This is a genomic window from Saccharothrix longispora, assembly GCF_030852425.1.
Classification (GTDB): Bacteria; Actinomycetota; Actinomycetes; order Mycobacteriales; family Pseudonocardiaceae; genus Actinosynnema; species Actinosynnema longispora.
Genome location: NZ_NSDM01000009.1, coordinates 1 through 57671, shown reverse-complemented (window position 1 = coordinate 57671; position 57671 = coordinate 1). Strand labels below are relative to the sequence as shown.

Annotated in this window: 2 protein-coding genes and 3 pseudogenes (1 of these 5 running past the window's edge); 1 reads left to right on the top strand and 4 read right to left on the bottom strand. The window is 77.8% G+C overall.

From position 1 onward, the window contains the following. Positions 1-326, top strand: partial view of a DeoR/GlpR family DNA-binding transcription regulator gene (locus CKY47_RS21125; RefSeq protein WP_306747651.1) — the final stretch only. Its footprint begins 436 nt before the window's first position; 326 of the gene's 762 nt are visible here — the last part of the coding sequence; its start codon lies beyond the left edge, outside the window; it ends in the stop codon at positions 324-326. 66 nt (positions 327-392) lie between these two features. Here CKY47_RS21125 and CKY47_RS21120 read toward each other — a convergent pair. The 4 genes and pseudogenes from CKY47_RS21120 to CKY47_RS21105 all read right to left on the bottom strand — a co-directional run. Beyond that, positions 393-6491: pseudogene (locus CKY47_RS21120) on the bottom strand (SDR family NAD(P)-dependent oxidoreductase); the annotation flags it as partial. 18 nt (positions 6492-6509) lie between these two features. After that, positions 6510-26408 (bottom strand): annotated as a pseudogene (locus CKY47_RS21115) (type I polyketide synthase); the annotation flags it as partial. A gap of 23 nt (positions 26409-26431) precedes the next feature. Continuing rightward, positions 26432-50593, bottom strand: a complete 24162-nt coding sequence (locus CKY47_RS21110) for a type I polyketide synthase (RefSeq protein ID WP_306747647.1) — start codon at positions 50591-50593, stop codon at positions 26432-26434. Between the two features lie 55 nt (positions 50594-50648). Beyond that, a pseudogene (locus CKY47_RS21105) lies at positions 50649-57662 on the bottom strand (type I polyketide synthase); the annotation flags it as partial. Positions 57663-57671: the final 9 nt, after the last annotated feature.

Genomic DNA, 57671 nt, shown 5'->3' with positions numbered 1-57671 from the left:
GCAGCCGCACCCTGGCCACCGTCGACGCCTGGGCGTTGCAGGCGCTCAAGGACAGCTTCGTCGAAGTCGCCTTCATCGCGACCAACGGCCTGTCCTCCGAACGCGGCCTCACCACCCCCGACCCCGCCGAGGCCATGGTCAAGCGCGCCGCCATCGGCGCCGCGCGGCGATGCGTCCTGCTCGCGGACCACACCAAGATCGGCAACGACCACTTCGCGCGGTTCGCCGACCTCGGCGACATCGAAACGCTCATCACCGACTCCGGCACCGACTCCGCCGTCGCCGAGGAGCTCCGGGCGGCCGGCCCGCGCGTGGTCATCGTCTGACGCGACGTCGTGCGCGGCAGCGGCCGGTCCGCCCGAACGGACCGGCCGCTGCCGCGCACCGCCGGGTCACCGCCCGGCCAACCACCCCAGGACGGTGTCGGCGGTCCCGGCCACCCGGTCCTCCATGATCGTGAAGTGGTTGCCGGTCACGTCGGCGACCGCGTCCGCGGTGTCCCAGCGCGAGCGCCAGTCGGTGCCCTCCTGCTCGGGCGCCAGCGGTTCCGTGGCCCGCAGCAGCAGCGTCGGCACGCCCACGCGCGACGGCCGCCAGTCCCACATCAGGTCGAAGCACCAGGCCATCGCGGACAGCCCCGCGCTGCCGGGCGCGGCGAACCCGCTGTTGCGCTCGGCGAGCCCGCCGAGCAGCCCCGTGCCGGAGGTGCGGACGAAGTCGGCGTCCATCAGGTAGGTGTCGGCGAGCACGACCCCGGCGGGCGGCGTGCCGCGGGCGACCAGCTCCTCCGCCACCGCGTGCGCCAGCAGGCCGCCCGTGGACGAGCCCAGCAGCACGAGCGGGCCGGCACCCCCCACTGCGCCGGGCTCCAGGGCGTCGGGGCCCAGGGCGTCGGCGAGCACGCCCACCAGGGCGTTCCGGTCGGCGGGCAGGGCGTCGCCCTCGGTGAACCCGGGCAGCGGCACGGCGGACACGTCGGCCCGCCCCCGGCAGCGGGCGGCGAACCGCGCGTACTGCTGCACGCCCGCGAGCGCCACCAGGGCGGGGACGCAGACGACGTGCGGCGAGCCCGCCCCTCCCCTGGCCAGCCGCACCGGCCGGACGGGCCGGGTGAGGCCCCGGGCGTCGGCGAACACCGGCCGGAGCCGGGCGACGCTGCGCAGCAGGTCCATCGCGGCGTCGGCGCGGCCCTCGGCCTGGGCGCGGTGGAACAGCGCGGTGACGGTGTCCTCCCCGGTCGGCCGGGTCGTCGCGGTGGGCTCGTCGGGCGCGGTGTCCAGTTCACGGGCCAGGTGACCGGCCAGTCCGACCGGGCTGGGGTGCTCGAACACCAGTCCGGCGGGCAGGGCGAGACCGGTCGCCGCGCGCAGCCGGTTGCGCAGGTCCATCGCGGTGAGCGAGTCGAACCCGAGGTCGGGAAAGCCCCGTTCGGGTGTGACGGCGTCGGTGTCGGGGTGGCCGAGCACGGCGGCGGCCAGGCCGCGCACCAGGTCGGTGAGCCGGGCGAGCCGGGTGGCCCCGTCCAGCTCGGCGAGGTCGCGCCGCAGGTCCCGCCCCCCGGCCGCGCTCGCCGCGGCGGTGCGGCGGGCGGCCGGGACCAGGGCGCGCAGCAACGGCGGCGGCTGCGGCAGCGCCCGCAGGCCGGGCAGGTCGAACCGGACCGGGGCCACCGCCGCGTCGGCGCGGGCGATCGCCGCGTCGAACAGCGCCAGCCCCTCCTGCACGCCCAGCGGCACGACCCCGCCCGCGGCGAGCCGGCGCAGGTCGGTGTCGGTGAGGCGGGCCGACATCGCGCTGTCCCGGCTGCCCGCGGACGCCCACGTGCCCCAGGCGAGGGACGCCGCGGCGAGGCCGTCCGCGCGGCGGCGGGCGGCGAGGGCGTCGAGGAAGGCGTTGGCGGCGGCGTAGTTGGCCTGGCCGGGCGTGCCCGCGAGGCCGGCGAACGAGGAGAACAGCACGAACGCGGACAGCCCTGCCTCGCGGGTCAGCTCGTGCAGGTGCCAGGCGGCGTCCGCCTTGGGGCCGAACACCGCCGACAGCCTCTTGGGGGTCAGCGAGCCCAGCACGCCGTCGTCCAGGACGCCGGCGGTGTGCACGACGGCGGTCACCGGGTGCTCGGCGAGCAGGCCGGTCAGCGCGGCCCGGTCGGCCACGTCGCAGGCCACCACGTCGACGTGCGCGCCGGCGGCCGCGAGGTCGGCGACCAGCGCGTCCGCGCCCTCGGCGGCGGGGCCGCGCCGACCGACCAGCAGCAGCCGCCGCACGCCGTGCGCGGCCACCAGGTGCCGGGCGACGAGCGAGCCGAGCCCGCCGGTGCCACCGGTGACCAGCACCGCCCCCGCACCCCACCGCGGCGCCTCGCCGGGCCCGGGGTCGCAGCGCACGAGCCTGCCGACGAGCGCGACGCCGTCGCGCAGGGCGACCTGGGTCTCCCCCAGGGCCGCCGCACGGGCCGCCGCGGCGCCGAGGGCGGCGAGCGAGGACACCTCGCCGTCGAGGTCCACGAGCAGGAGGCGGCCGGGGTTCTCCGACTGCGCGGACCGGACGAGGCCCGCCACGGCCGCGCCGGCGAGGTCGGGCCGGTCCGCCGTGGCGTTCCGGGTGACGACGACCAGCACGCTGTCCAGCAGCCGGTCATCGGCCAGGAACGCCTGCACCTCGCCCAGCACTCGGGCCAGCGCCTCCTCGGTGGCCGCCGCCTCGTCCGCGAGGGGGTCGGCGGTCACCGGCAGCAGCACGGCCCGCGGCGGTTCGGGCAGCAGACCCGCCGCCGCCGTGTCCGGCACGGTGTCGGTGACGCGGCCCCCGGCGTGCAGGGCGGCGGTCACGTCGAGTTCGTCGGCCCCGGCGACGGCCCACGTGCCGGTCGGCGCGTCGGCCTCGGGCAGCCGGGTGGTCCACTCCACCCGGTACAGCGACCGGGTGCCGCGGTCCGGGGCGCCGGCCACCGGCCGCAGGGCGAGCTCGTCGACGGTGAGCACCAGCCCGCCGTCCGGGTCGACGGCGGTCAGGGCGAACTCCGCGTCGCCGACCGGGGTCAGCCGCACGCGCAGCGCCCGCGCGCCCGAGGCGTGCAGGCGCACGCCGGACCACGAGAACGGCAGGTGCGGGCGGTCCGCGCCGGGGCCGGTGAAGCCGACGGCGTGCAGCGCGGCGTCGAGCAGCGCGGGGTGCAGGCCGTAGTCGCCCGCCTGTCCCCGCACGGGTTCGGGCAGCGCCACGTCGGCGGTCACCTCGCCGTCGTGCCGCCACGCGGCGGTGAGGCCGCGGAACGCGGGCCCGTAGCCGAACCCGGCCGCGCCGAGGCGGTCGTAGTGCCCGTCGAGGTCCACTTCGGACGCGTCGACGGGCAGCGGCTCGACCGCGGTCCCACCGGGTTCGTCGGGGGCCAGGACGCCGACCGCGTGGCGCGTCCACGGCGCGTCGGGGTCGTCGTCGGGACGGGAGTGCACCGCGACCGACCGGCTGCCGCCGTCGTCGGCGCCCACGACGACCCGCAGCTGCACGGGCGCGTCGACGGCCAGCGGGGCGTGCACGGTCAGCTCCCGGACCCGGGCGCAGCCGACCTCGTCGCCCGCGCGCACGGCGAGTTCGAGGAACCCGGTGGCGGGGAACAGCACCGTGCCGCCGAACGCGTGGTCGGCGAGCCAGTCGGGCGTGCCGGCGGCCAGCCGGGCGGCGAACACCGGGCCACCGTCGCCGGGCAGCCGCACGAGCGCGCCCAGCAGCGGGTGGTCGGGTCGGTCCAGCCCGGCCGCCGCCACGTCGCCCGTGCCGAGCAGGGAGCCCTCGGGCCACAGCGTCTGCCGCTGGAAGGCGTAGGTCGGCAGCGGCACGGCCCTCGCGCCGCTGCCCTCGAAGACCCGCGCCCAGTCGACCGGAACGCCGTGCGCGAACGCGGCGCCGATCGAGGCCGCGACCCGGCCCGGTCCGCCGTCGTCCGCGCGGAGGGTGGGCAGCACGACGGCGTCCGCGCCCGCCTCCTCCAGGGTTTCCCGGATGCCCAGGGACAGCACGGGCTGCGGGCCGAGTTCCAGGAACACCCGGTGCCCCGCCGCGGCCAGCGCGCGGACGCCGTCGGCGAAGCGCACCGGTTCGGCCAGGTTGCGGTACCAGTACCCGGCGTCCAGCTCGTCGCCGGGCAGGGCCCGGTCGTCGCACGTCGAGTGGAACGTCACGGAGCAGGCGCGCGGTGTCACGCCGGCGAGGGCGGGCAGCAGGTCGTCGCGCAGCACGGCCACGTGCGGCGAGTGCGCGGCGAAGTCGACGCCCGGCAACGGCCAGCGCATGACCCGCTCGGCGGCGAGGGCGCGTTCGACCAGGGTCATCGCGTCGGGGTCGCCGGAGAGGGTGGTGGTGCGCGGGCCGTTGACGGCGGCCACGGCGACCTGGTCGGGCGCGAGGTCCAACCGGCGCAGCACCGCCGCGAGGTGGTCGGCCGGGGCCATGGCGGTGAGCATCCGGCCGCGACCGGCCATCCGCTCGCCGATCAGCCCGCTGCGCACGGCGACGACCAGCGCGGCGTCGTCGAGGGACAGCGCGCCCGCCACGCAGGCGGCGGCGACCTCGCCCTGGGAGTGGCCGAGCACGGCGGCGGGTTCGACCCCGGCGGCCCGCCAGACGGCGGCCAGGGACACCATCACGGTGAACAGCAGCGGTTGCACGACGTCGACCCGGTCGGCGGGCGGGGTGCCCGGCTCGCCGCGCAGGACGGCGAGCGGCGACCAGTCGAGGTGCGGGGTGAGGGCGCGGTCGCACTCGGCCGCGCGCGCGGCGAACGCGGGGTGGCCGTCGAGGAGTTCGCGGCCCATGCCGGTCCACTGCGCGCCCTGCCCGGGGAACACGAAGACCGGGCGCTCGACGCGCGTGGCCACGCCGGTGGTGGCGGCCGGGTCCCCGGCGGCGACGGCGGCCAGGCCGGTGCGCAGCTCCTCCACGGAGGTCCCGGCGAAGGCCGCCCGGTGCTCGAAGGCGGTCCGGGTGAGCGCCAGCGAGCAGCCCACGTCCAGCGGGTCGGCGTCGGGGGCGAGGCGCTCCAGCAGGCGCGCGGCCTGGGCGCGCAGGGCGGCCGGCGTGCGACCGCTCAGCACCCACGGCACCGCACCGCCGGCCAGGCCGGCCCGGTCGGCGGGCTCCTCGTCCTCCTCGGCCTGCTCCAGCACGACGTGCGCGTTGGTGCCGCTCACCCCGAACGACGACACCGCCGCGCGGCGCGGCCGGTCGACCGACGGCCACGGCTCGGGCTCCAGCGCGAGCGACACCGCGCCCGCCGCCCAGTCGACCCGGCTGGACGGCTCGGTCACGTGCAGGGTGCGCGGCACGACGCCGTGCCGCATCGCCTGCACCACCTTGACGATGCCGGCCACGCCGGCCGCCGCCTGGGTGTGGCCGAGGTTGGACTTGATCGACCCCAGGCGCAGCGGCTCGGCGCGGCCCTGGCCGTAGGTCGCGAGCAGCGCCTGGGCCTCGATCGGGTCGCCCAGCACGGTGCCGGTGCCGTGCGCCTCGACCAGGTCCACGTCGGCCGTGCCGAGGCCCGCGTCGGCGAGCGCCTGCCGGATCACGCGCTGCTGCGACGGGCCGTTGGGTGCGGTGAGGCCGTTGGACGCGCCGTCGGAGTTCACCGCGCTGCCCCGCACCACGGCGAGCACGCGGTGGCCGTTGCGGCGCGCGTCGGACAGCCGCTCCAGCACGAGCGTGCCGACGCCCTCCGACCAGCCGAGACCGTCGGCGGCGTCGGAGAACGCCTTGCAGCGGCCGTCGTGGGCCAGCGCGCCCTGCGCGCCGTACTCGGTGAACGCCGAGGGCAGCACCATCACCGCGACCCCGCCCGCCAGCGCCAGCGAGCACTCCCCCGACCGCAGCGCCCGCACGGCGAGGTGCAGCGTCACCAGGGACGACGAGCACGCCGTGTCGACGGTCAGGGTCGGCCCCTCCAGGCCGAGGGTGTAGGCCACGCGGCCGGACGCGATGCTGCCCGCGCTGCCGTTGCCCTGGTAGCCCTCGTGGTCGCCCTCGGAGGTCTGGAGCAGGATGCCGTAGTCGCCGTACATGACGCCGAGGTACACGCCGGTGCGGGTGCCGCGCAGCGACGCCGGGACGATGCCCGCGTGCTCCACGGCCTCCCACGCCGATTCCAGCAGCAGCCGCTGCTGCGGGTCCATGGCCAGCGCCTCGCGCGGTGAGATGCCGAAGAACGCCGGGTCGAAGTCGGCGGCGTCGTGCAGGAACCCGCCCCGGCCGGGCCCGTTCTCGTTCAGCAGTTCCACGGGCCAGCCCCGGTTGACCGGCAGCGGGCTGATGGCGTCGCCGCCGGAGTCCACCAGTCGCCACAGGGCGTCCGGGTCGTCGACCCCGCCGGGGTAGCGGCAGCTCATGCCCACGATCGCGACGGGCTCCTGCCCGCGCGACTCCGCGTCGGCCAGCCGCTCCCGGGTCTGCGCCAGTTCGGCGGTGACCTTCCGCAGGTAGCCGAGCAGCTTGTCCTCGTTCATCCTCTGCCGTCCCCGCTAGTCGATGCGCAGCTCGTTGTCGATGAAGTCGAAGAGGTCGTCCGCCCCGGCGGTGCTGATCCGGGCGCCGACCGCGCTGGGTTCGGCGGTCGTGCCGCCGGTCCAGCGCAGCAGCAGCGACCTCAACCGGTCGGTGACCTCCTGCCGCGCGTCCGGGTCGCCGTCGTCCACGTCGGCGAGCACCCGGTCGAGCCGCTCCAGCTCGGCGACCGCGGCCCGCGCCCCGTCCGGCTCCGCCGGCGCGAGGCCGTCGAGCAGGAGCCGGGACACGGCGTCGACCGTCGGGTGGTCGAACACCAGCGTCGCGGGCAGCCGCAGCCCGGACACCGCGCCGAGCCGGTTGCGCAGCTCGACCGCGGTGAGCGAGTCGAACCCGAGGTCGGTGAACCCGCGACCGGGGTCGAAGTCGGCGCGCTCGTGCCCGAGCACGGCCGCCACCTGGTCGGCCACCACGGCGTGCACGGCGGCCAGGCGTTCCCCGGCGGGCAGGGCGCGCAGCCGTTCGGCGAGGTCGGCGGGCACGGTCTCGACGGCGCGCCGGGCGACCGGCGGCACCAGGGCCGACAGCAGCGGCGGCACGGCCCCCGCGGCGCGCAGCGCGGCCTTGTCCAGCCGCAGCGCCACCACCACCGGGTCGGGCAGGGCCACGGCCCGGTCGAACCGGTCCAGCCCCTCCGCCGGGGTCAGCGCGGGCGTGCCCATGCGGGCCAGCCTGGCCAGTTCGGCCTCGGACAGCCCGCCGGTCATGCCCGCGTCGGCAGACCAGGCGCCCCACACGAGGGACTGCCCCGGCAGGCCCGAGGCCCGGCGGTGCGCGGCGAGGGCGTCCAGCGCGGCGTTGGCGGCGGCGTAGTTCGCCTGGCCCGCGTTGCCGAACGTGCCCGCGACCGACGAGTACAGCACCAGTGGCGCGTCGGTCAGCTCGTGCAGGTGCCACGCGGCGTCGACCTTGGGCCGGAGGACGGTGTCGAACCGGTCCGGGGTGAGCGCGTCCAGCACGCCGTCGTCGAGCACACCGGCGGTGTGCACCACGGCGGCCAGGTGGCCCGCGGCGTCCAGCAGGGCGGCGACGGCGTCCCGATCGGCCACGTCGCAGGCCGCGACCCGCGCCCGCGCGCCCAGCCCGGCGAGGTCCGCGACCAGCGCGTCCACCCCGTCGGCCGCCGCGCCGCGCCTGCTGACCAGCAGCAGGTCCCGCACGCCGCGCCCGGCCAGGTGGCGGGCCAGCAGCCCGCCGAGGCCGCCCGTGCCGCCGGTGACCAGGACGGTGCCGTCCGGGTCCCAGGCCGGGTGGTCGGGGGCGGTCGTGGCGATCGGCGCGAGGCGGGGCACGAGGACCTCGTCGTCGCGCACGGCGACCTGGTCCTCGCCGCTCGCCAGGGCCGCCGCGAGGGACGGGCCCGGGTCGTCGGCGTCGACGAGCGCGAACCGGCCGGGGTGCTCGGCCTGCGCGCTGCGCACCAGGCCCCACACCGCCGCCGCGGCCACGTCGACGTCGTCCGCCCCGGTGGCGTCCACCCCGCCGCGGGTGCCGAACACCAGCAGCGCGTCGGCGCAGCGCGGGTCGGCGAGCCAGTCGTGCAGCACGCCCAGCGCCCAGCCGGTCGCGACGCGCACCGCCCGGGGCGTCGGCAGGCCCGCCGTGGCCGGCGGTCCGGCCAGCACGACGTCCGGCAGGTCGTCCCGGTCCACCTCGGGCAGCGGCGCCCAGCGGCCCTCGCCCGGGGTCACCCGCACCGGCGACCAGGTGACGCGCAGCAGCGGGTCCGGGGCGGGCGCGGTGGCGCCGAGGACGGCCGGGTCGACCGCGCGCAGCGCCAGCGACCGCACCGACACCACGGGCGCGCCGGCCGGGTCGGTGGCGGTGAGCGCCACCGCGTCGCCGTCGGGCACGAGCCGCACCCGCAGCGCCGTCGCGCCCGAGGCGTGCACGGTCGCGTCACCCCAGTTGAACGGCAGCAGCGGGGTGCCCGCCCCGGTCAGGTCGAGCAGCGCGGACGCCTGGAGCGCCGCGTCGAGCAGGCCGGGGTGCAGCACGAAGCCCGCCGCCTCGGCGGGGTCCGGGAGCGCCAGCTCCGCGAACACCTCGCCGTCGCGCCGCCACGCCGCGCGCAGGCACCGGAACGCCGGGCCGTAGTCGAAGCCGGAGTCGGCGAACCGCTCGTAGACGTCGGACAGGTCCACCGGGTCGGCGCCGGCGGGCGGCCACTCCGGGGGCATCGTCCCGGGGGCGCCCTCCGACGCCCCGAGGACGCCGCTCGCGTTGCGCTGCCACGGCGCGTCGGCCGACGTCCGGGAGTGCACCCGGACCGCCCGCTCGCCGCTCCCGTCCGCGCCGCCCACGGTCACCTGGACCTGCGCGCCCGCCTCGGGCAGCGCCAGCGGCGCCTCCAGGGTCAGCTCGCGGACCGCGCCGCAGCCGATCCGGTCGCCGGCCCACACCGCCAGTTCCAGCATGGCCGTGCCCGGCACCAGGGTGGTGCCGAAGACGACGTGGTCGGCCAGCCACGGGTGGGTGCGGGTGGACAGCCTGCCGGTGCCGAGCAGTCCGTCGGAGTCCGGCAGCTCGACCGCGCCGCCGAGCATCGGGTGCACGGCCGCGCCGAGCCCGATCGACGCCGCGTCCCCGGCCTGGGCCTGCGGCTTCGGCCAGAAGCGGCGGTGCTGGAAGGCGTAGGTGGGCAGGTCGGCCCGGTCCGCGCCGGCGAACAGCGGCGTGAGGTCCACGCCGACACCCGCGGTGTGCAGGCGGGCCAGCGCGGTGACGGCGGAGGTGTGCTCGTCCCGGTCCGCGCGCAGCACGGGCAGCGCGACCGCCGCGCCGTCCAGGGTCTCCTCCGCGAGGGCGGTCAGCGTGCCGTCGGGGCCCAGTTCCAGCAGGACGCCGACGCCGTTGTCCCGGCACCACGCCACGGCGTCGTGGTAGCGGACGGTCGCCCGCACGTGCCGTACCCAGTACTCGGGATCGGTCACGTCGGCGTCGCCGCCGGTCACCGTGGACGTGATCGGCACGCGCGGCTCGGCGAACGACAGCCCGGCGACGACCTCGCGGAACGCGTCGAGCACCGGTTCCACCAGCGGCGAGTGGAAGGCGTGGCTCACCCGCAGGCGGGTGGTCTTGCGGCCGAGCGCGGCGAAGTGCGCGGCCAAGTCCTCCACGGCGGCGGCGTCGCCCGCGACCACGACCGCGTGCGGACCGTTGACGGCGGCGAGGTCGACCCGCTCGTCGAGCAGGGGCCGCACCTCGTCCTCGGACGCCCGGACGGCGACCATCGCCCCGCCCGGGGGCAGCGCGGACATGAGCCGGCCCCGGGCCACGACGAGCTTCGCCGCGTCGGGGCCGGACAGCACCCCGGCGACGCGGGCCGCCGCGATCTCGCCGATCGAGTGCCCGACCAGCACGTCCGGGCGCACGCCGAACGACTCGACGAGCCGGTGCAGCGCGACCTCCAGGCAGTACAGCGCGGGCTGGGCGAACGCGGTGTCGTCCAGCCGGTCGCCGCCGGCCACGACGTCGCGCAGGGAGACGCCCGGCCCCGACGTGCCCGGTCCGGACGTGCGCAGCTCGGCGTCGACCTCGGCGGTGACCTCGTCGAGCGCGGCGGCGAACACCGGGAAGCGGGCGGCGAGCCCGGTTCCCATGCCGACCCGCTGCGCGCCCTGGCCGGCGAACAGCAGCGCCACGCGCGGGGCGTCCCGGACGACCGCCTCGACCAGGCCGGGTGCGGTGCGCCCCTCGGCGAGCGCGGCGAGCCCGGCGTGCAACTCCTCCTCGGTGGTCCCGACGACGGCCGCCCGGTGCTCCAGCGCGGACCGGCCCGAGGCGAGCGTGCGGCCGACGGCGGCCGGGTCCTCCGCCCGGTCCAGCAGGTGGTCGAGCAGGCGGCGGGCCTGTGCCCGCAGCGCGCCGCCGCCGCGGGCGGACAGCACCCACGGCACCGCGCCGGCCTCGCCGCGCGCACCCGTCGGCGCGGCCGGGGGTTGTTCGACGATGACGTGCGCGTTGGTGCCGCTGATGCCGAACGACGACACGCCCGCCCGGCGGGGACGCCCGGTGTCGGGCCAGTCGGTGGTCTCGGTGAGCAGCCGCACGCTGCCCTCGGTCCAGTCGACCTGGCGGGACGGCTCGGTGACGTGCAGGGTGCGCGGCAGGCGGCCGTGGCGCATGGCCAGCACCACCTTGATGATGCCCGCGACGCCTGCCGCGGCCTGGGTGTGGCCGAGGTTGGACTTGATCGAGCCGAGCAGCAGCGGCTCGTCGCGGTCCTGGCCGTAGGTGGCCAGCAGCGCCTGCGCCTCGATCGGGTCGCCGAGCGTGGTGCCGGTGCCGTGCGCCTCGACCACGTCCACGTCGGACGGGCTCAGCCCGCCGCCCGCGAGGGCCTGCCGGATCACGCGCTGCTGGGACGGGCCGTTGGGCGCGGTGAGCCCGTTGGACGCGCCGTCCTGGTTCACCGCGCTGCCCCGGACCACCGCGAGCACGTCGTGGCCGTTGCGGCGGGCGTCGGAGAGCCGTTCGAGCACGAGCACGCCGACGCCCTCGGACCAGCCCACGCCGTCGGCGGTGTCGGAGAACGACTTGCACCGGCCGTCGGACGACAGGCCGCGCTGGGCGATGAACTCGGCGAACGGCGTGGGCGTGGCCATCACCGTGACGCCGCCGGCCAGCGCCAGCGAGCACTCCCCGGAGCGCAGCGACTGCGCGGCCAGGTGCAGGGACACCAGGGACGACGAGCACGCCGTGTCGACCGTGACGGCCGGTCCCTCCAGGCCGAGGGTGTAGGACACCCGGCCGGACGCGACGCTGCCCGCGCTGCCGTTGCCCTGGTAGCCGCCGGTCTCGGAGTCGCCGCGCAGCAGCATCCCGTAGTCGCTGTACATGACGCCGACGAACACGCCGGTGCGGCTGCCTCGCAGGGTGCGCGGCGGGACGCCGGCCCGTTCGCAGGCCTCCCAGGAGGTCTCCAGCAGCAGGCGCTGCTGGGCGTCGGTGGCGACGGCCTCGCGCGGGCTCATGCCGAAGAAGTCGGCGTCGAAGTCGCCCGCGTCGTGCAGGAAGCCGCCTTGCCGCACGTCGCGGGGGACCTCCAGGTCGTCCACGCCGTCCAGGTCCCAGCCGCGGTCGGTCGGGAAACCCGTCACGGCGTCCCCGCCGGCCACCAGGAACCGCCACAGCTCCTCGGGCGTGGTGATGCCACCCGGGTAGCGGCAGGCCATGCCGACGATCACGACGGGGTCGTCGTCGGCGGCGGCGGTCGCGGGGGCCGTGACCGCCCCGACCGGTTCACCGTCCACTTCGGACAGGATGTGCCCGGCGAGCGCCAGCGGCGTCGGGTGGTCGAACACCAGGGTCGCGGGCAGCCGCAGCCCGGTGGCGGCGGTGAGGTTGTTGCGCAGCTCCACGGCGGTCAGCGAGTCGAAGCCGATCTCGCCGAACGCCCGCTCGGGCTCGATGTCGCCGGCCGAGGCGTGCCCGAGGACCTGGGCGACCTGGGCGCGGACCTGGTCGAGCACGAACCGCAGCCGTTCGGCGGGAGACCGGTCGCGCAGGGTGCGGGCCAGCTCGCCCGCGCCGGCCGAGGCCCGGCGCGCGGTCTGCTTGACCAGGGCGCGGAACAGCGGCGGCACCTCGGGCGCGGCGCGCAGGGCGGCCAGGTCCACCCGCACCGGCAGCACGGCCGGGCGGTCGAGGTCGCCGAACGCGGTGGCGTCGAACAGGGCCAGGCCCAGTTCCTCGCTCAGCGGCGGCAGGCCGGACCGGGTCATGCGGGCCACGTCGGCCTCGGCGAGCCCGCCGAGCATGCCCTCCGCCCGCGCCCAGGCGCCCCACGCCAGCGAGCGCACGGGCAGCCCGCGCGCGGCGCGGTGGGCGGCGAGGGCGTCGAGCGCGGCGTTGGCGGCGGCGTAGTTGCCCTGGCCGGCCGCGCCGAGCGCGCCCGCGACGGACGAGAACAGCACCAGCGGCCCGGTGAACAGCTCGTGCAGGTGCCAGGCCGCCTCGACCTTCGGCCGGATCACCCGGTCGAGCCGGGCCTGGTCGAGGGAGTCGAGGACGCCGTCGTCGAGCACGCCCGCCGCGTGCACCACGGCGGACGGCGGGTGCTCGGCGAGCAGCGCGGCCACCTGGTCGCGGTCGGTGGTGTCGCAGCGGACCACGTCGACCCGGGCGCCCAGCCCGGTCAGGTCGGCGGCGAGGTCGGCCGCACCCGGCGCGTCGGGTCCGCGTCGACCGGCCAGCACCAGGTGCCCGACGCCGTGCGCGGTGACGAGGTGGCGGGCGAGCAGCGCGCCCAGCCCGCCCGTGCCGCCGGTGATCAGCACGGTGCCGGTCCACGGCTCGGCGGGGCGCGCGGTGACGCGCACCAGCCGGGCGGCGCGGGCGTTGCCGTCGCGCAGGACCAGTTGGGGCTCGCCGGTGGCGACCGCACCGGGCAGCGCGGCGGCCGAGGCGGGCGTCCCGTCGAGGTCGACGAGCGTGACGCGCCCCGGGTTCTCGGTCTGGGCGGTGCGGGCGAGGCCCCACGCGGCGGCGAGGGCCGGGTCCGGGTCGTCGCCGGTCGCGCCGGACGTGACGAGCACCAGGCGGGTGGCGGCGAGGCGGGGTTCGGCGAACCACCGCCGGAGCAGGTCGAGCGCCGCGCCCGCGGTGGCCCGGACGGACGCGGGGAGGTCGCCTCCGGCCTTCCCGACCGGCACGGCGACCGCGCCGGGCACGTCCTCCGCCGCCACCAGCCCGGCCAGGTCCGCGTACACCGGCAGGTCGAGGCCGGGGACCGGCGCCCCGAGGGCGGCACAGCCCGCCGTGGTCGCCGCGGTGGTCGGCACCGGCACCCAGTCGACGCCGAACAGCGCGTCCCGCGTGGTGGGGCCGGCGACCTGGCCGGCCGCCACCTCGCGCAGCACCAGGCCCTCGACGGTGGCGACCGGGTCGCCCGCGCCGTCCGACACGCGCAGGGACACCTCGTTCCGCCCGGTCGGGGTCACGGTCGCGCGCAACGAGGTGGCGCCGGTGGCGTGCAGGGTCGCGCCGCGCCAGGAGAAGGGCAGTCGACCGCCCTCCAGCCCGGCGAAGCCGACGGCCTGGAGCACCGCGTCGAGCAGCGCCGGGTGCACGCCGAACGCGCCCGCCGCCGCCCGGTGCTCCTCGGGCAGGTCGGTCTCCACGTGCACCGCGCCGCCCGCGCGCCACACCGAGGTCAGGCCCTGGAACACCGGGCCGTAGGCGAAGCCGTCGGCGGCGGCGCGCTCGTAGAACCCGTCGAGGTCGACCGGCTCGGCGTCGGCGGGCGGCCACGCGGCCGGCCCGGCGGCGGGATCACCGGCCGGGGGGTCACCGGCGGCGGGGGTGGCGGTGCCGGTGGCGTGCCGGGTCCACGGGCCGTCGTCGTCCTCCGGTCGCGAGTGGACGGTCAGGGACCGCGCGCCGGTGTCGTCGGCCGCGCCGACGGCCACCTGGACCACGACGGAGCCGCGCTCGGGCAGGACGAGCGGCGCGGCGAGGGTCAGCTCCTCCACCCGACCGCACCCGGCCTCGGTGGCGGCGTGCGCGGCGAGGTCGAGGAACGCGGTGCCGGGCAGGATCGCCGCGCCCAGCACGGCGTGGTCGGCGAGCCACGGGTGCGTGTCGAGGGACAGGCTGCCGGTGAACAGGTGGCCGCCGGTCTCGGTCAGCTCGACGCTCGCGGCGAGCAGCGGGTGGCCGGAGTCGCGCAGGCCGAGGCTGCCCAGGCCGCCGGCCATCAGCCGCAGTCCCTGCGGCCAGTAGTGGCGGTGCTGGAAGGCGTAGGTCGGCAGGTCGGTGCGCCGCGCGCCGGTGCCCGCGAACACCTCCGCCCACGCCACGGGCACGCCCGCCACCGCGAGGCGGCCGAGCGCGGTGGCGGCGGAGACTTCCTCGCCGGTGCCGCGCCGCAGCAGCGGGACGGCCCCGGTGGCGGCGCTGAGCGAGCCGTCCGGCCCGATCTCCAGCAGCACCGCGACCTCCAGGGACGCCACGGCGTCGGCGAAGAGCACGGTCCGCCGAACCTGGTCCACCCAGTAGTCCGGCGAGCAGGCGGTGTCCGCGTCCAGCGGTCGTGCGGTCACCGTGGAGGTGATCGGGACCCGCGGCGGCGCGAACGACAGCCCCTCGACGACGGCCCGGAAGTCGTCCAGGACCGGGTCCATCAGCGGGGAGTGGAAGGCGTGGCTCACGGCGAGCCGGCGCGTGCGGTGACCGGCGTCGGCCAACCGGTCCGCGGCGGCCAGCACGCGGTCCTCCGGGCCGGCGATCACCAGGGCGTCCGGGGCGTTCACGGCGGCGAGCACCACGTCGTCGTCCAGCACGGCCGCGACGTCGTCCACCGAGGCGCGCACCGACACCATCGCCCCGCCGGCCGGCAGCGCGGACATCAACCGGCCGCGCGCGACGACCATGCGGGCCGCGTCGGCCAGGGACAGCACGCCGGCGACGTGCGCGGCGGCGATCTCGCCGACGGAGTGGCCGACCAGCACGTCCGGCCGCACGCCCCACGAGCGCACGAGGCGGAACAGGGCGACCTCGACCGCGAACAGGGCGGGCTGGGTGAACGCCGTGTCGTCCAGCCGCCCGTCACCGGAGGTGACGACCTCGCGCAGCGACAGGCCGAGTTCGGCGTCGAGCGCGGCGTACACCTCGGCGAGGGCGTCCGCGAACACCGGGTGGCGGGCGGCCAGCTCCTCCCCCATGCCGACCCGCTGCGCGCCCTGGCCGGCGAACAGCAGGCCGACGCGGGCCCTGCCGCGCACGGCGGTCGACGTGCCGCCCTCGGCGAACGCGGTCAGCGCCCCGATGGCGTCGGCCTTCGCCACGGCGGTGACGGCGGTCCGGTGCTCGAACCACGAGCGAGTGGTGGCCAGGGAGAACGCGGTGTCGAGCAGGTCGGCGGTCGCCAGGTGCGCCGCCAGCCGGGCGGCCTGGTCGCGCAGCGCCTCGGGCGTCTTGGCGGTCACCACGAGCGGCACGGCGGCCGGCGTGACGACGGCGGCGGGTCGGGTCGGTGCGGCGGGCCACTGCTCGATGACGGTGTGCGCGTTGGTGCCGCTGATGCCGAACGACGACACGCCCGCGCGGCGCACCCGGCCGGTCTCCGGCCACGGCACCGGCTCGGGCAACAGGTCCACGTCGCCCGCGTCCCAGTCCACGTGGGACGATGGGGTGCCGAGGTGCAGGGTGCGCGGCACGATCCCGTGCCGCATCGCCATGACGACCTTGATGACGCCCGCGACGCCCGCCGCCGCCTGGGTGTGGCCCAGGTTCGACTTGATCGAGCCGAGCAGCAGGGGCCGTTCCCGCTCCTGGCCGTAGGTGGCGAGGACGGCCTGCGCCTCGATCGGGTCGCCGAGCGTCGTGCCGGTGCCGTGCGCCTCGACCACGTCCACGTCGGACGGGGTGAGGCCGGCGTTGGCCAGCGCGGCGCGGATCACCCGCTGCTGCGACGGGCCGTTCGGCGCGGTCAGGCCGTTCGACGCGCCGTCCTGGTTCACGGCGGAACCACGCACCACCGCGAGCACGTCGTGCCCGTTGCGCCGCGCGTCGGACAACCGCTCCAGCACCAGGATGCCGACGCCCTCGCCCCAGCCCACGCCGTCGGCGCTGTCGGAGAACGACTTGCAGCGGCCGTCCGGGGACACGCCGCGCTGCCGGCTGTAGTCGACGAACACGTTGGGCGTGGACATGACGGTCACGCCGCCCGCCAGCGCCAGGTCGCACTCGCCCTGGCGCAGCGCCTGCGCCGCGAGGTGCAGGGTGACCAGGGACGACGAGCAGGCCGTGTCGACGGTGATCGCCGGGCCCTCCAGGCCCAGGGTGTAGGCGACCCGACCGGACGCGATGCTGCCGCCGCTGCCGTTGCCGCCGTAGCCCTCGGCGTCGGCGACGTTGAACAGGGTGAACGCGTAGTCGCTGTACATGACGCCGACGAAGACGCCGGTGCGGCTGCCGCGCAGCGTCACCGGGTCCACCCCCGCGCGTTCGACCGCCTCCCAGGACGCCTCCAGCAGCAGCCGCTGCTGCGCGTCGGTGGCCAACGCCTCGCGCGGCGACAGGCCGAAGAACGCCGCGTCGAACTCGGGCGCCTCGTGCAGGAACCCGCCGGACCGCGTGTACGACGTGCCGGGGTGCGCGGGGTCGGGGTGGTAGAGGTTGTCGACGTCCCAGCCGCGGTCGGTCGGGAAGTCGGTCACCGCGTCCACGCCGTCGCTGACCAGCCGCCACAGGTCCTCGGGCGAGCGCACCCCGCCGGGGTAGCGGCAGCCCATGCCGACGATGACGATCGGGTCGTCGTCGGAGGGGCGCGTGGCCGGCGCGGCGGTGGGTGCGTCGGCGAGCGTGCCCAGCAGTTCGTCACCGAGGTACGCGGCCAGCGCGGCCGGGGTCGGGTAGTCGAACACCAGGGTCGCGGGCAACCGCAGGCCGGTGGCCGCGCCGAGCCGGTTGCGCAGGTCGACCGAGGTCAGCGAGTCGAAGCCGAGTTCGCGGAACGGCAGGTCGGGGTCCACGGCGTCGGCCGTGCCGTGCCCGAGGACGACGGCGACCTGCTCGGCGACCATCCCGGCCAGCGCGCCGGCCCGCTCCTCGACGGGCAGCGCGGACAGGACGTCGGACAGCGCGCGGGCGGCGTCGGAGCCGGCGCGGGCGGCGGACCGGCGGGTGGGCGGCACGAGGCCCCTCAGCAGGGCGGGCACCTCGAACCGGCCGCGCAGCACGGCCAGGTCCAGGTACAGGGGCGCCGCCACGGGTTCGACGGTCGCCACGGCCGCGTCGAACAGCGCGAGGCCGGTCCCGGCGGGCATGGCGGGCATGCCGGAGCGGGCCATGCGCTGGAGGTCGGCGTCGGTGAGCGTGCCGGTGAGGCCGCCCTCCTGCGCCCACGGCCCCCACACCAGGGACTGGGCGGGCAGACCGGCGGCGGCGCGGTGCTGCATGAGCGCGTCGACCCAGGCGTTGGCGGCGGCGTAGTTGGCCTGGCCGGGGCTGCCGAGCGTGCCGGACACCGAGGAGTAGGCGAGGAACGCGGTCAGGTCGAGGTGGGCGGTGGCCTCGTGGAGGTGCCAGGCCACGTCGACCTTGGGCCGCAGCACGCCCGCCATCCGCTCGGGCGTCAGCGACGAGAGCACGCCGTCGTCCAGGACACCGGCGGCGTGCACGACCGCGCCCACCGGGTGCGCGGCGACGAGGGCGCGCACGGCGTCGCGGTCGGTGAAGTCGCAGGCGGCCACGGAGACCTCCGCGCCCAACCCGGTCAGGTCGGCGACCAGGTCGCCCACGCCCGCCGCGGCCGGTCCGCGGCGACCGGCGAGCACGAGCCTGCGCGCGCCGTGGTCCACCACCAGGTGCCGGGCGAGCAGGCCGCCCAGGCCGCCCGTGCCGCCGGCGACGAGGACCGCGCGGTCCGGGTCGACCAGGGGCGACTCGCGGCGGGGCGCGTCGGCGGGCACGCGGGCGAAGCGGGGCACGAGCACCTCGCCGTCGCGCACGGCGGCCTGCGGTTCGGCGGCGGCGAGCACGGCGGCCAGCGACCCGGCCCGGTCGTCCGGGCCGAGGTCCACCAGGGCGAAGCGGCCGGGTTCCTCCATCAGCGCGGACCGCACGAGGCCCCACGCGCCGGCGGCGGCGAGGTCGGCGACGTCCTCGCCGCGCACGGACATCGCGCCGCGCGTGACGACGACCAGGACCGCGTCGCCGAACCGGGTGTCGGACACCCAGGTCCGGCACAGCTCCAGGACCCGCACCGCGACCTCGTGCGCGGACTCCACCGGCCGTGACGGGTCGCCCTCGACCGGGGCGAACACCACGCCGCTCGCGGCGTCCAGGTCGTCCAGGGCGGTGTGGTGCACCGCGCCGGGCAGGCCGAGGTCGTGCGGGCCGACGACGACCGGCGCGTCCAGCGGGGTCGCCTCGGCGGTCACGGGCGTCCAGTCGACGCGGAACACCGAGGTCGGCGCGGTCGGCGCGTCGAGGGCGTCGGCGGCGACCGGGCGCAGGGTCAGCGAGGTGACGGTGGCGACCGGCTCGCCGTCCGCGTCGGCCACGGCCAGCGCCACGGCGTCCGGGCCGACCGGGGTCAACCGGACGCGGACCGCGCCCGCGCCGCCCGCGTGGACGGTGACACCGGACCAGGAGAACGGCAGGCGGCCCGCGCCACCGCCGTCGGGCAGGGCGAACGCGGAGGCGTGCAGGGCCGCGTCGAGCAGCGCGGGGTGCAGGGCGAACGCGGAGGCGTCCACCGAGTCGTCGGTCTCCGGCAGCACGACCTCGGCGAAGGCGTCCTCGCCGCGCCGCCACACGGCGGTGAGCCCCTGGAACGCCGGTCCGTAGCCGAACCCGCCCTCGGCGAGGTCGGCGTAGAAGCCGTCCAGCGGCACGGCGGTCGCGCCGGTCGGCGGCCACTCGGCCCCGCCGGGCGCGGCGGGGAGGGCGGCGACGGCCAGCACGCCGGTCGCGTGCCGCGTCCACGGCTGGTCGGCGGCCTCGGGGCGGGAGTACACGGTGAGCGGGCGCGTGCCGTCGTCGGCGGGCGCGCCCACGGCGACCTGGACGTCCACCCGGCCCCGGGCGGGCAGCACGAGCGGGGTCTGGAGCGTCAGCTCCTCGACCCGGGAGCAGCCGACCTCGTCGGCCGCGCGGACGGCCAGCTCCAGGTAGGCGGTGCCGGGGACGACGACCGCGCCGAGCACGGCGTGGTCGGCGAGCCACGGGTGGCTGCGCACGGACAGGCTGCTCGTGAACAGGTGCCCGTCGGAGTCGGGCAGCTCGACGGCCGCGCCGAGCAGCGGGTGGCCTGCCGGGCGCAGGCCGGCGGCGGACACGTCGCCCGCGGCGTCCGCGGTGCGCGGCCAGTAGCGGGTGTGCTGGAAGGCGTAGGTGGGCAGGTCGACGCGTCGCGCGCCGGTGCCCGCGAAGGCGGCCAGGACGCCGCCGGCTCCGGCGGTGTGCAGCTGCGCGAGGGCGGTGACCAGGGCGGTCGGCTCGTCGCGGTCGCGGCGCAGCAGCGGCACGACGACCGCGCCGTCCGGCGCGCCGTCCTGCACGGCGCCGGTCAGCGACCCGTCCGGGCCGACCTCGACGAACAGCGCGGCGCCCGTGGCGCGCACCGCGTCGGCGAACCGGACGGTGTCCCGGACCTGGCGGACCCAGTACCCGGGCGAGTCCCACTCGCCCGTCGAGGTGGGCTCGTGGGCGATGCGCGGCGCTGCGAAGGCGATGCCGTCGAGGACGCGCCGGAAGTCGTCCAGCACCGGGTCCATCAGCGCCGAGTGGAAGGCGTGACTCACCCGCAGCCGCGTGGTCCGGTACTCGGACAGCCGTGCCACGACCGCGAGCACGGCGTCCTCGGGACCGGCGACCACCAGCGACGCGGGGCCGTTCACGGCGGCGATCGACACGCCGTCGACCAGGAGCGGCGCGACGACGCCCTCGGGTGCGGCCACCGCGACCATCGCACCGCCGGCCGGGAGCGCCTGCATCAGGTTCGCCCGCGCCACCACCAGGCGGCACGCGTCCGCCAGCGGGAACACGCCCGCCACGTGCGCGGCGGCGATCTCGCCCACCGAGTGCCCGACCAGCACGTCCGGGCGCACGCCCGCCGACTCCAGCAGCCGGAACAACGCCACCTCGACCGCGAACAGCGCGGGCTGGGCGAACCCGGTCCGGTCCAGGTCGCCGTTGAGCAGCACGTCGCGCAGCGACCAACCCAGCTCGCCGTCGAGCACGGCGGCCACCTCGTCCAGGGCGGCGGCGAACACGGGGTGCGCCGCGTGCAGCTCGCAGCCCATCCGGGCGCGCTGGGAGCCCTGCCCGGCGAAGACGAACGCGGTGCGGGGCCTGCCGCGCGCGACGACGCCCTCGCCGTTCCCGGCGAACGCGGTCAGCCGGGCGATCGCCTCGTCGCGGTCGGCGGCCACGACGGCGGCGCGGTGCGCGAACGCCGACCGGCTCGTGACCAGGGAGTACGCCAGGTCGACGGTGCGCAGGTCGGTGCGCTCGCCGAGGAACGCCGCCAGCCGGGCGGCCTGGTCGCGCAGCGCGGCCGGGGTCTTCGCGGACAGCACCCACGGCAGGACGCGGTCCGCCGCCGGCTCGGGCGCGGCCACCGGTTCGGGCGCGGACCGCGCGGCGGGGGCCTGCTCGATGATCGTGTGCGCGTTGGTGCCGCTGACGCCGAACGAGGACACGCCCGCGCGCCACGGCCGGCCGGTCTCCGGCCACGACCGGGCCCGGTCCAGCAGTTCGACGGAACCGGCCGTCCAGTCCACGTGGGACGACGGCGCGTCGAGGTGGAGGCTGCGCGGGGCCAGGCCGTGGCGCATGGCCAGCACGACCTTGATCACGCCCGCGACGCCGGCGGCGGCCTGCGAGTGGCCGATGTTCGACTTGATCGAGCCGAGCAGCAGCGGGCGCTCGCGGTCCTGCCCGTAGGCGGCGAGCACGGCCTGCGCCTCGATCGGGTCGCCGAGCGTCGTGCCGGTGCCGTGCGCCTCCACGAGGTCCACGTCGGACGGGGTGAGGCCCGCGTTGGCCAGCGCGGCGCGGATGACCCGCTGCTGCGACGGGCCGTTCGGCGCGGTCAGGCCGTTCGACGCGCCGTCCTGGTTCACGGCGGAACCACGCACCACCGCGAGCACGTCGTGACCGTTGCGGCGCGCGTCGGAGAGCCGTTCGAGCACCAGCACGCCGACGCCCTCGGACCAGCCCACGCCGTCCGCGCCGTCGGAGAACGAGCGGCAGCGGCCGTCGGCCGACATCGCGCCCTGCTCGCTGAACTCGATGAACCCGGCCGGGGTCGACATCACCATCACGCCACCGGCCAGCGCCAGCGAGCACTCCCCCGCCCGCAGCGACCGCGCGGCCAGGTGCAGCGCCACCAGGGACGACGAGCACGCCGTGTCCACGGTGACCGCCGGCCCCTCCAGGCCCAGCACGTAGGAGATGCGGCCGGAGAGGACGCTGGCCGAGTTGCCGCTGTTGAGGTGGCCCAGCACCTCCTCGTGGGCGTGGGCGGCGACGCCCGCGTAGTCCTGGCCACTGGTGCCGACGAACACGCCGGTGTCCCGCCCGCGCAGGGTCGCGGGGTCGATGCCGGCGCGTTCCAGCGACTCCCAGGTGACCTCCAGCAGCAGGCGCTGCTGCGGGTCCATGGCCAGCGCCTCGCGCGGGGAGATCTCGAAGAACCCGGCGTCGAAGCCCGCCGCGCCCTCCAGGAAACCGCCCTCGCGGGTGCGGGACGACCCGAAGTCCGAGCCGGCCAGCACGTCCAGGTCCCAGCCCCGGTCGGTGGGGAACGGGCCGATGCCGTCGCGCCCCTCCACCAGCAGGTCCCACAGGTCCTCGGGCGAGCGCACCCCGCCCGGGTAGCGGCAGGCCATGCCGACGATCGCGACGGGGTCGTCGTCCACGGCGGCGCGCGCGACGCCCGGCAGGAGCGCCGCGGGGCCGCCGACCAGCTCGGCGAGGACGTGCTCGGCGAGCACGGCGGGCGTCGGGTGGTCGAACACGAGGGTGGCGGGCAGGTTCAGGCCGGTGAGCGCGCCGAGGCCGTTGCGCAGCTCCACGGCGGTCAGCGAGTCGAACCCGAGGTCCCGGAACGGCCGGTCGGCCTCGATGGCGGCGGGGTCGGTGCGGCGCAGCACGGACGCGGCGACGGTGCGGACGGCGTCGAGCACCGCCGCGCCCCGGTCGGCCTCGGGCATGGCGGCGAGGCGGTCGCGCAGTTCGGAGGCGGTGGTGCCGGCGTCGGTGCGGTCGGCCTCGGCGGCGGCCACGGCGTGCCGGGCCTGCGGCAGGTCGGCGAACAGCGGCGTGGGGCGGCTGAGCAGCGACAGGTCCAGGAACGCCGACCAGTCCACGTCGGCGACGGTCAGCGTCGGCAGCCCTTCGGCAACCGCGAGGTCCAGCGAGTCCAGCGCGGAGTCCGGGTCGAGCGGCGCGACACCGCGCCCGAACGCGGTGGCGGCCGGGTTGTCCGGCAGCGCCCACGGTCCCCAGGCGACGGAGGTGGCGGGGAGGCTGCGGGCGTGGCGGTGCTCGGCGAGGGCGTCGAGGACGGCGTGCGCGGCGGCGTGCCCGGCGCGGCCGAGGACCCCGGTGACGCCGGTGAGCGAGGAGCACAGGACGAACGCGGCGAGGTCGAGGTGGGCGGTGGCCTCGTGCAGGGTGGTGGCGGTGCGCGCGCCGGTCAGGGCGCGGGCGAGGTGGTCGGCGTCGGCGCTGTCGACCACCAGGTCGTCGTGGACGCCGACGGCGTGCACGACGGACGTCACGGGGTGCTCGGCGAGCAGGGCGTCCACGGCGGCGCGGTCCGTGAGGTCGCAGGCGGCGAACGTGACCCGCGAGCCGGTCGCTTCGAGTTCGGCGCGCAGGTCGGCGTGCGCGGCGGCGTCGGCGGTGCGGGCCACGAGCAGCAGGTGGACGCCCGCGCGGGCCAGGTGTCGCGCGACCCGCGAGCCGACCCGGCCGGTGCCGCCGGCGACGAGCACGCGGTCGCCGGACCAGGCGGTGGACGGGTTCGCGGTCCTGGCGGGCGCGGGGACGAGGCGGCGGGCCAGCACGCCGTCGGCGCGCACGGCCACCTGGTCCTCGTCGCCGGCGAGCACGCGCGGCAGCAGGACGGCGGTCGCGGCGTCCACCGCGGCGGGCAGGTCGACCAGCCCGCCCCAGCGGCGCGGGTACTCCAGGGCGGCGACGCGGCCGAGGCCCCAGGCGGCGGCCTGCGCCGGGTCCGCCTCGACGTCGCGGGTGGCGCACCACAGCGGGGCGTCCACGCCGAGGTCGCCGAGCGCCTGCACCAGGCACGCCCCGGCGGTGGGGTCCTCCAGGGCCAGCAGGGACAGCACGCCGCCGAAGTCGGCCCCGTCGAGCAGGGCGGGCCGCAGCGACGCGACGAGCCCGGCGCGGGTGAGGTCCTCCGGTGTCACGACGGCCGTCGGGCCGAGCGCGGCGACGACCTGGCCCACCCACTCGGAGCCGAGGTGCGCGGCGGGCACGACGACCAGCCACGGGTCGGTGTCGCCGGCGGGGCCGGGTTCGACCGGGGTCCAGGTGGCGCGGTAGCGGCGGCCGTCGGTGACGAACCGCTCGCGCCTGCGCCGCCGCCACGCCGACAGCGCGGGCACGACCGCGCCCAGGGCGGCCTCGTCCACGTCGAGGTCCGCGCTGAGCCGGTCGAGGTCGGTGGAGGCCAGGACGTCCCAGAAGCCGTCGTCCCGGACCTCGCCGGACTCGGGCGCCTCCGGCCAGAACCGCTCGTGCCGGAACGCGTAGGTCGGCAGCTCGACCGCGGTGCGCGGGCCGAGGAACGCCGCCCAGTCGGGGCGCGTGCCGCCGACGGCCAGCGCGCCGACCGCGACGGCCAGCGCCTCGTCCTCGCCGCGGTCGCGGCGCAGCGTCGGCACGACCGCGGCGGGACCGGCGCTCGCCTGCGCCATGCCGGACACGGACCCGTCGGGGCCGATCTCGAGGAGCGTGCGGACGCCGTCGTCCACGAGCCGCCGCACGCCGTCGGCGAACCGCACGGTGGAGCGGACCTGGGTGACCCAGTGGGCGGCCCAGTCCGACGAACCCCAGTTCTCGGGGCGCAGCGGCGCGCCGGTCACCGTGGACACGATCGGGATGACGGGCTCGGCGTGGGTGATCGCCTCGGCGACGGCCCGGAACTCGTCGAGCACGGGGTCCATCAGCGGCGAGTGGAACGCGTGGCTCACCCGCAACCGCCTGGCCCTGTCGCCCAGGCGCTCGGCGACGGCGAGCACGGCGTCCTCCGGTCCGGCGAGGACGACGGACCCGGGCCCGTTCACCGCCGCCACGGCGACCTCGGGCGGCAGGAGCGGCAGCACGTCTGCCTCGGCCGCGCGGACGGCGACCATCGCGCCGCCCCCGGGCAGGGCGCGCATGAGCCGGCCGCGCGCGGAGACCAGGCGGCAGGCGTCGGGGAGGGTCAGGACGCCCGCGACGTGCGCGGCGGCGATCTCGCCGACGGAGTGGCCGAGCAGGAAGTCCGGTCGGACGCCCCACGACTCCAGGAGCCGGAACAGCGCCACCTCGAACGCGAACAGCGCGGCCTGGGTGTGGTCGGTGGAGTCCAGCAGGTCCGCGCCGGGCGTGCCGGGCTCGGCGAACAGCACGTCGGTCGACGTGTCGAGCAGGGCCAGCGCCTCGTCCAGCGCGGCGGCGAACACGGGGTGGTGGGCGTGCAGCTCGCGGCCCATGCCCGCGCGCTGCGAGCCCTGGCCGGCGAACAGCGCGGCCAAGCCGCCCCGGAGGGGCGTGCCGGTGAGCACGTCGGGGTGCGGCGTGCCGGCGGCCAGCGCGTCGAGGCCGGCCAGCAGCCCCTCGCGGTCGCGGGCGACGACGGCGGCGCGCTGGTCGAGCGCGGCCCTGGTGGTGGCGGTCGAGAACGCGAGGTCGGCGACCGGCGCGGTGGAGCCGGCGACGTGGTCGCGCAGCCTGGCGGCCTGCGCGCGCAGGGCGGCGGCGCCCCGTGCCGACACCAGCACCGGGACCGCGTTCGCGACCGGCTCGGCGGGTTCGGCGGGTTCCGCGTCCGGGGCCTGCTCCAGGATCACGTGCGCGTTGGTGCCGCTGAGGCCGAACGACGACACCGCGGCCCGGCGCGGCCGGTCCACCTCCGGCCAGTCGCGGGCCTCGGTCAGCAGCTCCACGCGGCCCGCCGACCAGTCGACGGCCGTCGTCGGGCGCGTCACGTGCAGGGTCGCGGGGAGCACGCCGTGCCGCATCGCCTGCACGGCCTTGATCACGCCCGCGACGCCGGCGGCGGCCTGCGTGTGGCCCAGGTTGGACTTGACCGACCCCAGGTAGGCGGGTTCGTCGCGGTCGAGGCCGTAGGTCGCGAGCAGCGCCTGCGCCTCGATCGGGTCGCCCAGCGACGTGCCGGTGCCGTGCGCCTCGACGACGTCCACCTCGGACGGCGACAGGTCCGCGTTGGCCAGCGCCTGCCAGATCACCCGGCGCTGGGACGGGCCGTTGGGCGCGGTCAGGCCGTTGGACGCGCCGTCGGAGTTGACCGCCGAGCCCCGGACGACCGCCAGCACGCGGTGCCCGTTGCGCCGGGCGTCGGACAGCCGTTCGAGCACGAGCACGCCGACGCCCTCGGACCAGCCGGTGCCGTCCGCCCCGTCGGCGAACGCCTTGCACCGGCCGTCGGAGGCCAGGCCGCCCTGCCGGGAGAACTCGACGAACGCGCCGGGCGCGGACATCACCGTGACGCCGCCGGCCAGCGCCAGCCCGCACTCGCGGGTGCGCAGGGCGTGCGCGGCCCAGTGCAGGGCGACCAGGGACGACGAGCACGCCGTGTCGACGGTGACCGCCGGCCCCTCCAGGCCCAGCACGTACGCCAGGCGGCCGGACAGGACGCTGGCCGCGTTCCCGGTGCCCAGGTGGCCCTCGACGTCCGCGCCCGAGGCGTGCACGAGGTGCCCGTACTCCTGGCCGTTCGTGCCGACGAACACGCCGGTGTCGCCGCCGCGCAGGGCGGTCGGGTCGAGCCCGGCCCGCTCCAGCGCCTCCCACGCGACCTCCAGCAGCAGGCGCTGCTGCGGGTCCATGGCCAGCGCCTCGCGCGGCGAGATGCCGAAGAAGTCCGCGTCGAAGTCGCCCGCGCCGGCCAGGAAGCCGCCGCGCGCCGTGGACGCCGCCGCGCCGAGCGCGGCCAGGTCCCAGCCCCGGTCGGCGGGGAAACCGCCGATGGCGTCACCGCCCGACGCGACCAGCTCCCACAGCTGCTCCGGGTCGTCGACGCCGCCGGGGAACCGGCAGCCCATCCCGACCACCGCGATCGGCTCCCGTTCGCGGCGCCGTGCCTCGTCGAGGCTGCGCTTGGTGTCGCGCAGGTCGGCGGTGGCCCGCTTGAGGTAGTCGAGCAGCTTGTCTTCACTGGCCACGGCGGTCACTTCCCGAGTTCGTCGTCGAGCAGGTCGAACAGTTCCTCGGCGGTCGCCGAGTCGAGCGCGGGCCCGGTGTCGGCGGGGCGCTCGTCCGCGTCCCAGGCCCGCACGAGCGAACGCAGCCGCACCGAGATCGCGGCGCGCTCGCCCTCGGGCGCCGCGGCCAGCAGCCGCTCCACCCGGGCGAGTTCGGCGTGCAGGTCCACCTCGGCCCCGCCGAGCAGCGAGACCAGGTGGTCGGCCACCGCCCGGGGCGTCGGGTGGTCGAAGATCAGCGTGGCGGGCAGGTCCGCGCGGACGCGGGTGCCGAGCAGGTTGCGGAACTCGACCGCGATCAGCGAGTCGAACCCGAGGTCCTTGAACGCCACGGTCGGGTCGGGTTCCTCGCCGGCCTGGTGCCCGGACACCTGCGCGGTGGTGGCGAGGACGAGTTCCAGCAGCAGCCTGTCCCTGGTCGCCGGGTCGGCCGCGGCCAGCCGGTCGTGCCAGGTGTCCGGCTCGGCGACGGCCGGCAGCGACCGGGCCTGCGGAATCCCGGTGATCAGCGGCGACGGGCGGGCCGCGGTGAAGCCGGGGGCGAAGCGCGCCCAGTCCACCTCGGTCACCACCGCGGTGGCGGCGTCGCGTTCCACGGCGTGCCAGAGGGCGGCGACGGCGCGCTCCGGGTCCAGCGGGGTGAACCCGCTGCGCCGCAGCCGGTCCGCCGCGCCGGGGTCGCGCGCCATGCCGGCCTCGGCCCACGGCCCCCACGCGATCGAGGTCGCGGGCAGGCCCTCGGCGCGCCGCCGCTCGGCGAGCGCGTCGACGAAGGCGTTGGCGGCGGCGTAGTTGCCCTGCCCCGCCGCGCCGACCGCGCCGGCGAACGAGGAGAACACCACGAACGCGTCGAGCGGCACGTCCCGGGTCAGCTCGTGCAGGTTCTCCGCGCCCCGCGCCTTGGCGCGCAGGACCGCGTCGAACCGCTCCGGCGCGAGGGTCTCCACCACGCCGTCGTCGAGGACGCCGGCCGCGTGCACCACGGCGGTCAGGTCGGGCACGTCCGCCAGCACGGCGGCCAGCGCGTCCCGGTCGGCCACGTCGCAGGCGGCGAAGGTGGTCCCCGCGCCCAGGTCCGCCAGTTCGGTGCGCAGTCCGGCCGCGCCGTCCGAGCGCTCACCGCGTCGTCCGACGAGCACGACGTGCCGCGCGCCGGCCTCGGCGACGGCCCGGGCGACCCGGCGGCCGAGCGCGCCCGCGCCGCCGGTGACCAGCACCGTGCCGGAGGGACGCCACGTCCGGGTGGCCGGGCCACCGGGCGCGGGCACCAGGCGGCGGGCCGCGACGCCCGTCGGGCGCACGGCGACCTGGTCCTCCGCGCGTCCGGCGAGGACGCCGGCGAGCCGTTCGGCGGACCGGGCGTCGAGGACCGGCGGCAGGTCGACCAGACCGCCCCACAGGCCGGGGTGCTCCAGCGCCACGACCCGGCCGAGGCCCCACACCGCCGCCTGGGCGGGGTCGGGCCGCTCGCCGGCGATCGCCGACACCGCGCCGCGGGTGAGCACCCACAGCGGTCCGGCGGTCCCGGTGTCCCCGAGCGCCTGCACCAGGCCGGCGGTCGAGACCAGGTTGCGGTGGGCGTCGGTCCCCGCGGAGGCCAGTGAGACGACGCCGGCCGGGGTGGTGTCCCCCAGGACCTCGCGCAGCCGCACGGCCACCGCCGCGCGGTCCGCGCCCGCCGGCACGGGCAGGTGCACGACGTCCGCGCCGTGCGCGGCCAGGGCCTCGGCGACCGCCTCGTCCCGCGCCGCGAGTTCCTGCGCGGTCCGGTCCTGCGCGGCGGGGTCCTGCGCCGTCACCAGCAGCCAGGTGCCCGACAGCAGCGCCTGCCGGTCGGCGACCGGCTCCCAGGTGGCCCGGTAGCGCCACCCGTCCAGCTCGGCCGCCTCCCGGGACTTCCTGCGCCACGCCGACAGGGCCGGCAGCACGCCCGCGAGGGCCGCGTCGCCGCCCAGGTCGAGCGCGGTCGCCACGGCGTGGGTGTCGGACCGGTCGACCGCCGCCCAGAACTCCGCCTCGGCGGGGTCGGCGGACGCGGGCGCGGCGGCGGCCGGTTCGGGCCAGAAGCGCCGCCGCTGGAACGCGTAGGTGGGCAGGTCGACGTGCGCGGAGCGCGTCCCGAACCAGCCCGTCCAGTCCACCGCCGAGCCCGAGACGTGCAGGCGGGCCACGGCGGCGGCCAGCGCGGCGGCCTCGTCCCGGTCGGCCCGGGTCAGGGCGACGACCACGCGGTCCGCGACCACCTCGGCGGCCGACGCGCCGAGCACGCCGTCCGGGCCGATCTCGACCAGGGTGGACGCCCGCAGCCCGGCGACGGCGTCGGCGAACCGGACCGGCATCCGCACCTGGTCCACCCAGTAGTCCGGGGTGTCGATGCCGTGCCCGCTCGGCGCGGTGGTCACGACGGGGACCCGCGGCGCGGCGAACGCGACGTCGGCGAGCACCGCCCGGAACCCCGCGAGCACCGGGTCCATGCGGTGCGAGTGGAAGGCGTGCGACACGACCAGCCGCTTGGTCCGCGCGAAGTGCGCGGCGACCGCGTCCACGGCGTCCTCGTCACCGGACACGACCACGGCGGACGGACCGTTGACGGCGGCGATCGACGCGCCCTCGCCGAGCAGCGGCAGCACGTCGGCCTCCGCCGCCCGGATGGCGACCATCGCGCCGCCCCCGGGCAGCTCCTGCATCAGCCGCCCGCGCGCCGCGACCAGCCGGCAGGCGTCGGCCAGGGAGAACACCCCGGCGACGTGCGCCGCCGCGACCTCTCCGACGGAGTGGCCGACCAGCACCTCGGGCCGCAGGCCCAGGGACTCGGCCAGCCGGAACAGCGCCACCTCGAACGCGAACAGCGCGGGCTGGGTGAACTCGGTGCGGTGCACCAGGTCCGAGCCCACGACCTCGTCCAGCGGCCGGGACAGGTGCGGGTCCAGCGCGGACCGCACCTCGTCCCACGCGGCGGCGAACACCGGGAACGCGGCCCGCAGGCCGGCGCCCATGCCGACGCGCTGCGCGCCCTGGCCGGTGAACAGGAACGCCGTGCCGGAGGGTTCGCGGACCACGCCCTCGACGACCGACGCGGACGGCTCGCCGGCCGCCAGCGACCGCAGCCCGGCCACCCAGTCGTCGCCGTGCACCACGGCCCGGTGGTCGAACGCGGTGCGCGCGGTGGCCAGGGCGAACCCGACGTCCGCCGGGTCGACGTCGCCGGTGAGGCGCGCGAGCAGGCGGGCGGCCTGGTCGCGCAGGGCCGCCGGGGTCGTCGCCGACAGCGGCAGCAGCACCGGGCCGGCCCCGGTGGCGCCCCCGACCGCGGCGGGTTCGCCGGCGGTCGTCCCGACCGCGGGGGCCTGCTCCACGATGAGGTGCGCGTTGGTGCCGCTGATGCCGAACGACGACACGCCCGCCCGGCGCGGACGCCCGCCGTCGGGCCACGGCCGCGCCGAGGTGAGCACCTCGACCGCGCCGCTCGACCAGTCGACGTGCGGCGACGGTTCGGTCACGTGCAGCGTGCGGGGCAGCAGCCCGTGGCGCAGGGCCAGCACGACCTTCAGCACGCCGGCCGCGCCGGCCGCCGCCTGGGTGTGGCCGAGGTTGGACTTGACCGAGCCGACGAGCAGCGGCTCGTCGCGGTCCTGCCCGTAGGCGGCGAGCAGCGCGCCCGCCTCGATCGGGTCGCCCAGGGACGTGCCCGTGCCGTGCGCCTCCACCGCGTCCACGTCGGACGGTCGCAGGCCGGCATCGGCCAGTGCCGCGCGGATGACCCGCTGCTGGGAGCGGCCGTTGGGGGCGGTCAGGCCGTTGGACGCGCCGTCGGAGTTCACCGCGGAACCCCGGATCACGGCCAGCACCCGGTGCCCGTTGCGCCGGGCGTCGGACAGCCTCTCCAGCACCACGGTGCCCGCGCCGTCGGAGAACGTCGCCCCGTCGGCGTCGGCGGAGAACGCCTTGCAGCGCCCGTCCGGGGCCAGCCCGCCCTGCCGGGCGAACTCGCCGAACACGCCGGGCGTCGCCATCACGGTCACGCCGCCGGCCAGCGCCAGCGTGGACTCGCCGGACCGCAGCGACCGGACCGCCATGTGCATGGCGACGAGCGCCGACGAGCAGGCGGTGTCGACCGTGACGGCGGGCCCCTCCAGGCCGAACGCGTAGGCCACCCGGCCGGACAGGACGCTGGCGTTGTTGCCGACGCCCACGTGCCCGCCGAGGTCGGCGTCCGAGTCGCGCAGCAGCGTGGCGTAGTCCTGGCCGTTGGTGCCGGCGAACACGCCGGTCCGGGTGCCGCGCAGGGTCTCCGGGACGATCCCGGCGTCCTCGAACGCCTCCCAGGACGTCTCCAGCAGCAGGCGCTGCTGCGGGTCCATGGCCAGCGCCTCGCGCGGCGAGATGCCGAAGAAGGCCGGGTCGAACTCGGCCGCCTCCCGCACGAAACCTCCAGCCAGCGCGTACACCCGACCAGTGTCGTCAAGCTGGGAGTAGGCAATTCCCTCGACTTTCCAGCCGCGGTCGGCCGGCGGGCCGGTGATCGCGTCGCCGCCCGAGGCCAGCAGGTCCCACAGCTGGGCGGGGTTCGACACCCCGCCGGGGAACCGGCAGGCCATGCCGACGATGGCGATCGGCTCGCCGTCGGCGGCGGCGACCGCGGCGCCCTCCCGGTCCGCGCGGGAGCCGGTCAGCTCGGCGACGACGTGCTCGGCCAGGGCCTGCGGGGTGGTGTGGTCGAACACCACGGTCGTGGGCAGCCGCAGGCCGGTGGCCGCGTTGAGCAGGTTGCGCAGCTCCAGCGCGGTCACCGAGTCGGTGCCCAGGTCGCGGAACGGGGTGCGCGGCTGCACGTCGGACGCCGAGCCGAAGCCCAGGGTGGCGGCCACCCGGTCGCGGACCAGGGCCAGCGCGGCGGGCACCCGCTCGGCGGCGGGCAGCGCGGTCAGGGTGGCGGCGAACCCGGCGTCGTCGGACGTGGGGGCGACGCGGGCGGCGAGCGCCCGCACCTCGGGCAGGTCGGCCACGAACGGGCTGGGCCTGCTCGCGGTGAACGCGACGCCGAAGCGCTCCCACTCGACGTCGGCGACGGCGAGCGCCGGTCGCGCGCCCGCCATCGCGGTGCGCAGCGCGACGACCGCGACGTCCGGGTCCATCTCGACGAACCCGTGCCGCCGGGCCGTGCGCCCCACCTCGCCCTCGGCCATGCCGCCCTCGCCCCACGGCCCCCACGCCACGGACAGCGCGGGCAGCCCGAGGGCGGCCCGGTGCTCGGCGAGGGCGTCGAGGTAGGCGTTGCCGGGCGCGTAGTTGCCCTGGCCGGGCACGCCGAACACGCCCGCGATGGACGCGAACAGCACGAACGACGTCAGGTCGCGGTCGCGGGTCAGCTCGTGCAGGTGCCACGCGCCCAGCGCCTTGACGGCCAGCACCTCGTCCACCCGCTCGGGGGTGAGGGCGTCGACCATCGCGTCGTCGAGGGCGGCGGCGGTGTGCACGACGTCGGTCAGCGGGCAGTCGTCGCCGATCGCGTCGAGCACGGCGGCGAGCCGGTCGCGGTCGGACACGTCGCACGCGACGATCGTGACGCGCGCGCCCAGCGCCTCCAGGTCGGCCCGCAGCCCGTCCGCGCCGGGCGCGTCGGGGCCGCGGCGGCTGGTGAGCACCAAGTGCCGGGCGCCCTCGCCGGCCAGCCAGCGGGCGACGTGCGCGCCGAGGGCGCCGGTGCCGCCGGTGACCAGGGCGGTGGCGGGCGGTCCGGCCCGCTCGGCGACCCGCACGGGCGGCGCGTGCTCGAAGCGGCGGCCGTGCGGACCGGTGCGGCGCAGCGCCACCTGGTCCTCGCCGGACGAGCCGTCCAGCACGGCGGCCAGGTCCCGGTGGTCGAGGTCGGCGGCGTCGGCGGGCAGGTCGAGCAGGCCGCCCCAGCGATCGGGGTGCTCCAGCGCGACGACCCGGCCGAGGCCCCACACGGCGGCCTGGGCGGGGTGCCCGGCCCGTTCGGCGGGGGTCACGGCGTGGGCGGCGCGGGTGGCGCACCACAGCGGCGCGGTGATCCCGGCGTCGCCGAGGGCCTGGACGAGCGCGAGCGTGGCGGCCAGGCCGCGCGCGGCGCCCGCGCGGTAGGGGCGCTCGTCCGCGCCGAGCAGCGAGAACACCCCGGCGTACCGGCCGGCCGGGAGCGCGGCGGCGTACCCGGCGCGGTCGGGCGCGGCGGTGTCCAGCGCGACGACCGCGCCGGCGGGGGCGACGCGCGCCGTCCACGCCGGGTCGGGGTCGTCGGCCGGCACCAGCACGAGCCAGTCGCCCGACAGCGGCGGCGCGTCCACCCGCGGCACGGGCCGCCAGGCGACCCGGTACAGCCAGTCGTCGCCGGCCTCGCCGGGGCGCGCCAGCAGCGCCAGCGCGTCGCCGACGGACATCTCCGGGTCGAGGCCGGCGAGGAAGCCGTCGTCGACCTTCGGCGCGGTCGGCTCGGGCATCGGCGGCCAGAACCGCTCGTGCTGGAACGCGTAGGTCGGCAGCGCGGCGGGCGCGACGCCCTCGCACAGCGCCTCCCAGCGCACCGGCACGCCCGCCACCCACGCCTCGGCCACCGACCTGAGCAGCCGGTCCGCGTCGCCCTCTCCGCGCCGCAGCGAACCCACGACGACGGCGTCGTCGCCGACCACGTCCCGCACGCTCATCGACAGCACCGGGTGCGGCCCGACCTCGACGAACACGTCCGTGCCCGCGTCGGCCGCGGCGCGTGCCGCACCCGCGAAGTCGACCCGTTCCCGCAGGCTGCGGAACCAGTAGCCCGCGTCGAGGTCGGCCGTGTCGACCGCCGCGCCGCGCAGCCCCGAGTAGAACCCGGTGGGCACCGACACCGGCGCGACGCCGGCGAGGTCGGCCAGCACCCGCTCCTCGACCGCGTCCACGCCGGCCCAGTGCGAGGCGTAGCCGACGGGGATGCGGCGCGCCCGGACGTCCCGCGCCACCAGGTCGGCGACCAGGTCGTCCAGCGCGTCCACGTCGCCGGACAGCACGACGGCGCGCGGCCCGTTGACCGCCGCGACGACGGCGCGGCCGGCGAAGCGCTCCAGCAGCGGCTCCACCTCGCCCCGGGACAGCGCGACCGACGCCATGCCGCCGCGCCCCTCCAGCACCTCGGCGATGGCCCGGCTGCGCAGCACGACGACGCGGACGGCGTCCTCCAGGGACAGCGCGCCGGACGCGCAGGCCGCGGCGATCTCGCCCTGCGAGTGCCCGACGACGCCCGCCGGCTCGACGCCGAGCGCGCGCCAGGTGTGCGCGAGCGACACCATCACCGCGAACAGCGCGGGCTGCACCACGTCCACCCGCTCCAGCGCGTCGGCGTCGCCCAGCACGTCGAACAGCGACCACGGCACGAGCGCGGACAGCGCCGCGTCGACCTCGTGCATCCGGTCGGCGAACTCGGGCGAGCCGGCGACCAGCTCGCGGGCCATCCCGACCCACTGCCCGCCCTGGCCGGGGAACACGAACGCGACCGGTCCGCGGTCGGCGGCCGTCCCCCGCACGAGGCCGGGGTGCGACTCGCCGCGGGCCAGCGCGGCGAGCGCGCCCGCCCGGTCGTCGCCGAGCACGACGGCCCGGTGGTCGAAGCGGGTGCGGCGCAGCAGGGCCGCGCCGACCGCCGCCGGGTCGTGGTCGCCCGGGTGGGCGGCCAGCCGGGCGGCCTGGGCGCGCAGCGCGGCCTCGGTGCGGCCGGACAGCACCCACGGCACCACGCCGTCGACCGGCGCTTCGAGGTCCGGCGGCGCGGGGGCCTCGGCGGGCGGGGCCTGCTCCAGCACGGTGTGCGCGTTGGTGCCGCTGATGCCGAACGACGACACGGCGGCGCGGCGCACGCGACCGGCGTCCGGCCACGGCACGTTCTCCGCCGCCAGCTCGACCGCGCCGGCGGACCAGTCGACCTCGCCGGTGGGCTCGGTGACGTGCAGGGTGCGCGGCACGACGCCGTGCCGCATCGCCTCGACCACCTTGATGATCCCGGCGACGCCGGCGGCGGCCTGCGCGTGCCCGATGTTCGACTTGACCGACCCCAGCAGCAGCGGGTTCTGCCGGTCGCGGCCGTAGGTGGCCAGCAGCGCCTGCGCCTCGATCGGGTCGCCGAGCGGGGTGCCGGTGCCGTGCGCCTCGACCACGTCCACGTCGGACGGGGTGAGGCCGGCGTTGGCCAGCGCGGCGCGGATCACCCGCTGCTGCGACGGGCCGTTCGGCGCGGTCAGGCCGTTCGACGCGCCGTCCTGGTTCACGGCGGAACCACGCACCACCGCGAGCACGTCGTGACCGTTGCGCCGCGCGTCGGACAACCGCTCCAGCACCAGCACGCCCACGCCCTCCGCCCACGCGGTGCCGTCGGCGTCGGCCGAGAACGCCTTGCAGCGCCCGTCCGGGGCCAGCCCGCCCTGCCGGGAGAACGTGACGAACTCCAGCGGCGTCGACATCACCGTGACGCCGCCGGCCAGCGCCAGCGAGCACTCGCCCGAGCGCAGCGACTGCGCGGCCAGGTGCAGCGCCACCAGCGACGACGAGCACGCCGTGTCCACCGTGACGGCCGGGCCGACGAGTCCCAGCGCGTAGGACAGCCGGCCGGACAGCACGCTGCCCGCGTTGCCGGTGTTGAGGTGCGCGGCCACGTCGATGCCGGAGTGCAGCAGCACGCCCGCGTAGTCCTGGCCGCCCGCGCCGACGAACACGCCGACGTCGTCGCCGCGCAGCCCGACCGGGTCGATCCCGGCGGTCTCCAGCGACTCCCACGCGGTCTCCAGCAGCAGGCGCTGCTGCGGGTCCATCGCCAGGGCCTCGCGCGGGGCGATGCCGAAGAAACCGGCGTCGAAGTCGGCCGCGTCGCGCAGGAACCCGCCGGCGCGCACGAACTCCGGCTCGTCCGGGTCGCGCAGCTCGGGGACGTCCCAGCCGCGGTCGGCCGGGAAGCCGGTGATGGCGTCCACCCCGTCGGAGACCAGTCGCCACAGGTCCTCGGGCGACCGCACCCCGCCCGGGTAGCGGCAGCCCATGCCCACGATCACGACCGGGTCGTCCGCCTGCTCGGCGGTCCTCGGCGTCGCGTCGAGCAGGACGGGGGCGCTGCCGCCGATCTCGGCCGCCAGGTGCCCGGCCAGCGCGCGGGGCGTCGGGTGGTCGAACACCAGCGTCGACGGCAGGGTCAGGCCGGTGGCCGCGTCGAGCCGGTTGCGCAGCTCCACGCCGGTCAGCGAGTCGAACCCGAGGTCGCGGAACGCGCGGTCCGCGCCGACCACCGTGCCGGGGTGCCCGAGGACGGCGGCGACGTGCCCGCGCACCGCCTCCAGCAGGGCGGCGACCAGGTCGGGGCCGGACAGGCCGGCGAACTCGGCGCGGTCGGCGTGCGCGGCGGCCGTGCGGCGGACGACCGCCGGGGCCAGGGCGCGCAGCAGCGGCGGCACGCTCGGCAGGGTGCGCAGCGTGCCCACCGCGAACTCCTGCGCCACCACGGCCGGGTCGCCGGCGGCCAGGGCCGCGTCGAACCAGGCCAGGCCGCGCTCGCGGGTCATCGGCGGCATCCCGGCGCGGGCCAGCCGCTGCCGGTCGGCGGCCGACATGCCGCCCGCCATGCCGGCGGGCAGCGCCCACGCGCCCCAGGCGATCGACACGGCGGGTTTGCCCTCGGCGCGGCGGTGCGCGGCGAGGGCGTCCACGAAGGCGTTGCCGGCGGCGTAGTTGGCCTGCCCGGCCGCGCCGAGGACCCCGGCCAGCGAGGAGAACAGCACGAGGGGCGTGTCGGGCAGCAGCTCGTGCAGGTGCCACGCGCCGTCGGCCTTGGGCCGCATGGCGGTGGCCAGCCGTTCGGGGGTCTGCGCGGCGATCACGCCGTCGTCCAGCACGCCGGCGGCGTGCACCACGCCCGTCAGGCCGGGCACGTCCGCCAGCACGGCGGCGAGCCGGTCGCGGTCGGCCACGTCGCACGCGGCGACGACGACCCGCGCGCCCGCGTCGGTCAGCTCGGCCACGGCCTCGGCGACGCCCGGCGCGTCCACGCCCCGGCGTCCGGTGAGGACCAGGTCGCGGACGCCGTGCGCGGTGACGAGGTGGTGGGCGAGGACGAGGCCGAGCCCGCCCGTGCCACCGGTGACGAGGACGGTGTCGCCCAGGTCCAGCGCCTCACCCGGCGTGCCGGCGCGGACCAGGCGGGCCGCGCTCGGGACGCCGCCGCGCAGCGCGAGCTGCGGTTCGCCGGTGGCGACGGCGGCGGGCAGCAGGTCGGCGGGCCCGTCGAGGTCGACCAGCGCGAGCCGGTCGGGCGCCTCGGTCTGCGCGGACCGCACCAGGCCCCACACACCGGCCTCGGCCGGTCCGGTGCCCCGGGTGACCAGGGCGAGCCGTGCGCCGCGCGGCGCCTCGGCGAGCCAGGTGCGCACCGCGTCGAGCGCGGTCGCGGCGGCCTGCCGGGCGGCGGACGCGGGGTCGTCCCCCGCCGGCACGACCGGCAGCACGGTCACGTCGGGCGCGCCGGCGGCCAGCACCGCCGCCAGGTCGGGGTGGCGCGTCGCGCCCGGCACGTCGACCACGTCGCCGACGACCGCGGCGGACACGGCGCCGGCGGCCGGTTCGACCGCGTGCCACTCGACGCGCACCAGGCCGGCGTCGTCCGGCGCGACCACGTCGGCGAGGCTGCGCACGGTCAGCCGGCCCGCGGTGAGCACGGGCGCGCCGGTCGGGTCGACGACGGTGAGGGCGACGCTGTCCGGACCGGTCGGCGTGATCCGGGCGCGCACCGAGGTCGCGCCCGCGGCGTGCAGGCGCAGGTCGGCCCACGCGAACGGCAGCCTGCCCTCGTCGCCGCCCATCGAGCTGGCGCTGAGCGCCTGCACGACGGCGTCGAGCAGCGCGGGGTGCAGGCCGAAGCCGTCGGCGGTGCGCGCGTCGCCGGGCAGCACGACCTCGGCGAAGACCTCGCCGTCGCGCCGCCACAGCGACCGCAGGCCGCGGAACAGCGGGCCGTACTCCCCGCCCGCGCCGCGCGTGACGTCGGCGTGGAAGTCCTCCACCGACAGCTGCTCCGCACCGACGGGCGGCCACTCGACGCCCTGGTCGGGCGCGGGCTCGACCAGCGCGGTGAGCACACCGGTGGCGTGCAGGGACCAGTCGGTCCCGTCCTCCCGCCGGGAGTGGACGGTGACGGCGCGCGTGCCCGGCGCGCCCTGGTCGTCGACGCGCACCTGCAGGGTGACGCCGCCGGACTCGGGCACGACGAGCGGCGCGACGAGCATCAGCTCCCGGACGCCGCCGAAGCCCACCTCGTCGCCCGCGCGGACGGCCAGTTCCACGAACACCGACCCGGGCAGCACGGCCAGGCCGCCCATCCGGTGCTCGGCGAGCCACGGGTGCGAGGACAGCGACAGGCGGGCGGTGAACACGTGGCTCTCGGAGTCGGCCAGGCCCACGGCGGCGGCGAGCAGCGCGTGCCCGGTGGGCTCGACGCCCGCCGCGGCGAGGTCGAGGCCGGCCCCGGTGACGACCGGCCAGAACCGGCGGCGGCGGAACGCGGTGGTGGGCAGCGCGACCCGGCGCGCGCCGGGGGTCGGCGCGGTCAGGTCGACGGGCGCGCCGGCGGCGTGCAGGCGGCCCAGGGCGGTGACGGCGGCGGTCGGCTCGTCGTCGCCGCGCAGCAGCGGAACGGCCACGACGTCGGCGTTCTCGCGCACGGCGGCGGACAGCGCCGCGCCGGGCCCCACCTCCAACACGGTCGAGACGCCGCGCTCCGCCAGGGCGGTCACCGCGTCGGCGAACCGGACGGTGCCCCGGACCTGGCGGACCCAGTACTCCGGCGAGTCCCACTCGCCGTCGGCGGTGGGCTCGTGCTCGATCGCGGGGCGGCCGAAGGCGATGCCGTCGAGGACGCGCCGGAAGTCGTCCAGCACCGGGTCCATCAGCGCCGAGTGGAAGGCGTGGCTCACCCGCAGCCGCGTGGCCTTGTCACCCAGCCGCGCGGCGAGGGCGAGCACGGCGTCCTCCGGTCCGGCGACGACCAGCGACGCGGGCCCGTTCACGGCGGCGATCGACACGCCGTCGTCCAGCAGCGGCCGCACCTCGGCCTCGGTCGCCCGCACGGCGACCATCGCGCCGCCGGCCGGGAGCGCCTGCATCAGGTTCGCCCGCGCCACCACCAGGCGGCACGCGTCCGCCAGCGGGAACACGCCCGCCACGTGCGCGGCGGCGATCTCGCCCACCGAGTGCCCGACCAGCACGTCCGGTCGGACGCCCCAGGAGTCGAGCAGCCGGAACAGCGCGACCTCGACCGCGAACAGCGCGGGCTGGGCGAACCCGGTCCGGTCCAGGTCGGCGTGCGCCAGGGCGTCGCGCAGCGACCAGCCGGACTCGGCGTCGAGCACGGCGGCCACCTCGTCCAGGGCGGCGGCGAACACCGGGTAGCGGTCCAGCCCGAGGCCCATGCGGGCGCGCTGCGAGCCCTGCCCGGCGAAGGCGAACGCGAGGCCGCCGCGACGGGGCTCGCCCTCGACGACGCCCGGCGCGTCCCCGTCGGCGGCGAACGCGGCCAGCCGGTCGGCGGCCTCGGCCCGGTCGGCGGCGACCACGACGACCCGGTGCTCCAGCGCGGCGCGCGTGGTGGCCAGGGAGAACGCGGTGTCGGCGAGGGCGTCGTCGGTGTCGCGCAGGTGGTCGGCGAGACGGGCGGCCTGGGTGCGCGCGCCGTCGCGGTCCCGCGCGGACACGGCGAGCGCGAACGGCCCCTCGGCCGGTGCCGGGGGCGTCGACATCGGCGACGGGGCCGGCTGCTCGATGATCACGTGCGCGTTCGTGCCGCTGATGCCGAACGACGACACGGCGGCGCGGCGCGGCCGGTCGACGGCGGGCCACGCCCGGCCGTCCACGACCAGGTCCACCGCGCCCGACGCCCAGTCCACGTGCGACGACGGCTCGGTGACGTGCAGGGTGCGCGGGACGGCGCCGTGCCGCATGGCCTCGACGACCTTGATGATCCCGGCGACGCCGGCCGCGGCCTGGGTGTGGCCGATGTTCGACTTGATCGAGCCGAGCAACAGCGGCTCGTCGCGGTCCCGGCCGTAGGTCGCGAGCAGCGCCTGCGCCTCGATCGGGTCGCCGAGCACGGTGCCGGTGCCGTGCGCCTCGACCACGTCCACGTCGGACGGGGCCAGGCCGGCGGCGTCCAGGGCCTGTCGGATCACGCGCTGCTGGGAGGGCCCGTTGGGCGCGGTGAGGCCGTTGGACGCGCCGTCGGAGTTGACCGCGCTGCCCTTGACGACGGCCAGCACGGTGTGCCCGTTGCGGCGCGCGTCGGAGAGGCGTTCGAGCAGCAGCACGCCCGCGCCCTCCGACCAGCCGGTGCCGTCGGCGGCGTCCGAGAACGCCTTGCAGCGGCCGTCCGGCGCGAGCCCGCCCTGGCGGGAGAACTCGACGAACGGCGTGGGCGTGGCCATCACGGTGACACCGCCCGCCAGCGCCAGGTCGCACTCGCCCGAGCGCAGCGCCTGCGCCGCCCAGTGCAGGGCGACCAGGGACGACGAGCACGCGGTGTCGACCGTGACGGCCGGGCCCTCCAAGCCCATCGTGTAGGCGACGCGGCCGGTGGCGACGCTGCCGGAACTGCCGTTGCCCTGGGTGTCGGAGTCGACGGCGGCGGCCTGGGCGAGCAGGCCGTAGTCGTTGTACATCACGCCCGCGAACACACCCGTGCGGCTGCCGCGCAACGAGACCGGGTCGATGCCCGCCCGCTCCACGGCCTCCCACGACACCTCCAGCAGCAACCGCTGCTGCGGGTCCGTGCCGAGGGCCTCGCGCGGCGACATGCCGAAGAACGCCGGGTCGAACTCGGCCGCGTCGTGCAGGAACCCGCCCTCGCGGGTGACCGAGGTGCCGGGGCGGACGCGGTCCGGGTCGTGCAGGGCGTCGACGTCCCAGCCGCGGTCGGCCGGGAAGTCGCCGATGCCGTCGCCGCCGCGCGCGACGAGGTCCCACAGCTCCTCGGGCGAGGTGATGCCGCCGGGGTAGCGACAACCCATGCCCACGATCACCACGGGGTCGTCGGAGACCGCGACGGCGCGCGGGGCCTCCCGGGTGGGCGCGGGCGCCGCGACCAGTTCGGTCCGCAGGTGCGCGGCGAGCGCGAGCGGCGTCGGGTGGTCGAACACCAGGGTCGGCGGCAGGGTCAGGCCGGTGGCCGCGTCCAGGCGGTTGCGCAGGTCGATCGCGGTCAGCGAGTCGAACCCGAGTTCCTGGAACGTGCGGTCGGCGGGCACGGCGGAGGCGTCGGCGTGCCCGAGCACCTGCGCGGCGGCCGACGACACGGCGGCCAGCAGGGCGCGTTCCTGCTCGGCGGGCGGTCGCCCGGCCAGGTCGCGGCCCAGGCGCGTGGTGGGGTTCGCGCGGCGTGCGGCGGCGCGGCGTGCGGGCACGAGGTCGCGCAGCAGCGGCGGCACGTCGTCCAGGGCGCGCAGCGCGGCGGTGTCCAGGCGCAGCGGGAGCAGAGCGGCGCGGTCGGCGGTGAGCGCGGCGTCGAACAGCCCGAGCCCCTGCTCGACGGTGAGCGGCGGCAGGCCGGCACGGGCCATCCGGGCGCGGGCGGCCTCGTCCAGCTCACCCGCCATGCCACCGGTCCACGCGCCCCAGGCGAGGGACACGGCGGGCAGCCCGGCGGCGCGGCGGTGCTCGGCGAGCGCGTCGAGGAAGGCGTTGGCGGCGGCGTAGTTGCCCTGCCCGGCCGCGCCCAGCACGCCCGCGGCCGAGGAGAACAGGACCAGCGGGACGTCGGTCAGCTCGTGCAGGTGGTGGGCCGCGTCGACCTTGGGGCGCAGGACCGCGTCGAACCGCTCGGGGGTGAGCGCGTCGAGCACGCCGTCGTCCAGCACGCCGGCCGCGTGGACCACGGCGGTGACCGGGTGCTCGGCGAGCAGCGCGGCCAGGGCGTCGCGGTCGGCGACGTCGCACGCGACGGTCACCACGTCCGCGCCCTCGACGTCGACCGGGCGGCCCGTGCGGGAGGCGAGGACCAGGCGGCGGACGCCGTGCGCGGCCACCAGGTGCCGGGCGACGAGGCCGCCGAGCGCGCCGGACGCGCCGGTGACGAGGACGGTGTCGCCGAGGTCGGTGGTCGTCGCGCCGGCCGCGGCGGGGGCCAGGCGGGGCACGAGGACCCGGCCGTCGCGGACGGCGACCTCGGGTTCGTCGGGCAGGGACGCGAGGTCGGCCGAACCGTCGCTGTCGACGAGCGCGAACCGACCGGGGGCCTCGGACCCGGCGGTGCGCACCAGGCCGCGCACGGCGGCGTGGGCCAGGTCGCCCGCGCGGGTCACCACGACCAGGCGGGAGTGCGCGACCGCCGGTTCCGCCTGCCAGTCCTGGAGCAGGGCGAGCACGTCGGCGACGAGCACGCGCACCGCCTCCGGCACGGGCCCGTCGACCACCGGGAGCGGGTGGAACACGGTCGCCGGGACCTCGTCACCCGCCGCGAGGGCCGCCCACAGCTCGTCGGCGTCCGCGTACGAGGTGCCCTGCGCGCCGGGGGCCGGGGCGTCGCCGAGGACGGCGTGCCGGCCGAGCGGCGGCACCGCGCGCACCGGTCGCCACCGGGTCTCCAGCAGGTCCCCGGCGGCCTGCGCGCCGGCGGCGCGCAGCACCACGCCGGCGACCGTCAGCACCGGTTCGCCGTCGGCGTCGGCCAGCCGCACCGACACGGAGTCCGGTCCGACCGGTTCGACCAGCGCGCGGGTGGGAACGGCTCCCGGGGCGTGCGCGGTCACGTCGGTCCAGGTGAACGGCAGGCCGGCGAGACCGGGCAGGCCGAGCAGCGGCACCGCGTGCAGGGCGGCGTCCAGCAGCGAGGGGTGGACGCGGAACCCGGCGTCCGGCGCGTCGGTCGCGGTCAGGTCGAGTTCGACGGCGACACCGGAGTCGGTGCGCCGGGCGCCGGTCAGCGCGCGGAACGCGGGACCGTACGAGAACCCGCCGGCCGCCAGGCGGTCGTACAGGTCGTCGACGGGCAGCGGTTCGCCGACCGGGTCGGACCAGGCGGCGGGCTCCGCCGCCTGGTCGAGCCGGCCGGTGGCGTGCCGGGTCCAGGCCCCGTCGTCGTCCGGTCGGGCGTGGACGGTGACGGCGCGGTCGGCGTCCACGACGACGCGCAGCTGCACGGCGGCGTCCTCGGGCAGCACCAGCGGGGCCTCGACGACGAGTTCGGCGATCCGGTCGCAGCCGACCTCCTCGCCGGCGCGCAGCACGAGGTCCACGAACGCCGCGCCGGGCAGCAGCACCGCGCCGCCCACCACGTGGTCGGCCAGCCACGGCTGCGAGCGCAGCGAGAACCGGCCGGTGAGCACCGCGCCGCCGCCGTCCGGCAGGTCGAGCACCGCGCCGAGCAGCGGGTGCCCGGTGGCGCGCAGCCCGGCGGCGGACACGTCCCGGACCGCCCCGTTCCCGCGGCGCGGCCAGAAGCGCTGACGGGCGAAGGCGTACGTCGGCAGCGGCACCACGCGGCCGTCGGGCAGCAGGGCCCGCCAGTCGGGTTCGACGCCGCGCGCCACGAGCCGGGCCAGCGCGGCCCGGGCGGTGTCCACCTCGTCCCGGTCGCGGCGCAGCAGCGCCACGCCCTCGACCCCGGCGGTGCCGGCGGCGGTGACGAGCGCCGCGTTGACCAACGCGGTGTCCGGGCCGAGTTCGACGAGGGTGGTGCCGCCGTCCCCGACCACCGCCCGGACCGCGTCGGCGAACCGCACCGGCTCGACGACCTGCTCCACCCAGTAGTCGGCGTTCGCCAGGTCGGCCACCGCGCCGGTCACCGTCGAGACGACCGGGATGGACGGCGTCCCGAACGCGACCCCGTCGAGCACCCGCCGGAACCCGTCCCGCACCGGGGTCATCAGCGGCGAGTGGAAGGCGTGCGACACGGGCAGACCGCGCACCCGGTGGCCGCGCTCGGCCAGCTCGGCGGTGGCGGCCAGCACGGCCGTCTCCTCGCCGGACAGCACCACCGCGCGCGGGCTGTTCACCGCGGCGAGGGCGACGGCGTCACCCAGGTACGGCGCGACCTCGTCCTCCGACGCCTCGACGGCCACCATCGCCCCGCCCCCCGGCAACGCCGCCATCAACCGGCCCCGCGCCACCACCAGACGACACGCGTCCTGCAAGCTGAACACGCCCGCCACGTGGGCGGCCGCGAACTCCCCCACCGAATGCCCCACCAGGAAATCCGGACGCACACCCCACGACTCGAGCAACCGGAACAGCGCCACCTCGACCGCGAACAACGCCGGCTGCACCACCGCCGTGTCCGACCCACCCTCCGCCAACACCCCGCGCAACGACCGACCCCACAACGGGTCCACCACCGCCGCCACCTCGTCCAGGGCCTCCGCGAACACCGGGAAACGGGACGCCAACCCCACACCCATGCCCGGCCGCTGCGCACCCTGCCCCGAGAACAGGAAACCGGTCAGGCCGTGACCGGAGGCGATGCCGGCCACCACGTCCGGGTGGTCCTCGCCCTCGGCGAGGGCGAGCAGCGCGGTGCGGGCCTGCTCGACGTCCGACGCCGCCACCACGGCCCGGTGCTCGAACGACGCCCGCGTGGTCGCCAGCGAGAACCCGAGGTCGACCAGGTCGGCCTGGCGGGACAGCAGGTTCGCGGCCTGGGCGCGCAGCGCGGTGGGCGTGCGCGCGGACAGCACCAGTGGCACGAGTCCCGGGGACGGCGCGCTCGGCGCGGGCTCGGCGGCCGGGACCTGCTCCAGCACGACGTGCGCGTTGGTGCCGCTGATGCCGAACGACGACACGCCCGCCCGGCGCGGCGCACCGGTCTCCGGCCACGGCGTCGGCTCGGTGAGCAGGATGACGTCGCCCGCGGACCAGTCGACGTGCGTGGACGGTTCCGTGACGTGCAGGGTGCGCGGCAGCACGCCGTGGCGCATGGCCTGCACGACCTTGATCACGCCCGCGACACCCGCGGCGGCCTGGGTGTGCCCGATGTTCGACTTGACCGAGCCGAGCAGCAGCGGGTGTTCGCGGTCCTGGCCGTAGGTGGCCAGCAGCGCCTGCGCCTCGATCGGGTCGCCGAGCGTCGTGCCGGTGCCGTGCGCCTCGACGGCGTCCACTTCGGACGGTCGCAGGCCGGCGTCCGCGAGCGCCTGCCGGATGACGCGCTGCTGCGACGGGCCGTTCGGCGCGGTGAGGCCGTTGGACGCGCCGTCCTGGTTGACGGCGGAGCCGCGCACGACGGCGAGGACGGTGTGCCCGTTGCGCCGCGCGTCCGACAGCCGCTCCAGCACCAGCACGCCGACGCCCTCGGCCCAGCCCACGCCGTCCGCGCTGTCGGAGAACGACTTGCAGCGCCCGTCGGCGGCGAGCCCGCGCTGCCGGGAGAACTCGACGAACGTGCCGGGCGTCGACATCACCGTGACGCCGCCGGCCAGCGCCAGCGAGCACTCCCCCGCGCGCAGCGCCTGCGCCGCGAGGTGCAACGCCACCAGCGACGACGAGCACGCCGTGTCGATGGTGACGGCCGGGCCGACCAGGCCCATCGTGTAGGCGACGCGGCCGGACAGCACGCTGCCCGCGTTGCCGATGCCCAGGTAGCCCTCGACGTCCGGCGGGAACTCGACGTTCCCGGCCGCGTAGTCGTAGTACATGAGACCCGCGAACACGCCGGTCCGGCTGCCGCGCAACGACTGCGGGTCGATGCCCGCCTGTTCCGCGGCCTCCCACGACACCTCCAGCAGCAACCGCTGCTGCGGGTCCATCGCGAGGGCCTCGCGGGGCGAGATGCCGAAGAAGTCGGGGTCGAACGCGCCCGCCTCGTGCAGGAACCCGCCCTCGCGGGTGTAGCTGGTGCCGAGCCGGTCCGGGTCCGGGTCGTAGAGCGACGTGAGGTCCCAGTTCCGGTTGTCGGGGAACCCGGTGATGCCGTCGCCGCCGTTCGCGACGAGGTCCCACAGGTCGTCGGGCGAGGTGATCCCGCCCGGGAAGCGGCAGCTCATGCCGACGATGACCACCGGGTCGTCGTCCGTCGCGCCGGTCGCGGGGGTCGTGCCGGCGCGGGTCGGCCCGGCGGGGGCGTCGTCGCCGGTCAGTTCGGCGGCGAGGAACGCGGCGAGGGCGTCGACCGTGGGGTGGTCGAACACGAGGGTGGCGGGCAGCCGCAGGCCGGTGTCGGCGGTGAGGGCGTTGCGCAGCTCGACGGCGGTCAGCGAGTCGAACCCGAGGTCGGTGAACGCCTGGTCCGCGCCGATGCGGCCGGGCGCGGCGTAGCCGAGGACCGCGGCGACGTGCGCGCGCACCAGGTCGGCGACGACCCGGCCGCGCTCGGCGGGGGTGCGGCCGGTGAGGCGCCGGGCGGGCACCGAGTCGCCGGAGCGGTTCGCGCGGACCTGGCGGCGGGTGGGCCGCACGAGCGTGCGCAGCACGGGCGGCACCGGGTCGATGGCCGCGAGCGTGTCGAGGTCGAGCCGGACGGCGGCGGTGACGGCGCGGTCGGTGCGCAGGGCCCCGTCGAACAGGTCGAGGCCGTGGCGCGCGGTCAGCGGCGGCAGGCCGGTGCGGGTGAGGCGCTCGACGTCGGCGGCGGTGAGGCCGGCGGTCATGCCGCCCGCTTCCGACCAGGTGCCCCAGGCCAGCGACAGCGCGGGCGCGCCGAGGGCGCGGCGGTGCTCGGCGAGGGCGTCGAGGGCGCTGTTCGCGGCGGCGTAGTTGCCCTGGCCGGACGCGCCGAACAGGCCGGCGACGGAGGAGAACAACAGCAGCGGCGCGGCGGGGGCCAGTTCGTGCAGCGCCCAGGCCGCGTCGACCTTGGCGCGCAGCACGGCCTCGAACCGCTCGGGCGTCAGGGACTCCACGGTCGCGTCGTCCAGCACGCCGGCCGCGTGCACGACGGCGGCGAGCGTCCGGTCGCCGACGGCTGCGGCCAGCGCGGCGGGGTCGGCGGCGTCGCAGGCGACGACCTCCGCGCCCAACTCCTCGGCGAGGTCCGCCGCACCGGGGGCCGCCGGGCCGCGCCGGCTGACGAGCAGCAGGTCCCGGGCCCCGTGCTCGGCCACGAGGTGGCGCGCGACGAGCGCGCCGAGGCCGGACGTGCCGCCGGTGACGAGGACGGTGCCTGCGGAGAAGTCGGGGACGCCGGCGTCGTCGGCCACCGGGAGCCGGGTCAGGCGCGGGACGGACCACCCGCCGTCCCGGACGGCCGCGTGCGGCTCGCCCAGGGCGGCGAACCGGGCGGCCAGGTCCGCGACGTCGGCTTCCGCGGCCGGGTCGGCGAGGTCCAGCAGGCCGAAGCGGTTCGGGTGCTCCGCCTGGGCGGCGCGCACCAGGCCGCCCACGGCGGCCGACACCGGGTCCGGGGCCTCGCCCGGGGAGACCGCCACCGCGCCGGAGGTGACGAACACCAGCGGCGTGGGGTCGGTGGTCGCCAGGCGCTCCTGGAGGTGGCCCAGCACCTCGGCCAGGACCGCGCGGGTCGCCTCGGGGACCGTCCCCTCCGGCCGGCCCACGCGGACCACGTCGGGGGCCGGACCGGCTTCCGGCGCGGGCGTGGCGATCCAGTCCATCCCGTACAGCGACTCGTGCCTGCCGCGACCGGCCGCGCGCACTCCGTCGACCGACGCGGGCCGCAGGGCCAGGCCGCCGACCGAGGCGACCGGCGCGCCCGTCCCGTCGGCGACGACCAGCGACACCGACTCGGGGCCGGTCGGGTCGAGCCGGACGCGCAGCTCCGACGCGCCCACCGCGTGCAGGACGACGTCGGACCAGGCGAACGGGATGCGACCGCGCACGTCGTCCGACGAGCCCGGCGGGGTGGTGCCCAGCGCGTGCAGGGCCGCGTCCAGCAGCGCCGGGTGCAGCCCGAACGCGGCGGCGTCCTGCCCCTCGGGCAGCCGCACCTCGGCGTAGACGCGCCCGCCCTGCCGCCACACCGCCGTCAGGCCCTGGAAGACGGGGCCGTAGCCGAAGCCGGCGTCGGCCAGCCGCGCGTAGTGGCCGGTCAGGTCGACCGGTTCGGCGTCGGCGGGCGGCCACGCGGTCAGCGACTCCAGCACGGCCGTGCCGCCGGGCGCCAGCACGCCGGAGGCGTGCCTGGTCCACGCGAGGTCGGCGTCGCCCTCCGCGCGCGAGTGCACGGACACCGCGCGCCGGCCCGCCTCGTCGGCCGCGCCGACGGTGACCTGCAACCGCACGCCGTCGCCCTCGGGCAGCACGAGCGGCGCCTCGACGGTCAGCTCCTCGACGACGCCGCAGCCGACCTCGTCGCCCGCGCGGGTGGCCAGGTCGAGGAAGGCGGTGCCGGGCAGCAGCACCGCGCCCATGACGACGTGGTCGGCCAGCCACGGCGCGGTGCGGGTGGACAGGTGGCCGGTGAACAGCAGGCCGTCGCCGTCGGCGAGGCCGATGGTCGCGCCCAGCAGCGGGTGGTCGGCGGCGGACAGGCCCCACTGGCCGGGGTCGCCGACGCCGCGGCCGGCCAGCGGCACGTCGATCCAGTAGCGCTCCAGCTCGAACGCCTGCGTCGGCAGGTCCACGACCCGCGCGCCGGAGCCCGCGAACACCGCGGACCAGTCCGGCGACCAGCCTCGGCCGTGCAGGTCGGCCAAGGCGGTGAGCAGGGACGCCGCCTCGGGGCGGTCGCGGCGCAGGGCGGGCACGCCGTCGTCCACCAGGGAGCTGAGCACGGCGTCCGGCCCGACCTCCAGGAACCGGGTGACGTCGCGCTCGGCGAGCCAGCGCACGCCGTCGTGGAAGCGCACGGTGGCGCGGACCTGCCCCACCCAGTAGGCGGGGTCGGCGAGGTCGGTGACGCGGCCGGTGACGGTGGAGACGATCGGCACGGTGGGCGCGCCGTAGGTCAAGCCGCGGGCGACGCGCTCGAAGTCGGCCAGCACCGGCTCCACGCGCGGCGAGTGGAAGGCGTGCGATACGCGCAGCCGGGTGGTGCGGCGGTCGGCGAACGCGGCGGCCACCGCCTCGGCCTCGTCCTCCTCGCCGGAGACGACGACGGAGCGCGGCCCGTTCACGGCGGCGATCGACACGCCGGCCGTGAGCAGCGGCGTCACCTCGTCCTCGGTCGCCTCGACGGCGATCATCGCCCCGCCGGGCGGCAGCGCGCCCATGAGCGCACCGCGCGCGGCGACCAGCGCGCACGCGTCCGCCAGCGACAGCACGCCGCCCACGTGCGCGGCGGCCAGCTCGCCGACGGAGTGGCCGATCAGGTAGTCGGGGCGCAGGCCCCACGACTCCAGGAGCCGGAACAGGGCCACCTCGAACGCGAACAGCCCGGCCTGGGCGAACGCGGTGTCGTGCACGCGGTCGGCGGGCACCTCGTCCAGCGGCACGGGCAGCAGCGGGTCGAGGAGCGCGCACACCTCGTCCCAGGCCCGCGCGAACGCCGGGAACGCCGCGCGCAGCTCGCGCCCCATGCCGGCGCGCTGCGCGCCCTGACCGCTGAACAGGAACGCCGAGTGCCCCGGCCTGGCCTGCGCGGTGCGGGCCGTGGTGGGCGCGCCGGAGGCCAGGGCCCCCAGCGCGGTCCGCAGCTCGTCGAGGTCGCCCGCCACGACGGCGGCGCGGTGCGGCAGCGCGGCCCGGGTGGTCGCGGCCGACCGCGCCAGGTCAGGCAGCGCGGGGTGCGCGGTGTCCACGAAGGACAGCAGGCGGCCCGCCTGGAGGCGCAGCCCCTCCGCCGACCTCGCGGAGAGCACGACGGGCACGACGGGCGCGCGCCACTCCCCCGCCTCGTCGGCGGGCTCCGGGGCGGGCGCCTGCTCGATCACGACGTGCGCGTTGGTGCCGCTGATGCCGAACGACGACACGCCGGCCCGGCGCGGCCGGTCGCGGTCGGGCCACGGCACGGCCTCGGTCAGCAGCCGGACGTCGCCGGTGGACCAGTTGACGGCCCCGGTGGGCTTGTCGACGTGCAGGGTGCGCGGGAGCAGGCCGTTGCGCAGGGCGAGGACCACCTTGATGACGCCCGCGACGCCGGCGGCGGCCTGGGTGTGCCCGAGGTTGGACTTGACCGACCCCAGCCACAGCGGCTCGTCCCGGTCCTGCCCGTAGGTGGCCAGCAGCGCGGCGGCCTCGATGGGGTCGCCGAGCACGGTCGCCGTGCCGTGCGCCTCCACCGCGTCCACGTCGGCCGGCCGCAGCCCGGCCGACGCCAGCGCCGCCCGGATCACCCGCTCCTGGGACGGCCCGTTGGGCGCGGTCAGGCCGTTGGACGCGCCGTCGGAGTTCACCGCCGACCCGCGCAGCACCGCGAGCACCGGGTGCCCGTTGCGCTGCGCGTCGGACAGCTTCTCCAGCACCAGCACGGCCGCGCCCTCGCCCCAGCCGGTGCCGCTCGCCGCGTCGGCGAACGACCGGCAGCGGCCGTCGGGGGCCAGCCCGCGCTGGCGGCTGAACCCGATGAACAGACCGGGCGTCGCCATCACGGTCACGCCGCCCGCCAGCGCCAGGTCGCACTCGCCGCGCCGCAGCGCGTGCGCGGCGAGGTGCATCGCCACCAGGGACGCCGAGCACGCCGTGTCCACGGTGAGCGCCGGCCCCTCCAGGCCGAGGGCGTAGGCGACCCGGCCGGACAGCACGCTCGCCGCGAGTCCGGTGGCCAGGAAGTCCTCCGCGCCGGTGGGGAGCCGGGCGACGAACTCGCTGTAGTCCTGGTAGTTCGCGCCGGTGAACACGCCGGTGCGACTGCCGCGCAGGGCGGTCGGGTCGATCCGGGAGCGTTCCAGCGCCTCCCAGCTGACCTGGAGCAGCAGGCGCTGCTGCGGGTCCATCACCACGGCCTCGCGCGGCGAGATGCCGAAGAACGCCGGGTCGAAGTCGGCCGCGCCGCGCAGGAAGCCGCCCTGGTCGACGTACGACGTGCCGCGGCTCTCCGGGTCCGCGTCGTACACCGCGTCGAGGTCCCAGCCGCGGTCGGCGGGGAACCCGCTGATCGCGTCGCGCCCCTCGACCAGCAGGTCCCACAGCTCCTCGGGCGTGTCCGCGCCGGGGAGCCGGCACGACATGCCGACGATCGCGATCGGCTCCTGCGTCCCCTCCTCTGCCTCCCGCAGCCTCTGCCGGGTCTGCTGGAGGTCGGCGGTCACCCGCTTGAGGAAGTACCGCAGCTTCTCCTCGTTCTCCATCGGTGTCTACTCCCTCGGGGACCAGCGGGTGGTGACGTGCGGGGTGGGCGTGGCGTCAGGAGATGCCGAACTCCGAGCCCAGGAACTCGAACACCTCGTCGTCGGAGGCCGTGTCGAGGTCCGGGGTGTCGCGTGGTGCGCCGTCGCAGCGGGCGGCGAGGGCGCGGAGCCGTTCGGCGACCCGACCCCGGGCGGCCGGTTCGCCCGGTCCGAGGTCGGCCAGCGCCTTCTCCAGCCGGTCGACCTCGGCGAGCAGCCGGTCGTCCGGGCTCGTCTCGGCGACGGCGGGCAGCAGCAGGGCGCGCAGGCGTTCGGCGAGCGCGGCCGGTGACGGGTAGTCGAAGACGACCGTGCGGGCCAGGTCGAGCCCGGTGGCGGCGGCGAGCCGGTTGCGGAACTCGACCGCGGTGAGCGAGTCGAAGCCCAGGTCGGTGAACACCTGGTCGGCCGTCACGTCGTCCGCGCCCCCGTACCCGAGGACGGCCGCCGCGACGCCGCGCACGAGCCGGGTCAGGGTGGACACCCGCTCCGGTTCCGGCATGGCGGCGAGGCGCGCGGTGAGGTCACCGGAGTCCTCGGCCTGACCGGTCGCGGTGTCGGGGGTCGCGGGCCGGGCCCCCGGGATGGCGTCGAACAGGCGGGTCGGCCGCACGGTGTCGATGCCCGGCCCGTAGACCGACCAGTCGATGTCGGCGAGTGTCAGCGTCGTGTCGCCCAGGCGCAGCGCCTGGTTGAGGGCGGAGACGCCGAGCGCGGGCGCGATCGGGGTGACGCCCGCGCGGCGCATCCACGCCTCCACGGCCGGGTCCGCGCCCATGCCCGCCTCGCCCCACGGCGACCAGGACACCGACAGCGCGGCCAGGCCCCGGTCGCGGCGGTGCTCGGCGAGGGCGTCGAGCAGCGCGTTCGCTGCGGCGTAGCTGCCCTGCGCGCCCGCGCCCAGGCTGCCCGCGATGGACGCGCACAGCACGAACCGGGTCAGGTCGAGGTGCTCGGTGAGGGTGTGCAGGTGCCAGGCGGCGACGGACTTCGCCGCGAGCATCGCGTCCAACCGCCCGGGGGTGAGGTCGTCGAGCATGCCGTCGTCCAGCACGCCCGCCGCGTGCACCACCCCGGTCAGGTCGGGCAGGTCGCCGACCAGGCGGGCGAGGGCGTCGCGGTCGGCGGCGTCGCACGCCACCACGTCCGCCCGCGCGCCCAGTGCGGCCAGGTCGTCGCGCAGCGCCCCGGCACCGGGCGAGTCGATCCCGCGCCTGCTCGTCAGCACCAGGTGCGGCACGCCGGCGCGGGCCAGGTCGCGGGCGATCCAACCGCCGAGCGCGCCGGTGCCGCCGGTGACCAGGACGGTGCCGTCGGCGGCGGGGTCCGTGCCGCCGGGGCCGCCGGTGGCGGGGACGAGCCGGCGGGCGTGCGCCCCGGTGCCGCGCAGCGCCACCTGGTCCTCGCCCGCCGGTCCGCAGAGCAGGTCGGCCAGCCGGCCGGCGGTGGCGCGGTCGACCTCGTCGGGCAGGTCGACCAGGCCGCCCCAGCGGTCGGGGTGCTCCAGCGCGACCCCGCGCCCGAGGCCCCACACGCCCGCCTGGGCGGGCGCCCGGAGGGGTTCGTCGGGGCCGGTCGACACCGCGCCCCTGGTCAGGCACCACAGGGGTGCGGTGGTGCCGGTGTCGCCCAAGGCCTGGACGAGCGCGACGGTCGCGCCGACACCGGCGGGGTCGGCGGGCGGCCCGTCGTCGGCCGCGCCGAGCAGCGAGACCACGCCCCGCAGGTCGTGGTGACCGCGCACCGCCCCGGCCAGGCCGTCACGGGTCGCGTCGTCCACCTCGACCACCTCGACGGTGCCCAGGGCTGCCAGCGCGGCGTCGGCCCACGCCCGGTCGAGGCGGGCCGGCACCAGGGCCAGCCAGCGGCCGGAGCGGTCGGCCGGGGCCGGGTCGGGGACCGGGGTCCAGGCGATCCGGTACCGGCAGCGGTCGGCGGCGGCGCGCTCGCGGCTCCGATCGCGGAAGGCGGCCAGCGCGGGCAGCACGGCGTCCACCGCCTCGCGGTCGACGCCGAGCGCGGCGGCCGGGTCGTCGGCGGTGAGGGCGGTCCACCAGTCGTCGCCCGCCTGCCGCGGCCGGGCGGCCGGTTCCGGCCAGAAGCCCTGGTGCTGGAACGGGTAGGTCGGCAGGTCGACGGGACGCGCGCCCAGGTCGGCGAAGACGGCGTCCCAGTCGAGCGGCACGCCGTGGACGTGCAGGTGGGCCAGCGCCGACGCGGCGGCGGCGTCCTCCGCGCGGTCGCGGCGCAGCAGCGGCACGGACGGCCTGCCGGTGGCGTCGCCCGCGAGGGCTGCCAGCGCGCCGTCCGGCCCGAGTTCCAGGAACACGTCCACGCCGAGGTCTGCGGCGGTCCGGACCGCGTCGGCGAAGCGCACGGTCGCGCGCGCCTGCCCGGCCCAGTACTCCGCGCCACCCCAGTCGTCCCCGGCGACCAGGCCGGTCACCGTGGACACGACGGGCACGGCGGGACGTCCGGTGACGGCGTCGCGCGCCGCCCGGGCCAGGTCCTCCACCACGGTGTCCATACGTGGTGAGTGAAATGCGTGCGAGACCGGCAAACGCCTAGTCTTTCGGCCGAGGGCGGCGCACCCGGCCGCGACGGCCTCCGCCCCGGCCTCGTCGCCGGCCACGACGACCGACCCCGCGCCGTTCACCGCGGCGATCGACACACCGGCCGTGAGCAGCGGCGTCATCTCGTCCTCGGTCGCCTCGACGGCGATCATCGCCCCGCCGGGCGGCAGCGCGCCCATGAGCGCACCGCGCGCGGCGACCAGCGCGCACGCGTCCGCCAGCGACAGCACGCCGCCTACGTGCGCGGCGGCCAGCTCGCCGACGGAGTGCCCGACGAGGGCGGCCGGCCGCAGGCCCCACGACTCGACCAGGCGGAACAGCGCGACCTCGACCGCGAACAGCGCGGGCTGGGTGAACTCGGTGCGGTCGAGCAGGTCGGCCTCGGGCGTGCCGGGTTCGGCGAACAGGACCGGCCGCAGCGGCCGCGCGAGCGCGTGGTCCAGGTGGGCGAGCACCTCGTCCAGCGCGGCGGCGAACACCGGGTACGCCTCCGCCAGCTCGCGCCCCATGCCGGGCCGCTGCGCGCCCTGCCCGGAGAACAGCAGGCCGACGCGCGCGGGCGCGGTCACCACCCCGTCGAGCGCCGGCTCGCCGGCGGCGAGCGCGGCGAGGTCCCCCACCAGGGTGTCCGCGTCACCGGACACGGCGGCGCGGTGGTCGAACGCCGCACGGCCCACCGCGAGCGCGCGGGCGACGTCGCGCGGGTCGACGTCGGCGTCGCGCAGGTGGGCGGCGAGCCGGGCGGCCTGGTCGCGCAGCGCGGCGGGGGTGCGGGCGGACAGCACCCACGGCACGGCGCGGCGCGGTCCGCGCGGCGGCGGCATCGCGGCGGGGGCCTGCTCGACGACGACGTGCGCGTTCGTGCCGCTCACCCCGAACGACGAGACGCCCGCCCGGCGCGGGGCGCCGGTCTCCGGCCAGGGCCGGGCCTCGGTGAGGAGTTCCACCGACCCGGCGGTCCAGTCGACGTGCGTGGTGGGCGTGTCCACGTGCAGGGTCTTCGGCACGGTGCCGTGCCGCATGGCCTGGACGACCTTGATGATCCCGGCGACGCCGGCGGCGGACTGCGCGTGCCCGAGGTTGGACTTGAGCGAGCCGAGCAGCAGCGGGCGCTCGCGGTCCTGCCCGTAGGCGGCGATGATCGCCTGCGCCTCGATCGGGTCGCCCAGGACGGTGCCGGTGCCGTGGGCCTCGACCACGTCCACGTCGGACGGGGCGAGGCCGGCGTTGGCGAGCGCCTGCCGGATCACCCGCTGCTGCGAGGGCCCGTTGGGCGCGGTGAGGCCGTTGGACGCGCCGTCGGAGTTGACCGCGCTGCCCTTGACGACGGCCAGCACCTGGTGGCCGTTGCGGCGCGCGTCGGACAGCCGCTCCAGGACGAGCACGCCGACGCCCTCGGACCAGCCGGTGCCGTCGGCGGCGTCGGAGAACGCCTTGCAGCGGCCGTCCGGCGCGAGGCCGCCCTGCGTGCTGAAGTCGATGAACGCGGCCGGCGTCGTCATCAGCAGCACGCCGCCCGCCAGCGCCAGGTCGCACTCGCCCGAGCGCAGCGACTGCGCGGCCAGGTGCAGGGCGACCAGCGAGGACGAGCACGCGGTGTCCACGGACACCGCCGGCCCTTCGAGGCCGAGCAGGTAGGCGACCCGGCCGGACAGCACGCTGGTGGCGTTGCCCAGGCCGACGTGGGCGAGCACGTCCGCGCCGGACCCGGCCAGCAGCTGCGGGTAGTCGTGGACGTTGTTGCCCGCGAACACTCCGGTGGCCGTGCCGGCCAACGACCTGGGGTCGATGCCGGCGCGCTCGACCGCCTCCCAGGTGACCTCCAGCAGGAGGCGCTGCTGCGGGTCCATCGCCAGCGCCTCGCGCGGCGAGATGCCGAAGAACGCCGCGTCGAACCGGTCGACCCCCGCGACGAACCCGCCGTGCCGGGTGGACGAGCCGCCGCCGTCGAACAGGCCGGCCAGGTCCCAGCCCCGGTCCACCGGGAAACCGGTGATGCCGTCCCGGCCCTCGACGACCAGCCGCCACAGGTCCTCCGGTGACGCGATGCCGCCCGGGTAGCGGCAGCCCATGCCGACGATCACGACCGGGTCGGTCCCGGCGTGGTCGTCGGCGGTGTCGGCGGTGGCGCGGACCGCGCGGGCGTCGTCCACGCCGGCCAGGTGCGCGGCCAGGGCCTCCGGCGTGGGGTGGTCGAACACGAGCGTCGCGGGGAGCGGCCGGCCGAGGTCGGCGGCGAGCGCGGTGCGCAGCTCGACGGCGGTGAGGGAGTCGAAGCCCATCGACTGGAACGCGCGGCGCGGGTCGACCGCGTCCGGCGAGCCGTGGCCCAGCACGTCGGCGACCCGGGCCAGGACCAGGCGGAGGAGGTCCGCGGTGGGCGGCGGCCCGGCCTGGGGCGCGGGCCGCGGTCGGGTCCTCGCCGCCGGGATCGCGGCGAGGAGGGCGTTCGGGCGGGGCAGGACGGCGGCGTAGCGAGCCCAGTCCACGTCCACGGCGACCCGGCCGCCGGCGTGCTCGGGGGCCTGGTGGTCGAGGGCGGCGAGGGCGTCGGCGGGGTCGAGGACCGCCATGCCGGCTCGGCGCATCCGCTCCCGGGCCGTGTCGCCGACCCCGGCCCACGGGGACCAGCGCACGAGCGCGTCGGGTGCGACGGCCCCGGCGAGCGCGCCGACCGCGGCGTCGAAGGCCTGGCCGGGCGCGCCGAGCAGCGAGGCGAGCGGTGCGGCGACGACGAACTCGTCCGCCCCCTCGGCCAGGGCGGCGGCCGTGCGCAGGCAGGCGGCGGCGCGGCCCAGCGCGGCGGCGGTCGTGACGGGGTCGAGGGTGTCCAGCACCCCGTCGACGGTGGTGCGGACGGCGTGGAGGACGCCGGTGAACGGGCCGAGCGCGTCGAGGGTGGTGAACGCGGTCGGGTCGGCCAGGTCGCAGGCCACGACGGTGACCTCGGCGCCGCGCTCCTCCAGTTCGGCGGTCAGGTCGTCGGCGTCCCCGCGCCGGCCGACCAGCACCACCCGGCGGGCGTCGGCGGCGGCCCTGCGGGCGAGGTGCCGGCCGAGCGCGCCCGTGCCGCCGGTGACGAGGACCGTGCCGTGCTCCCGCTTCCCGACGGGCCCGGGGTCGGCGGGGACGAGCCGCCGCGCGAACACGCGGTCACCGCGCACCGCCGCCTGGTCCTCCCCGGCGGCCAGCACGGCGGCCAACCGACCGGGACCGCCGTGCGCGGGCAGGTCGACGATCCCGCCCCAGCGGTCCGGGTGCTCGACGGCGGCGACGGCCGCGAACCCCCACAGCGCGGCCTGGGCCGGGTCGGCGGGCGGGTCGCCGGGCAGGGCGACCGCGCCCCGGGTGACGCACCAGACCGGCGCGGTCACGCCCGCGTCCCCCACGCCCCGGAACGCGGCCAGGAAGTCGGCCGGGCCGCCGGTCACGACCACCCCGCCGGGGCGTCGCTCCCCCACCAGGGCGGCCACCGCCGCCCGGTCCGCGCCGCCGTCGAGCGGCAGGTGCTCGGCACCGAGGTGGGCCGCGAGGCCGGCGTCCGGACCGATCACCAGCCACGGGCCCCGCAGTGCGCCGCCGACCTCGCGCGCCACCCACTCCACCACGTGCTCGCGGCCGTCGGCGGGTCGGTCGAGCGGGTCGGGCCAGAAGCGCTCCCGCTGGAACCGGTAGGTGGGCAGGTCGACGTGCCCGCCCTCGCCGTGCAGCGCCGACCAGTCGACGCGTACGCCCGCGACGTGCAACCGCGCCAGCGCGTCGACGACGGCCTGCCGCTCGTCGCGTCCCTTGCGCAGCAGCGGCACGGCACCCGGTGCGGCGGCGCTCAGCGTCGCGTCCGGTCCGACCTCCACCAGGACGCGCTCGTCGCCGACCTCGTCCGTCGCCGCCCGCACGGCGTCGGCGAACCGCACCGGCTCGACGACCTGCTCCACCCAGTAGTCGGCGTTCGCCAGGTCGGCCACCGCGCCGGTCACCGTCGAGACGACCGGGATGGACGGCGTCCCGAACGACACCCCGTCGAACGCCTTCCGGAATTCACGCCGCATCGGCGACACCAACGGCGAGTGGAAGGCGTGCGACACGGCGAGCCTGCGCGTCCGGTGCCCGCGTTCGGCCAACTCCGACGCGGCGGCCAGCACCGCCGTCTCCTCGCCGGACAGCACCACCGCACGCGGACCGTTCACCGCCGCCAACGCCACGGCACCACCCAGGTACGGCGCGACCTCGTCCTCCGACGCCTCGACGGCCACCATCGCCCCGCCCCCCGGCAACGCCGCCATCAACCGGCCCCGCGCCACCACCAGACGACACGCGTCCTCAAGCCCCAGCACACCGGACACGTGCGCGGCCGCGAACTCCCCCACCGAATGCCCCACCAGGAAATCCGGACGCACACCCCACGACTCGAGCAACCGGAACAGCGCCACCTCGACCGCGAACAACGCCGGCTGCACCACCGCCGT

What these genes read in the sequence shown, in the direction of transcription:
- CKY47_RS21110 (WP_306747647.1), bottom strand. Translation starts at nt 50,593, where the DNA reads ATGGAGAACGAGGAGAAGCTGCGGTACTTCCTCAAGCGGGTGACCGCC.